The organism is Dactylosporangium aurantiacum, from assembly GCF_000716715.1.
Classification (GTDB): Bacteria; Actinomycetota; Actinomycetes; order Mycobacteriales; family Micromonosporaceae; genus Dactylosporangium; species Dactylosporangium aurantiacum.
In genome coordinates this window covers 229,047-283,607 of the sequence record NZ_JNYJ01000004.1, presented here as the reverse complement: position 1 = coordinate 283,607, position 54,561 = coordinate 229,047, and the positions used below count along the sequence as shown (strand labels likewise).

Genomic DNA, 54,561 nt, shown 5'->3' with positions numbered 1-54,561 from the left:
TCCGGGTACCAGGCGGCCCGGCGCATGTCCACCTTGTCGGACTTGAGGGGCGTGCCCCCCTCGCGGGGGCGGCGGGGGGCCTCCTCGTCGTGGGCCGGGCGTGGGGCGCGCTCCCGCACCTCGTTTATAGTGCCGATTTGTCCGTGTTGGCTGCTGGCCGTGTTGACTGTGCCGGTGCCGGCTGTGCCCGTGTCGGCCCTGCCGGCCGGGGGTGTGTCCGCCAGGCCCGCTTATCCGACGGTTGTCCGCCTGGTCCGCCCGCGTCACCCACAAGCCGTCACGCCATGATCGCCTCGGTCGAAGGGCATCACCGGGGATCCCAGCCACCCGTCGCCCCCGCCGCACCCCGATCGCAGCGGTCTGGGCCACCGCCAACGCCAGCTTCTCCGCATCGCCATCGCCTGCCGGGCTGCTGACCCGGTGGATCGCGGCAACCCGGTGGATCGCTGTTGTCCCCCAGCAACGGCAATCCAACGGGTTGCGGTGTCAACGCCGACCTCAGCGTCGCCAGAATGATCACACCGCCACCTCCGGGCTGACCGACCTCCCGCAGTGCCGTGATCAGCGTGGCGTCGCGATCAGCGTGATCAGTGGCGCTGTCGCCCTCGGCCGGGCTGTGCGGGGTTGTGGGGTGGGCGGGTCAGTCCTCCGGGTACCAGGCGGCCCGGCGCATGTCCACCTTGTCGGACTTGAGGGGCGTGCCCTCCTGGCGGTGGCGGCGGAGGGCCTCCTGCTCGTGGCCCGGGACGAGGCGGCCGTTGGCGGCCACGACGCGGTGCCAGGGGACGCCGCCGCCCTCGCGGGCCATCACGGAGCCGACCTGACGCGGGCCGCCCCGGCCCAGGTAGTCGGCGATCGCGCCGTAGGACATGACGCGGCCCGGGGGGATGCGTTCCACCACGGTGAGGACCAGCTCGGCGAAGTCGTCATCGGCCACGATATGGGAACCTACCGTGGGTTCCGGACGGGGACCCGGCAAGATAGGCGGCGTGCGGGAACAGGTCACCGAGGCTCGACGGATCGTGGTCAAGGTCGGGTCGTCGTCGTTGACCACCGCGGCCGGCGGGCTCGACGCGGAGCGGGTCGACGCGCTGGTGGACGCGCTGGCGAAGAGTCCGGCGGAGGTCGTGCTCGTGTCGTCGGGGGCGATCGCGGCGGGGCTGGCGCCGCTGGGGTTGTCGCGGCGGCCACGGGACCTGTCGACGCAGCAGGCGGCGGCGAGCGTCGGGCAGGGGCTGCTGATGCGGGCGTACAACGACGCGTTCGCCCGGCACGGCAGGGTGGTCGGGCAGGTGCTGCTGACCGTCGACGACGTGACGCGGCGGGTGCACTACCGCAACGCGTACCGGACCCTGCGCCGGCTGCTGGACCTGCGGGCCGTGCCGATCGTGAACGAGAACGACACCGTGGCCACGCAGGAGATCCGCTTCGGTGACAACGACCGGCTGGCCGCGCTCGTGGCGTCGCTGGTCCACGCCGACCTGCTGGTGCTGCTGTCGGACGTCGACGGCCTGTACACGGGCGACCCGGCGAAACCGGGGTCGATGCCGGTGACGGACGTGCGCTCGCCGGACGATCTGTCGGGCATCGACGTGAAGCGGCCCGGCAAGGCCGGGGTCGGCACCGGCGGCATGGTGACCAAGGTCGAGGCGGCGCGGATCGCGACGACCAGCGGCATCCCGGTCGTGCTGACGTCGGCGCCCAACGCGGGCCGGGTCCTGGCCGGGGAGCCGGTCGGCACGCTGTTCCACCGGCTGCGGGAGCGGCCGCAGGCGCGGCTGTTCTGGCTCGCGCACGCGACCAGCCCGCGCGGCCGGCTGCACCTCGATCCGGGTGCGGTGCAGGCCGTCATCCAGCGGCACGCGTCGCTGCTGCCGGCCGGGATCACCGCGGTCGACGGGCGGTTCGCGGCCGGGGACCCGGTCGACCTGGTCGACGTGGGCGGGGTGCCGGTCGCCCGGGGGCTGGTCAACTACGACGCCACGGAGCTGCCGCCGCTGCTCGGCAGGTCGACGGGGGAGCTCGCCGCGGCGCTCGGCCCGGCGTACGAGCGCGAGGTCGTCCACCGCGACGACCTGGTCCTGCTGTAACCAAACACCGGCTGGAAACCGAACACCGGCTGGAAACCAAACACCCGGCTGGAAACCAGGAGCCCGGCTACAGCAGCCGCCCCACGCCCCCGCGCCGCGGGTCGCCGCCGGCGCCGGCCAGGCCGACCCCGCTGACGCCGCCGAAGAAGTGGTCGAGGCGGTCCCACCGCTGGACCACGTACCCGGCGCCGGCGAACGGCTCGGGGTCGCAGCCCGGCTCGACGTGCATGCGCCGGACCCCGTCGGCCGACACGGGATGGAAACGCGGCCGGCGGATCGCCGTGGCCATGTCGTCGCCGTGGACCAGCACGTTGGTGAGGGTCTCGATCAGCGCGGTCCGGATGCGGGTCGCGCCCGCGGAGCCGATCGCCATGACCAGGCCGCCGGTGGAGTCCAGCACGACGGTCGGGCACATGCACGACGCCATCCGCTCGCCGGGCCGGGTGCCGGGGCGGATGAGGTCGCCCTCGCCGAGCATGGAGTTGAGGTGGACGCCGAGGCCCGGCAGCCACACGCCCGCGCCGATGCCGAGCGTCATGGTGATCACGCAGGCGTTGCCGGAGTCGTCCACGACCGCGATGTTGGTCGTGTCGCCGAGGCGCTGGGAGCCGTACGCCAGCAGCGTGTCGGCCAGCTGCACCGCCGAGAACCCGGGCGGCAACGCGGCGATGGTCCGGATCGTCTCGTTCAGGTCCTCGCGCGCCAGCACGCGGTACGGGCCGAACGGCGCCGCCGTCACGGGCACCTGCAGCACCCGGTACGACGAGAGATCCCGCGCGCTGAGCACCCCGCCACCCGCCTGGACCTGCGCCAGCATCAGCCGCCCGACCTGCCCGGTGTAGAAGGCGGCCGGCCCCTGCGCCGACAGGATCCCCAGGGCGTCGTCCAGGCCGGGGTGGTGCAGCAGCTCGCCGCCCTCCAGCAGGCGGCCCTCGGGCGCGTACACCGCCGAACCGAACCCGGGCAGCATCGCCGGCGCCAGCGACACGAGGGTGCGGGCGTGCGCCCCGGGCAGCAGCACGCCGCTGCGGGCCAGGTTCAGCGCCGGCGCGACCACCCGCTGCCAGGGCAGCCGGCCCCAGCGGCGGTGGATCTCGCCGGCCCCGGCCGGGACGCCTGGCACGCCCACGCTCGACGCGCCGATCTCGTACCGTTGCGGCACACCACCGAACGAGATCTTGATCGGCACCATGGGCGCCGCCGGGGCGGTGCTGTCCAGGCCGGGCACCGCGCAGAAGAAGTCCAGGCAGGTGGTCGCGCCGGTGGCGGCGTTGAAGTAGGTTGCGAACCCGCCGCCGGCCAGGCCGGTCAGGACGCTCTCCGCGACGCAGCCGGCGAGCATGGCGGCCACGGCCGCGTCGGCGGCGGACCCACCGGCCTCGAGCACCCGCAGCCCGACCTCGGTGGTGGCGGGGTGCCCGGCGGCGACCCCGGCCGGGACCCGTGCCCGGGGGCGCGATGCTGCCTGCAGCAGGGCGGTGGACAGCGGAGGTTCCTTTCCGTGACGGTGATCGCTAGCATTCGTGGACCATGGCCCCAGACGTGCGAACCCAGGTCCTGCCGGGACGTGTGCGGGCGGGCTATGCGCTCGGATCGCTCGTCACCGGCGCGTTCGGCACCGTGCCGGGGCTGCTCCTGCTGCCCTACCTGACGGACACACTCGGCGTCGCTGCCGGGGTCGCCGGGCTGCTGGTGCTGGCGCCGAAGGCGTGGGACGTGCTGATCAACCCCGTTGCCGGGAGGATTTCCGATCGTACCCGCACCTCGATGGGGGCCAGGCGACCATTTCTGCTCTTCGGCGGGCTGGCGCTCGCCGTGCTGTTCGCCGCGATCTTCGCCGCGCCGAACGGAGCGGACTCCGCCGCCTACGCGGCCGTGATGTTCCTGCTCGCGGCGACCGCGTTCGCGTTCTACCAGGTGCCGTACGTCGCGATGCCGGCCGAGATGACCGACGACTACGCCGAGCGGACCCGGCTGATGAGCTGGCGGGTCGCCATCCTCGCGGTCGCGATCCTGGTCTCCGGGGCGCTGTCGCCGATGGTGACGAAACAGTTCGGCGGCGGCATCCCCGGTCACCGGGCGATGGGGATCTTCGTCGCCGCGCTGATCGTCGTCGGCACGTTCGGCTCGTTCCTCGGCACCCGGGGCGCGCCGGTGGGCACGGTCCTGCCGAGCGAGCCGTCCTTCGCCGTGCAGCTGCGGGTGGTGCGGGCCAGCCGGCCGTTCCGGCTGCTGCTGATCTGCTTCGTGGTGCAGGCCGCGGGCATCGCGACCATGCTGGCCGGAGTCAGCTACTTCGCCACGCAGATCCTCGACTCCCCGGACACCGGCGCGACGCTGCTCTTCGCGTGCTTCGTCGGCCCGGCGCTGCTGGTCATGCCGCTGTGGACCCGGGTCGGCCAGCGGGTCGGCAAGCTGCGCGCCTATGTGTCCGCGTCGCTGCTGTTCGCGGCCGCCGCCGGGCTGCTGGCGTTCGCGCCGTTCCTGCCGGCCGTCGTCGTGTACGTCCTGACCGGGCTCGTCGGCAGCGGCTACGCCGGCCAGCAGGTCTTCGGCATGGCCATGCTGCCGGACTGCATCGCGTTCGACGCCCGGCGCACCGGCCGCCGCCAGGCGGGCGTCTTCACCGGCCTGTGGACGGCGGGCGAGACCTTCGGCCTGGCGCTCGGCCCCGGCATCTTCGCGCTGCTGCTCGCCGCCTTCGGCTACGTGTCCAGCTCGTCCGGTGAGGCCGCGGCCCAGTCCGGCACCGCGAAGCTCGGCGTGCTGCTCGGATTCACCGTCGTGCCCGCGGTGGTCATGGCATCGGCGCTCATCGGTCTGCGAGGCTACGACCTGGACGAGCGACGACTGACCGAGGGGGTCACGTGAAAGGCATTCCGGCGCAGCAGGTCCTGGCCGAGCTGGCCGAGCTGCGCAAGGGGGACCTGCCCACGCACGGCGGGCGGCTGTTCGCCTACGTCTACGACCCGGCCGTGCCCGGCCTCGACGAGCTCGCCGCCGCCGCGTACGCGTCGTCCGCGCACGTCAACGGGCTCGACCCGACCGCGTTCCCGTCGCTGCTGCGGATGGAGAACGACCTCGTGGGGATGGCCGCGGCCGTCCTGGGCGGGGGACCGCAGACGGTCGGCAGCGTCACCAGCGGCGGCACCGAGTCGCTGATCCTCGCCGTGAAGGCGGCCCGCGACGGCGCCCCGCACATCGCCGAGCCGCGTCTGGTCATGCCGGTCACCGCGCACGCCGCCCTGGCCAAGGCCGCCGCGTACCTGCGGGTGGCGTTGGATGTCGTACCGGTCGGCGCCGACCTGCGCGTGGACCCCGCCGACGTCGCGGCGGCGATCGGGCCGTCCACCGTGCTGGTCGTGTGCTCGGCGCCGTCGTACGCGCACGGGCTGATCGACCCGGTCGAGCCGATCGCGGCCGCCGCGGCCGCCGCCGGGGTCCGCTGCCACGTCGACGCCTGCTTCGGCGGGTGGACGCTGCCGTTCCTGCGCCGCCTCGGCGAGCCGGTCCCGGCGTTCGACCTGTCCGTGCCGGGCGTCACCAGCATCTCCGTGGACCTGCACAAGTACGCGTACGCGCCGAAGGGCGTCTCCGTCCTGCTGCACCGTGACGAGGCGCTGCGCCTGCCGCAGTACTTCGGCTACGCCGACTGGCCCGGGTACACGATGGTCAACCCGGTCATCTCCTCCACCCGCTCCGGCGGGCCGATCGCGGCGGCCTGGGCGACCCTGCGGCACCTCGGCGACGACGGCTACCTCGCCCTCGCCGACACCACCCGCACCGCGGTGCGCGGCCTGGCCGCCGCCGTGTCGGCCGTCGACGGGCTGCGGCTGCTGCCGGTCGAGTCGACGGTGGTCGCGTTCCAGTCGACCGACGTCGACCTGTTCGTGCTCGCCGACGAGCTCGCCGCCCGCGGCTGGCACACCCAGCCGCAGTTCCGGCACGGGGACATCGCGCCGTCGGTACACCTGACGGTGACCGCGGCCGTGGCGCCCCGGGTGGAGGAGTTCGCCGCCGACCTCGCCGCGTCCGTCGCCGCCGCCCGCGCCCTCGGCCCGGTGGAGCTGCCCGACGGCATCTTCGAGCTGCTCGGCTCGGTCGAGTCGGTGGCCGCCGCGCTCGGCGTCGGCGCCGGGGACTCCGTCCTGCCCGAGCGCATGGCCGTCATCAACACGCTGCTCAACGCCGCGCCACCGGCTGTGCGCGAGCAGTTACTGGTCGCATTCCTCAGTCTGCTGCAGCGGCCGACGGGCGTAGGCTGACGGCATGGGGAGTGTCGTGGGCGACCCGATCAAGTTCGTGCTCAACTGGGGACGCCGCTATTCGCTGTGGGTGTTCAACTTCGGTCTCGCGTGCTGCGCGATCGAGTTCATCGCCACGTCGATGGGGCGGCACGACTTCATGCGCCTCGGCGTCATCCCGTTCGCGCACGGGCCGCGCCAGGCCGACCTCATGGTCGTCTCCGGCACCGTCACCGACAAGATGGCGCCCGCGGTCAAGCGGCTCTATGACCAGATGCCCGAGCCGAAGTACGTGATCAGCTTCGGCGCGTGCAGCAACTGCGGCGGGCCCTACTGGGACTCCTACTCCGTCACCAAGGGCGTCGACCAGCTCATCCCGGTCGACGTCTACATCCCCGGCTGCCCGCCGCGCCCGGAGGCGCTGCTGCACGGGATCATGAAGCTCCAGGACAAGATCGCGGGGGAGCAGTCGGGGCTCGGCGGGGTCAACCGCACCGACGTCAAAGCGCTGACCGCCCCCGCTGTGCGCAAGCCGTAGGATCGCGGGCATGAACTCCGACGAGCTCGGCGGGCTGTTCGGTGACGACGCGTCCGTCAGCGAGTCCGCCGGGGGTGGCCGCTTCAGCCGGCCGACCGTCGACGTGCCGCCCGAGCGTTGGCGCGCCGCGCTGCTGACCGCCCGCGACCAGCTGGCCTGCGACTTCTTCGACTGGTTGTCCGCCGTCGACGAGCTGCCCGGCGGCTTCACCGTGGTCGCGCACGTCTGGTCGACGACCGCGCACCACGGGCTGCTGCTGCGCACCTCCCTGCCGCGCGAGGCACCCGCCGTCGACTCGGTCGTCGACGTGTATGCGGGAGCCGCCTGGCACGAGCGCGAGACGCACGAGATGTTCGACATCGGCTTCGTCGGCAACGACGCGCTCGCGCCGCTGCTGCTGCCGCCGGAGTTCGAGGGCCACCCCCTGCGCAAGGAGTTCGTGCTCGCGTCCCGGGTGGCGAAGCCGTGGCCGGGCGCGAAGGAGCCCGGGGAGAGCGAGCACACGGCCAGCAAGCGTGCCCCGATGCGCCCGCCGGGCGTGCCCGATCCCAGCGAGTGGCCGGGAGGCCGGGCCTGATGCCGATCTGGTTGGAGCTGGCGCTGCGGGTCCTCGTCGTGGTCGCGGCGTTCCTCACCCTGCCGCTCGTCGTCGGCCAGGCCGAGCACAAGGTCATGGCGCACATGCAGGGCCGCCTCGGCCCCATGTATGCCGGCGCGTTCCACGGCTGGGCGCAGCTGGTCGCCGACGGGGTCAAGTTCGTGCAGAAGGAGGACATCACGCCGCGCGCCGCCGACCGGCAGGTCTTCCGGCTCGCCCCGGTCGTCGCGCTGCTGCCCTACCTGGCCGTGCTGCTGGTCATCCCGCTCGGGCCGCACGGCCTGGTCGCCCAGCCGCTGGACGTCGGGCTGTTCTTCGTCCTCGCCGTCGTCGGCATCGGCGTGATCGCCGTGCTCATGGCCGCCTGGTCGTCGGCCAACAAGTACTCGCTGCTCGGCGGGTTGCGGGCGGCGGCCCAGCTGCTCGGCTACGAGCTGCCGTTCGTGCTGTCGGCGGCGTCGGTCGCGATGGCCGCCGGCACCCTGTCGCTGTCCGGCATCGTCGAGGCGTGGCGCCCCTGGTGGCTGCTGTGGCAGCTGCCGGCGATGCTGATCTTCTTCACCGCGGGCCTCGCCGAGATCCGCCGCCCGCCGTTCGACATGCCGATCGCCGACTCGGAGCTGGTCTTCGGCTACCTGACGGAGTACACGGGCCTGCGGTTCGCGTTCTTCCTGCTGGCCGAGTACGTCGGCATCGTCGTGATCGCGGCGCTCACCACCGTGCTGTTCCTCGGCGGCTGGAAGGGCCCGTTCGACGACCAGCTCGGCTGGCTGTGGACGCTGCTGAAGGTCTTCGCCGTCGCGTTCGTGGTGATCTGGCTGCGGGTCGCGTATCCGCGCCTGCGCGAGGACCAGCTGCAGCGGCTGTGCTGGCTGGTCCTGGTGCCGCTGGCGCTGCTGCAGCTCGTCGTCACCGCCGCGGTCAAGGTCGCACTGTGAGCGCACGGTAGGTAAGGAGGGCACCCATGGAACTTCCCGGCAAAGGGCTCGTCAAGGGGCTCGCGGTGACCCTCGGCACGCTGGGCCGGCGCACCGGCACCCAGCAGTATCCCGATGTGGAGCCCGACCTGCCGCCGCGCAGCCGCGGCGTCATCGCGCTCATCGAGGAGAACTGCACGGTCTGCATGCTGTGCGCCCGGGAGTGCCCCGACTGGTGCATCTACATCGACTCCCACAAGGAGGAGGTCGTCGTCCCGGGCGCGGCGCGGGCCAGGCAGCGCAACGTGCTCGACCGGTTCGCGATCGACTTCTCGCTCTGCATGTACTGCGGGATCTGCATCGAGGTGTGCCCGTTCGACGCGCTGCACTGGTCGCCCGAGTTCGAGTACGCCGAGCACGACATCCGCGACCTGCTGCACGAGAAGGAGCGGCTCGAGGAGTGGGTCGCCACCGTCCCCGCGCCGCCGGCCCACGACCCTCGGGGTGAGCCGGCCAAGGAGCAGACCGCCGCCGCGAAACGCTCAGGTCGCGGCGCTGCCTGACCGATCCGACAGGTGAGCCGCGCCCAGGGGTCGCGGCCGACTGCGCGGAGGTGGCGGCATGTCCCGGCTTGGGATCTCGCAGAAGCTCTTCATCGGCTTCCTGCTCGTCTCGGTGGTGACGGTGGTGGTCGGCGTCTACGGCATCACCCGGTTGAAGGTGCTCAACCAGCGCACCGACGACGTGTACGCCACGGCGAGCGCGCCCGGGTACAACGCGCAGAAGATGCAGAACCACTGGACCGAGACCCAGCTGCTGATGTACGCCGCCGCGGTCAGCCCGGCGGCGAACCTCGACCAGATCGTCACCGGGTACGTCACACCGGTCGACGCCGAGTTCGACGCCGCGTACGCCGGGTATCTCGCCAGCCGGCACACCGCGGAGGGCAAGCGGCTCGCCGACGAGCTGGCCACGCAGATGGCCGCGGTCAGGAAGATCCGCGACGAGCAGCTGCTGCCCGCCGCCCGGCAGGGCAACACGCCGGCCGCGATGGGGGTGCTCTTCACCCCGCAGATGGGCGCCATCCTGGAGGCGCAGCAGAACGCCGGCAGCAGGATCGCCGACATCGAGCAGGCGAACGCGAAGCACATCGCCGACAAGGCCGACGACACCTACCGGTCCGCCCGCACCGGCCTGATCGTCATGCTGGTGCTCGGCATCGCCCTGTCGATGCTCCTCGCCGGCCTCGTCGCCCGGTCCATCGTGCGCTCGGTGCGCCGGGCCAAGGCCGTGCTGGACGAGGTCGCCGCCGGTGACCTGACCGCCCGCATGGACGTGACCAGCGGCGACGAGGTAGGCCAGATGGGTCTGGCGCTCAACGGCAGCCTCGACCGCATCGCCGAGATGGTGCGCCTGGTCAGCACGTCGGCGACGTCCCTGGCCGGCTCGTCGACCCGCCTCACCGGCGTGGCGCGCACCATCGCCTCGGGCGTCGGCGACGCCGCCGAGCAGGCCACCGCCGTCAGCGGCGCGGCCGGCGAGGTGTCGCGCAACGTGCAGACCGTCGCCGTGGGCACCGACGAGATGAACGAGAGCATCCGGGAGATCGCGCAGAACGCCACGGAAGCGGTACGGGTCGCGAACGAGGCCATGGAGGCCGCCAACGAGACGACCCGCACGATGGCGAAGCTCGGCGAGTCCAGCGCCGAGATCGGCAACGTCATCAACGTGATCACCGGCATCGCCGCGCAGACCAACCTGCTCGCGCTCAACGCCACGATCGAGGCCGCCCGGGCCGGCGAGGCCGGCAAGGGCTTCGCGGTCGTCGCCAACGAGGTCAAGGACCTCGCCCAGGAGACCGCCAAGGCGACCGAGGACATCGGCCAGCGCATCTCCGCGATCCAGGCCGACGCGGCCAGCGCCGTGGCCGCGATCAGCCGGATCAGCGAGGTCATCGAGAGCGTCAACGGGTACCAGACGACGATCGCCTCCGCGGTCGAGGAGCAGACCGCCACGACGAACGAGATGGGGCGCAACGCGGCGAACGCGGCCAGCGGCAGCACCGAGATCGCGGCCAGCATCGACCGGGTCGCGCGGGCGGCGCAGTCCACCAGCGCCGGGGTGCAGGAGACCGAGGCGGCGGCGGCCGAGCTGGCGGGCATGTCGCAGGAGCTGAGCCGGGTGGTGTCGCGCTTCCGCGCGTAGCGTCCGGCACGCTCCTCGCGGCGTCTGGCAGCACGCCCGTTTTTGCCGCCACGCCGGTTTTTGCCGCCCCGCCGGTCGAATCTTGTCGGACCCTGGTGGCAGGATGTCGGCCATGAGGGTGGCAACGCGATGACGGCGGCGGACGTGCTGCTCGCCGCGCTCGGCGCCGTCGCGCTGGGTGCGGGCCTGCTGGTCGTGACCACCCGGCACGTCGTGCGGGCCGGGCTGTGGCTCGTCGTCACGCTGGGCGCCGTCGCCGGGCTCTACCTGGTGCTCTCCGCCGAGCTGCTCGCCTGGGTCCAGGTGCTGCTCTATGTCGGCGCCGTGGTGGTGCTGCTGCTGTTCGCGGTGATGCTCACCCGCGCGCCGATCGGCGCCAGCGACGACCTCGACCGGGTCCGCTGGCCGGGCGCGCTCGTCGGGGCCGGCGCCGCCGCCGGCCTGGCGGTGCTGTTCATCGACGCCTTCCACTGGAGCCGGGTCGGGCTGCCCGAGCCCGGCACCGCCGAGGCGATCGGCGGCGCCGTCTTCCGCACCTGGGTCCTGCCCTTCGAGCTGGTGTCGGTGCTGCTGCTGGCGGCGCTGGTCGGCGCGATCGTGGTGTCCCGGCCCGACGTCAGCGCCGGATCCGGCACCCGTCCCGGCGCCCGGGGGCGCTGATGCACCCGGTCCTGCCGTTCACGATCGCCGCGCTGCTGTTCGGCATCGGTGTCTACGGTGTCATCGTCCGGCGCAACGCCGTGCTGCTGCTGATGGCGGTCGAGCTGCTGCTCAACGCGGTCAACCTGGTGCTCGTCACCGCCGACGCCACGATCCGCTCGGTCGTGCCGCACAGCGGCCAGTCCTTCGCCCTGTTCGTGATCGTGCTCGCCGCCGCCGAGATCGGTGTCGGCCTGGCGCTCATCCTCCAGCTGTACCGGCTGCGTCGCTCCGTCGACGTCGAGGAGCTGCCGCTCACCGAGCCGCCCGCCGACCCTGCGCCGGCGTCGGCGCCCGAGCCGGACCGGGAGGTGGCACGGTGAAGGTCGACCTGCTCGGGCTCGCGCTGCCCGCGGTCCCGGTGGTCGCCGGGCTGCTCGGGCTGCTGGTGCGCCACCGGCGCCGCGGGGTCGCCGCCGCGCTCGGCACCGGCGCCGCGGCCGCCGCGCTCGCCTGCGCGGTCGCCGCCGCCCTCCGCGGGGCGCGGGAGGCCGACACCGGGATCGTCGTCGCCGACTTCGGGCGGCTGGCCGTCACCTTCGGCACCTGGCTCGACGGCCCGGCCGGGCTCGTCGCGGTCGCCGTCGGCGTCGTCGCCCTGTGCGTCCAGGTCTACTCCGTGGCCTACCTGCACGACGACGAGCGCTACGCGCCCTATGCCGCGCAGGTCAGCCTGTTCACCGGCGCCATGCTGCTCGTGGTCGTCTCCGGCGACCTGATCGCCCTGCTGGTCGGCTGGGAGGTCATGGGCATCTGTTCCTACCTGCTGATCGGCCACGACCGGCGGCTGCCGGAGGCGCCCCGCGCCGCGGTCAAGGCGTTCCTGGTGACCCGCGTCGGCGACGTCGGCTTCCTGCTCGGCATCGTGCTGCTCGGCCTGCACGCCGGCAGCTTCCGCATCGCCGACGTGTTCGCCGCGGACCTGCCCGCCGGCACCGTCACCGCCGCCTGCGTGCTGCTGCTGGCCGGGGTCGCGGGCAAGAGCGCCCAGTTCCCGCTGCACACCTGGCTGCCCGACGCGATGGCCGGCCCCACCCCGATCTCCGCGCTCATCCACGCCGCGACCATGGTCGCCGCCGGCGTCTATGTCGTGGCCCGGCTCTACCCGCTGTTCGAGCGCAGCGGCGCCGCGCTCACCGTGCTCGCCGTCATGGCGTCGGTCACGATGCTGCTCGGCGCCCTCGCCGCGCTCGGCCAGGACGACATTAAGCGGGTCCTGGCCTGGTCGACGGTCAGCCAGCTGGGGTACATGACCGGCGCCCTCGCCGTCGGCGCCCCCGCCGCCGCGCTGTTCCACCTGCTCACCCACGCCGCGTTCAAGGCGCTGCTGTTCCTCGCGGCCGGCGCGGTGATCCACGCCGTCGGCACCAACCTGATGGCCGCCATGGGCGGGCTGCGCACCCGCATGCCGGTGACGTTCTGGACGATGACCGCCGGCCTGGCCGCGCTCGCCGGGGTCCCGCCCCTCGCCGGCTTCTGGAGCAAGGACTCGATCATCGAGGCCGCCTGGCACGCCACGTCCGACGCGGACGCGCCGGTGCCGCGGGCCGCCGCGGTGCTCGTGCTCGCCGCCACCGCGCTGACGGTCCTGGTCACCGCGGCCTACGTGGTCCGGCTGTGGCGCCGCACGTTCCTCGGCGAGCCCCGCGGCGCGGCCGCCCGCGCCGCGCACGAGCCGCCGTGGGCGATGCGCGGGCCGCTGCTCGTCCTCGCCGTGCCGACCGTCCTGCTCGGGTTCGCCGGGCTCTCGGCCGCCTTCGGCCGGCGGCTCGGCGGCGCGCACGCCGTCGCGGAGCTCGGCGCGTTCACCGTGGCGCCGCTGGTGCTGCTGGCCGCCGGTGCCGCGCTCGCCTGGCGCCGCGACCCGGCCGCCGACCTGCCCGACACCGCGTCCACCAGGCTGCTGGCCAACGCGTTCTACCTCGACGCGGTCCAGGACGCGCTGGTCACCCGGCCGGTCACCGCCCTGGCCCGGCTCGCCCGCCGCACCGACGAGACCGTCGTCGACGGCGCCGTCGACGCGACCGGCGCCGGCGCCACCGGCGCCGGCGCGCTCCTCGCCCGCGCGCACGTCGCCGGGCTGCCCCGCGCCACCGGCGCGGTCCTCGGCGGCGCGGTCGTCATCGCCGCCGTCATCGCCGTGGTCGTGGGGGTGTCCTGGTGAGCGCCGGTCAGACCCTGCTCCTCGCGCTGCTGATCGTGCCCGCGATCGGCGCGCTGTTCGCCGCGGGCATGCCGGCCCGCCTCGACCGCGCCGCCCGCATCGGCGGCACCGCGTTCGCCGCCGCCGCGTTCGGCGTCGCCCTGGCGTTCCTGCCCGGCGCCCCGGCCGGCACCGGTGCCCGGCCCGCGGCCGCGATCGCGCCCTGGGCGGAGATCGACGTGCCGTGGGCGCCCGACCTCAGCCTCCGCTTCCACCTCGGCGTCGACGGCATCTCCTACCCGCTGGTCGTGCTGACCGCCGCGCTGACCATGCTGTGCTGCGCCTACTGCCTCTGGCGGGTCCCCGACCCGGGCCGCGGCCGGCTGCTCGTCGCCCTGCTGCTCGTGCTCGAGGTCGGCATCATCGGCGTGTTCCTCGCCCTCGACCTGGTGCTGTTCTTCGTGTTCTTCGAGGTCGTGCTCCTGCCGATGTATGCGGTGATCGCCGTCTGGGGCGGCGACGACCGCCGCCGGGCGGCCCGCAAGTTCGTGCTCTACACGCTGCTGGGCTCGGTCCTGCTCCTCGTCGGCGTCTTCACCGTCGTCTCCGCCACGGGCACCGCCGACCTCGTCGCCCTTACCGACCCGGCGACCCGGCAGATGAGCGGCGGCCTGCAGCTGTTCGCGTTCGTGCTGCTCGCCGCGGCGTTCGCGGTCAAGAGCCCGCTCTGGCCGCTGCACACGTGGCTGCCGGCCGCGCACACCGAGGCGCCGACCGTCGGCTCGGTCGTGCTCGCCGGCGTCCTGCTGAAGATGGGCACCTACGGCCTGCTCCGGGTCGCCGTCGGCGTCGCCCCCGACGCCGCCGCCCGCAGCGCCCCGGTCCTGGGCATCCTCGCCACCGCCGCCATCATCGTCGGCGGCCTCGTCTGCCTCGCCCAGACCGAGCTCAAGCGCCTCATCGCCTACTCGTCCGTCGGGCACATGGGCTTCGTCCTGCTGGGCGTCGCCACCCTCACCACCACCGGATTCCAGGCCGCCCTCATCGGCAACATCGCCCACGGCATCGTCACCGGCCTGCTGTTCTTCGTCGCCGGCGGCATCAAGAACCGCGCGCACACCGGCGACCTCGCGCGGCTCGGCGGGCTGCGCGAGACCGCGCCCGCGCTCAGCGGCGTCCTCGCCTTCGCCGCCATCGCCTCCCTCGGCCTGCCCGGCCTGGCCGGCTTCTGGGGCGAGGCGTTCGCCGTGGTCGCCGCCTTCGAGCGCGGCGGCCCGCTCTGGACCACCCTCGGCGTCCTCGCCGCCGCCGGTGCCGCCCTCGCCGCCGCGTATTTCCTGCGCCTGCTGCGCCGCGTCACCCACGGCGCCGCGACACCGGCGGTCAGCGCCCTGACCACCGCCGGCCGGCTGCGCCCGGGGGAGCTGGTCGCCTGGTCCCCGCTGATCGCGCTCACCCTGGCCGTCGGCGTCGTCCCGGCCCTGGTCCTCGGCTACTCCGCCGACCCGGTGGCCGCCCTGGCCGAGGTGATCGCCCGATGACACCGCCGCGCCGCCTTCCTCCCCGGCCGCTGCTCGCGGCCCGTGCGCCGTGGGTGGCTTCCGCGCTGTCGGCGGCCGGTGCGCCGTCTGCCCCCTTTGCGCCGTTCGCGGCGCGCGCGCTGTTCGGGGTTGGCGCGCCGCTCGGGGCATGCGTGCCGGGGTCGGCTTACGCGCCGTTCGGGGTTCGCGCGCCGTGGTCGGCGCTCGCGACGTCTCCGGCCGGTGTGCCGTGGTCCGTGCTCGCGCCGCCTGCTGGGTGCGTGTCTGGTCTGACTGGTGTGTCTGGTCTGGCTGGTGTGTCGGCTCGGGCTGGTGTGTCGGTTCGGGGTGGCGTGTTTGCTTCGGTCTGCCCGGTTGTCGTGTCGACCTCGCCGCTTGCGGCCTCTCCGCGGCCTTCGTCTTTGCGGCGCTCGTTGCTGCGGCCATCGACCGCTGTGTCGTTTGTCACATCGCGGTCGGCGGTTCCCGGCGGCTCGTCCCTGACCTACTGCGCCGAATCCCGCGGGATGACGGTCTGCTCCGCGGCCGCGGCTGCCGGGGTCGGGCAGGCGGCGGTGCAAACGCGTGGCCGGGCGTGGCAGCGGGCGGCAGGACCGGTGCCCCCAGCCGCGGGCCGCCCAGCCGCTGCGGCGGTCGTCGTGGCCGTGTCCGCGACGGCCCGGCCGACCGTTCGGGCTGCCCGCGGAGGGGTCGCCGGGCCCGCGACCGCGACGGCCCGGCCGACTGTTCGAGCCGCGCGGCGGGGCACCGCTACCGGGCCGTCGCGCGGCAGGGACCGTGGCCGGCCGGCCGTTCGCGCCGTCTGCCGGGGTGCCGGTGCTGGGGCGTCGGACATCAGGGACTCCGGCCGGCTGACCGGTCGCGGGCAGGCCGGGGAGGCCGGGCGATGAGGATCGACCAGGTTGCGCTCCTGCCGACGTATGTGGCCGCCGCCACCGCCGTCCTCGCCCTGCTCGTCGACCTGTTCGCCCCCGGCAGGCGGGGCGCCGTCATCGGGGCGACCGCCCTCGGCATGCTCGCCACGGCGGGCACGGCGGTCGGGGTCGGCCTGGGGCTCGGCGACGCCGGGCGGCGCACCGCGTTCTGTGTCGGGCCGGACCAGTGCTCGCTGGTCTCCGATCCCGCGGCGGCTGCCGTCGGGGCCGCGTTCGCGCTGCTCGCCCTTGGTGCCGTCGCCCTGTCGGTGCCGCTGCTGCGCACCGGCGAGGTGCCCGTCGGCGAGTACTGCTTCCTGCTCGCCTGCTCGCTGACCGGCGCGGTCGTCCTCGGTGGCGCCCGCGACCTGATCACGCTGATCGTGGCGCTCGAGACGCTGACCCTGCCGCTGTACCTCCTCGTGGGCATCCGGCGCGGCGCCGCCACCGGCGCCTCAGCCGCCGTGACGTTCTTCGTGGTCAGCGTCGTGTCGACGGCGGTCGCCCTGCTGGGCGCCGGGCTCGTCTACACCGCGACCGGGGGCGTGCACCTCACCGACATCGCCGGCGCCGGTGCGACCACGCCCGAGCTGCGGCCGCTGCTGCGGGCCGGCGTGATCCTGCTCCTGGCCGGCCTGGCGTTCAAGGTCGCCGCCGTGCCCGCCCACGCCTGGGCACCCGCCACCTACGACGGCGCCCCGCTGCCCGTCGCCGCCTACCTGTCGACCGCCTCGAAGCTCGGTGGCGTCGTCGCCCTGCTGCTCGTCGGCGTGGTCGCCGGCGGTCCGGTGCTCGCCACGTCGGGCCTGACCCTCGCGGTGCTCGCCGTGCTGAGCATGACCGTCGGCAACCTCGTCGCCCTGCGGCAGCGGCGCATGGTCCGCCTGCTCGCCTGGTCGTCGGTGGCCCAGGCCGGCTACCTGCTCGCCCCGCTCGGGGCGCTCCTCGCCGCGGGCGGCCGCAGCCCCGACGCGGTCGCGCTCGCGGTGACCGCCACCGTCGCGTACGCCCTCTTCTACGTCATCCTCGAGTTCGCCGCCTTCGCCGCCGTCGTCGCCGTGCGCGGCAGCACCGACGGCGGCGACGTCGCCGACTACCGCGGCCTCGCCCGGCGCGCGCCGTGGCTGACGGCGGTCCTGGTCATCGCGCTGACCGGCCTCGCCGGCCTGCCGCCGGGCCTGGCCGGCCTGTTCGCCAAGGTGGCCGTGGTCCGCTCGCTGCTCGGCGGCGACGCGGCCTGGCTGGCGGTCGTGGTCGCCGTCAACGCGGTGATCGGCCTCGCGTACTACGTCCGCGTGGTCGCCACCCTGTTCGCGGCCCCAGTCACGTCGGCACCACCGGCGGACGCCACTTCACCGGCGGGCGCGGCGACAACACCGGCGGGCGCGGCGACGCCCGAGGCCGTGACGACGCCCGAGGCGGTGGCGACGCCCGAGGCGGTGGCGACGCCCGAGGCCGTGACGACGCCGGTGGGCGTGGCGACGGCTTCACCCGGCGCCGTGACCGGTGCCGTGACCCCGGTCGCCGACCAGGCAGGTGCCCCGGTGCGCGCCGGATGGCCGGTCGCGGTGGCCGCGGGGGTGGCGACCGTTCTCGCGGTGGCGGTCGGCCTCGCTCCTCAGGGCGTGCTGGAGCTCGCCGCGTTCTTCCACTGACCCGCGCAGCACCCCGCGCAGCACCCCGGCCGGCGCTCCACCGGGACACCGGTCCGGCGGCGTTCAGGCACCTCACAGCCGTCGTGGGGAAGGGGCGCAGCCGGCCGCGGTGTTGTAGAGGATATGCAGCACAGGCATCTCAACGGTCTCAAGACAGCGGCCCTGCTGGGGCTGCTGACCTCGCTGATCCTGCTGGTCGGCTTCTGGCTCGGCGGTAGCACCGGTCTGGTCATCGCCGTGTTCCTGTCGCTCGGCATGAACGCGTTCAGCTACTTCTACTCCGACAAGCTCGCCCTGCGCGCGATGAACGCCCAGCCGGTCACCGAGGCGCAGGCGCCCGAGCTGTACGCGATGGTGCGGGAGCTCGCCACGTCCGCCGGGCAGCCCATGCCGCGGCTGTACGTGAGCCCGACGATGCAGCCCAACGCCTTCGCCACCGGGCGCAACCCGCAGCACGCCGCGGTCGCCGTCACCCAGGGCATCCTCGGCATCCTCACCCCGCGGGAGCTGCGCGGCGTCATCGGCCACGAGCTGTCGCACGTGTACAACCGCGACATCCTGATCTCCAGCGTCGCCGGGGCGCTCGGCGGCATGATCACGATGCTGGCCCAGCTGGCGATCTTCCTGCCGATCGGCGGCTCGTCCGAGGACGACGACGGCCCCGGGCTCGGTGGCATGCTGCTGATGCTCATCCTCGGCCCGCTCGCCGCGACCGTCATCCAGCTGGCGATCAGCCGCAGCCGCGAGTACCAGGCCGACGAGTCCGGCGCGCGGCTGACCGCCGACCCGCTCGCCCTGGCCAGCGCGCTGCGCAAGATTCACCGCGGTACCCAGGCGCTGCCGCTGCCCGCCGACGGTCAGCTCGCCAGCCAGGCCCACCTCATGATCGACAACCCGCTGCGGGGTGGCGGGATCGCGTCGCTGTTCTCGACCCACCCGCCGATGGAGCAGCGGGTCGCCAGGCTCGAACAGATGGCGGGCGTCACGTACCGCTGAGGCGGAAATCCCAGCCGGGTGACCGGAGCCTGCCGTTAGGATCGGCAGGCTCTTCACTCGTTACCTGGTTTGAGATGAGGCAAGGCGTTGCGGCAGTACGCGGCGGTGTGGCGGCTTCCTGGTGCGCCCGTGCTGCTGGTGGTCGGGGTGCTCGCGCGGCTCGGCATCGGCATGGTCTCGCTGTCGCTGTTGCTGCTCCTGCAGCAGACCACCGGCCGGTACGCCCAGGCCGCTGCCGCCTGTGCCGTCTACGCGCTCGCCGGTGCGGCGGCCAGCCCGTTCGCCGGACGGCTCGCGGACCGGATCGGCCCCGGGCCGGTGCTGCTCGTCACCGGCGTCGCGCACCCGGTCGCGCTCGGGCTGCTGATCGTGGTGGCGCTCCGGCAGGCGCCGCTGCCCGTGATCGTCGGGGCGGCCGTCGTCGCCGGGGCCACGTTCCCGCCGCTGACGGCGGCCGTGCGCGGCACGTGGAACGCGCTGACCGCCGATCTTCCGCACGTACGCGTGACGGCACTGGCCGCCGAGACGGCACTCTTCGAGGTCGTCTTCGTGGCCGGCCCGATGCTGGTCGCGTTGTGCGTCGTGCTGTGGCAGCCCGCCGTCGCACTCGGCGCCGCCGCCGGGATCACGTTCCTCGGCACGTTGGTCGTCGCCAGGGGCCGGGCGATCCGGTCGTGGCGCCGCCACGCCGACCACACCGATGCCAAGGGCCTCGGCCCGCTGAAGGTGCCCGGCTTCGTGCCGCTGCTGGTGACCGCGTTCGGCCTCGGGTTCGCGTTCGGCGGCGTCGGGGTGGCCGTGCCGGCCTACGCCACCGCGTACGTCGAACACGACCCGGACAGCGTCGGCGGGGTGCTGCTCGGCGTGTGGGGCATCGGCAGCGCCGTGAGCGGCTTCTACTTCGGCACCCGCCCGCCGGGGCGGCTCGGCTGGCTGCTCGGCGGGGTGGCCGCCAGCATCCTCGTGCTCGCCGCCATGCCCAGCGCCCTCGCGCTCGGGGTCGCCCTCGTCGTCGGCGGTGCCACCATCGCGCCGGCGCTCACCGTGCAGAACTCGCTCGTCGGCAGGATCGTGCCCGGCTCGATGCTGAACGAGGCGTACACCTGGCTGGTCACCGTCTCGGTCGCCTCCAGCGCCGCCGGGGTAGCCGTCATGGGCCTCGTCGTCGACCACCCCGGCGGCGTCGTCTGGGCGTTCCTGCTGGCGGGCACGGCCGTCGCGCTCGGCGCGCTGGTGGCGGCCAACCCGCGCGGCGCGATCGCGCAGGCCTCGCTGACCTGATCGCGGCGCCGGCCCGGCCGGTCACCCACCCGGGTGGGCGCCGCGCGGGCGTCACTCAGATGAGTGATGCCTCGCGCACGTCCGTGTAGGGTCACGCCTCATGGCAATGCCACGCCAAGCCGTACTGACGGACCCCGATCACCGGGAAGAGCCGGACACCGAGATCCGCGACACCGACAGCTTCGTGCTGATCCGCGCGGAGGAGACCGCGGAGCGTCCCGAGCGGCGCCCGCCGGCCCGCCGGGACTGAGCCGTCACCGGTAGTTGGTGAACTGCAGGGCGATGCCGAAGTCCTCACCCTTGAGCAGCGCGATGACCGCCTGCAGGTCGTCCTTCTTCTTGCCGGTGACGCGCAGCTGATCGCCCTGGATCTGGGCCTGGACGCCCTTGGGGCCCTCTTCCCGGATCTTCTTGGAGATGGCCTTCGCCTTCTCCGACTCGATGCCCTGGATGACCTTGGCGTCGATCTTGTACGTCTTACCGGACGCGCGCGGCTCGCCGGCGTCGAGCGACTTGAGCGAGATGTTGCGCTTGACCAGCTTCTCCTTGAAGACCTCGAGCGCCGCGACGACGCGCTCCTCGGTCTCCGCCTGGAGGCTGACCGTCTCCTCCCCGGACCACTTGATCTCAGCGCCGGTGCCGCGGAAGTCGAACCGCTGCCCGAGCTCCTTGTCGGCCTGGTTGAGCGCGTTGTCGACCTCCTGCCGGTCGACCTTGCTGACGATGTCGAACGAGGGTGCCGAAGCCATGGCAGCTGCTCCTGTGGTGCGGTCGTTGGCGGTTGTGGGCGTGCCGAGGGTACCCGTTTGCGTTGCCCCCGGGGCGTACCGCTATTCTTGCTTGCGCCAGGCGGGTTGCCCGAGCGGCCAATGGGAGCGGACTGTAAATCCGTCGCGAAAGCTACAGAGGTTCGAATCCTCTACCCGCCACCGGCAGTGCTAAGAGGCCCGTCACCAGGGAAACCCGGTGACGGGCCTCTCGCGTCGGTCCCGCCGGATCTCACCCGGTGGGGTGGAGCGCCGCCGCCGTCAGCGAAGGCGCGGGGCTAGCACACCACTTCGTACAGCACGGCCGACGTCTTCTCCTTCTGGCCCCACGGATTGTTCCGCTCGGCCCAGACGCTCGTCCGGAAGTCATGGGTCCCGGTGCCGGCGCAGTTGTAGTAGACGTACTGGTCGTAACCCGGCCCGGTGATTCGGGCGGACTTCATGGTCTCCCACAGGATGGGCCACGCTCGACTCCGCTGGATGCGGACGTTGACCGTCCAGCCGACACACCCGGACCCGATGCTGCCGTATCCCTTGACGACCTCGTAGGACTCCGACGTGCCGCCGATGTGGATCTCGCAGGCAAAGGCATCGGCGGCGTTGGCCGCCGGGGAGAAGGCGGTGATACCACCGACCAGCACGATGGTCACGGTCGCCGCCGAGAGGAACCGGCGCAGGCTCGTCGCGACCCCCTTCCGTGTCATCGCTTGAAGGCCGTGACGTAGGACGTGGCGCTGGACTGCCCCCACGACGAGCTGATGGTCACCTTGACCGTGGTGTCGATCCTGTCGATACGGCCACTGCCGGCGGCGGTGAACACCACGCCGATGTCGGACATCGGGCAGGAGCTGACGTTGGAGCAGGTGTGGGTGTCCGTGATGGTGGCGGACGTCCTGCTCGTCGTGCAGCTGAACGTCAGGTTCCCATCCGTGCCGCCGCCGATGGTGCAGTTGACGTCCGATCCCTCGACGACATATGTGATCTGCACTTTCAGCGAGGAGACGGTCTGGGGTCGGCCACCCGGTCCGCAGTCGTACGTCCTGCCCGTGCCCCAGACGTTGAGGACCACCTTGGTGGACGTCGCCGAGACCCGGTCCGACTGATTGTCGGCCGTCGCATACGTCGAATACGTGTTGGTGCTGCTGGTCCTCACGCAGGAGCTGTAACCCGTGCCGCCGGTCGCGGCCGACGCCGGGCTTCCCACCAGCACCGATCCAGCCACGGCGAGTACTGCGGCCGCGGCGCCCAACGCTCGGAACAACAATCGGGATCCTGTGCGCACGGGTCGCCCTTCCTTTGTGCTCATGAGTCCTCCAGGCCGGTGATCGGGACGATCGCGGGGCTGTGATGTCTGCGGGACCGCAGCAGCCGAGTCGACCGTGGGCTCTGGGCGCTTTGACCGGTAGTGCGGCAGCCGCCGGACAAACAACGCCGGACAAAGCAGACGGGCAAGGAACCGGCGTCGTGGCGCACGCCGGCGGCACGGGGCGCGGGGTCGGCGGCGGTGCGGCTGCCGGCGGCGGCGCCGACCCCCATCGGTGGAATCCCCGGCGCCACGGCTCGCAACGGCCCGAAATTGTCGTACACCAGTTCTAAGATGTACCAATGAATGAGCGGAAGTGGTGGAACGGGCGGTGGTCGCGGCTGGTGCGCCGGGACGTCTTCGTGCGCAACGCGGCCGACGGCCGGTGGCAGGTGGAGCTCCGGCGGGGCGGGCCCGACGGGCGGCAGCGGGTGCGGTCGTTCGAGACCGAGCGGGAGGCGGTCGGATGGGTCGAGTCGACCGTGCTCGACCCCGACGCCGGCTGGCGCGAGATCCGCGACGCGGCGGTCCTGTCCGTCAGGAAGCGAAGGATGGGCAAGTCTGACTCCCGAAGGGCCGGAAAAGTTGCGCAAGGTTTAGATCGGGCCGGTTGATATGGCCGGACCGCCACTCCCGGAATCGGCCGAAAGGTCGATTCTTCCGCGCACGCGCGTCATCCTTGCCGCCGCACTGTCGGTTCCGAGGTTGGCTGTGGCAGGATCGTGGGTATCCATACCGGACCTGATGTCACTGCGATCGCATGGGAGCGACAGATGCGTGAGACGACGCTTGGCCGATGGATGACCCGACTGGCGGTGACGGTTGGCGCTGGGGTTGTTGTCCTCGGCCTGTCGACGGCCGCGGCGAACGCAAGCGAGGTAAGCAGTGAGGCGGCCCCAGTGACCCTCGTCGGTATCGCACAGGCGGTGCAGGCCGGCACAAGCGCGCTGCACCTCAACGCCACCGAGGGCTTCGACTGGAACTAAGGGCCTCAGCGCTCACCGGCCAGGCCCCTTGCCCGAACGATTGGGGAACGGGTGCCTGCTCCAAAGGTTCCGGTCAGCCGCTCTGACGCCCACTCCTGGCTGATCACCGGGCCACTGCTGCTGCTCGGTGCGCTGCTGTCGTTGCCCATCCTGCTGTCCGACAGTGACACGACCAGGCCCGGCGACAACGAATTCGGATACGCACTGGTCCTGCTGGTGCTTGCCACGCTCGCGACGCCCATGGCGCTCCGCTTCGACATCAGGCGGCAGGCACTCGTCACGCGCATGGACGACATTCCGGTCATCCTGGCGCTGTTCTACCTCTCGCCGTGGCTGGCCGTCGGCGTCCGGGTCATCGCCGGCCTGATCTGGAACATCCTCGGCGCCCGGCTCACCCCGCACAAACTCGCGTTCAACGCCGCCAGCCACTTCGCCGGCATCGCGACCGCCAACGTCATCGTCTTCGCGTTCGGCCTCGGCAGCGGCGGATCGCCCGGCACCTGGCTGGTGCTCGCCGCCGCGGTCTTCGCCGGCAACGTCGTGGCCCTGTCGGCCATCGCCGGCGTGATGGTGCTGCTGCAGGGCATCGGGCAGCTGCCGTACTTCCTGCGCTCGTCGCTGGCCGGCTTCGCCGTCATCGGCGTCAACATCGTGCTCGGCCTGGTCATGCTGCTGACCCTGCAGGCCAGCCAGTGGGGCAGCCTGCTGCTGATCGCGCTCGCGGTCGTGCTCGGCGTCCTCTACCGGTCCTACGCCCAGTTCTTCCGCCAGCACCGCAGCCTCACCGAGATGTACGCGCTGACCCGCGACATCGCCGCGACCAACCACGACGGCACCCTGCCCGACGTGCTGCTCGCCCGGGTGCGGGCGCTGCTGGCGGCCGACTCGGCGACGCTGTGGCTGCCGGAGTACGGGCGGCACCACGAGGTCCTGCTCTCCGCCCGGTTCGACTACCAGGGCCTGCTCGACAGCGCCCCGACCCCCGACCTGTTCCGGCAGCTGGCGATGCGCACCGGCAACACCGTCGTCGCCGGGCCCAAGTCCGGCCCGCCGGAGCTGCAGTCGGCGCTGCAGGAGGCGCGCGTCAAGGACATCATCGTCGTCCCGCTGCGCTCCAGCGGCGTCGCGATCGGCACCCTGGAGGTCGCCGGGCGGCTCGGCGACAAGGTCGTGTTCGGCAAGGACGACGTGCAGCTGCTGGAGACGCTGTCGGTGCAGGCCGGCGCCGCGGTGGAGAACAGCCGCCTCGTCGACCGGCTCCAGTTCGACGCCAACCACGACGCGCTCACCGGCCTCGCCAACCGGCGGCGGATGCTGGAGGCGCTCGGCGAGGCGATGACCGGCCGCGGCCCACGCGAGGTCGTCGCCGTCCTGCTCTTCGACGTGATCGCACTGCGCGAGGTCAACGACTCGCTCGGCCACGACGCCGGCGACCAGGTGCTCATCCAGGTCGCCCGGCGGCTGCGGGACCTGGCGCCGCAGGGTGCCCTGGTCGCCCGGGTCGGCGGCGACGAGTTCGCCGTCGAGCTGCGCACCGTCAGCGCCGACGCGGCCGTCGCGGTCGCCGACACGCTGCGCGCCGGCCTGCGCGACCGCATGGTCATCGACACGCTCACCATCGACGTCGACACCAACGTCGGCGTCTCGATCTACCCCGACCACGGTGCGGAGCCCGAGGCGCTGCTGCAGCGGGCGATCGTGGCCACGTACGTGGCGAAGTCCCGGGGGATCGTGCAGATGTTCAACGCCGGCCTGCAGTCGCGGTCGGTGCGGCGCGTCGGGCTGGCCGCGGATCTCGAGGCCGCCCTCAACACCGGCGAGCTGGAGGTGTACTTCCAGCCGAAGGTCGCCCTGCAGGACCGCCGGCTCGTCGGCGTGGAGTGCCTGGCCCGCTGGGAGCACCCGGTGCACGGCCAGGTCGCCCCGCCGGACTTCGTCTCCGTCGCCGAGCACACCGGCCAGCTGTCCCGGCTCAACGGCGTCGTCCTGCGCGAAGGCATCCGCCGGGCCCGTGAGTGGGCCGACGCGGGCCGTTCGCTGACGGTCGCGGTCAACATCTCCGTCCGTACCCTCAACGACGCGGACTTTCCGCTGCAGGTCTCGGAGCTGCTCGACGAGCACGGCGTGCCCGCCGACCGGATCATCCTCGAACTGTCCGAGGAGGAGCTGCTGCGCAGCGGCCGCGGCATCCCGGCGCTGAAGCGGCTGCGCGACCTCGGGGTGCAGCTGTCGGTCGACGACTTCGGCGCGGGCCGTTCCTCGTTCGCCGATCTCAGCCGCCTGCCCGTGCAGGAGGTGAAGATCGACCGTACGTTCGTCCAGGGCATGGCCACCGGCGCCAGCGACCTCGCGATCGTGCGGACGGTCGTCGACATGGCCCGGCACTTCGGCCTGGCGGTCGTCGCCGAGGGCGTTGAGAGTGAACTCACACTCGGCCTGCTCGAGGACATGCACTGCGACATGGGCCAGGGCTTCCTGTTCAGCCGCGCACTGCCGTACGAGCGCTTCGAGTCCTGGCTCCAGGTCCAGGCCGACGCCGACCCGACGGTCGCCCCGGCGGGCGAGGTGCGCTGGCTGCGCGCCGTGCCGTAGGGCCCGACTGGGCTACCGCGCGCGGGATGCCGGCGCGGCGGGATGCGCGCAGCGGGGCCGGCTTTCGCGGCCGGCGTCGTGCCCCGCGGGCGATTCCGGCCTCCGGGCGGACCGCCGGACGACACGCGGAATGACCCCTCACGACCTGGGCAAACACCAGTTCGGGGAAGTCGATTTCGTGCCACGGCGAGGGCCGTGTACGCTTAGCGAGCGCATGTGCGGGATCGCACGTGATGCGCCCCCTTAGCTCAGTCGGCAGAGCGTCTCCATGGTAAGGAGAAGGTCTACGGTTCGATTCCGTAAGGGGGCTCGAGAGACCGGGCTTGAGACATCGAGTCCGCCGCGGCGGTGTAGCTCAGATGGCAGAGCAAGCGGCTCATAATCGCTGTGTCGCCGGTTCAAGTCCGGCCACCGCTACAGAAGCACCACAGAGGTCGCCCGATTCGGCGACTGCCAGTGTGAGCCGCTATGCTCGTTCGCTGGACCTGAACCCCGCTCTGAAGGAAGGCACTTCGCCATGGCCAAGGCGACCGACGTTCGTCCGAAGATTACGCTGGCGTGCACGGAGTGCAAAGAGCGGAACTACATCACCAAGAAGAACCGCCGTAACGACCCGGACCGCATCGAGCTGAAGAAGTTCTGCCCCCGGGACGGCAAGCACACCGTGCACCGCGAGACGCGGTAACACCGCCCACAGCCCGTCGACGACGCCCCGGCCCAACGGCCGGGGCGTCTCGCGTTGTGGGGAGCGGCGAGACCGGCAAGACCACGGACGGACGGCTCCGCAACGCCGCGGAAAGCACCGCCGGTTCGGCACGCCTGACGGCCGGCCGCGAACAGCGGTCGGGGCCAGTGGTCCGGTCGGGAAAGTGCGGCGAGCCGATGTCGCCAGGACGCCGGGAGACCAGGCCGGTGGCGGGTGGCACTTTCACTGCCGCCCGGGCGGGTCGCAGTGGGGCAGCACCGCCCCCGTCAGGTCTCCAGGACTCCCCGGGCCGCCAGAAGGCCGCCAGCCGGCGGGCGGCCACGTCCGTGCCGTTCGTCGCCCCCTGGCGGCCCGCCGGATCGCGGCAGGCGGTTCCCTCGGCGGGGTGACGGCGTCGTTGCGGAGGGCGTCGGCGGTGCCGTGGGCGGTGGCGGTAAGTTGCACACCATGCCGTTGGATCAGTCGTACATGGGCCGGGTGTATCCGCCGACCCCGCCGTATGAGGTCGGCCGGGAGAAGATCCGGGAGTTCGCCGACGCGGTCAGCGCCAGCGACCCCGTGCACCGGGACCTCGCCGAGGCGCGCGCCAAGGGCTACAAGGACGTGATCGCCCCGCCGACGTTCGCGATCATCCTGAGTCAGAACGCCGGGCAGCAGCTCGTCGAGGACCAGAGCTTCGGGCTGGACTACAGCCGGGTGGTGCACGGCGGGCAGACGTTCCGCTACGAGCGGCCGATCGTCGCCGGCGACCACCTGGTGACGGTGATGGCGGTGGAGGAGATCAGCAGCCGCGCCGGGCACGCGTTCCTGACGACCCGGCACGAGGTGTCGACCGTCGAGGGCGAGCTCGTCGTGACGATCTGGACCCGCCTCGTGGTCCGTGGGGAGGGCTGAGATGGAAGCCGGCACGGTGTTCGAGCCGCAGACGTTCCGGGTGACCCGCGCCGACCTGGTGCGATACGCGGGAGCCTCCGGCGACTTCAACCCGATCCACTGGAGCGACCGCGTCGCGACCTCGGTCGGGCTGCCGGGTGTCATCGCGCACGGCATGCTGACGATGGCGCTGGCCGGACAGGCGGTTGCCTGCTGGGTGGGTGGCACCGCGGCGATCGTCGAGTACTCCACCCGGTTCGCCAACCCGGTGGTCGTGCCGGACGACGACAAAGGCACCGAGATCGTGGTGAGCGGGGTCGTGAAGCGGGTAGGCGAAGACGGTGTCACGCAGATCGACATCACCGCCACGTGTAACGGCGACAAGATTCTTGGCGCCGCAAAAGCCCTGGTCAGGGGCTGATACGCGGCTCGGGAGAGGGGGGTGGTTGGGATATCCCACCCGAACCCGTACACTGGTCGCCCGTGGGGTGAGCAACCTCTCGGCACCTGATCCGTCAGGTCCGGGAAGGGGCGATCACCACGAAGGGGTGTGGCGCAATTGGCAGCGCAGCGGTCTCCAAAACCGCAGGTTGCAGGTTCAAGTCCTGTCGCCCCTGCGCCGAAGGCCTGACCTGGGTCTGGGGTGCCCGATCCGCCGATCGGGTCACGACCTCCAGCGGTCACGGGTTGGTCCCGCCGAGTGCCGCCGGCTTCTCGCCGGTGGCCTGGTTGGGCGGATCCGCGGGCCACTCATCGGACCGAGCACTCGCGAGATCACGGAAGAGGGCGAAAGTGGCCGAACGCAGGCGACGCGGGACCGACCCCGCCGACGATCGCCGTGACGAGGAGCTCAGCGCCGAGGACGCGGCCATCGAGGAAGAGTTCGCCGACGAGCTCGACGAGCTCGACGACGACCTCGACAGCGACCTCGACGGTGACGCGGACACCGATGACGGCGAGGACGGCGGCAAGCCGGTCCTGACCAAGTCCAAGGACACCAAGTCCAAGTCCAAGGACGTCAAGGACACGGACAAGAAGAAGACCAAGGTCAAAGAGGGCAGCTCGAACAACATCTTCGCGCGGCTCGTCAACTTCGTCCGCGAGGTTGTCGCCGAACTGCGTAAGGTGATCTGGCCGACCCGCAAGGAGCTGACCACTTACACGGTCGTCGTCGTCGTGTTCGTGATCGTGATGCTGACGATCGTGGGCGGACTCGACTACCTGTTCGCCAAGGGCGTCCTCTGGGCCTTCGGCAACAAAGCGGAGTAGTCCACATCAGCGGACCGGCCGCAGACGCGAAGACTTGACAGACGGAAGTGAGCAGCGTGCAGGAATTCGACGAGACCGCCGGGACCGACGACGAGCAGCACGAAGAGACGTCGACGGTGATGACGGCCGCCACGCCGAGCACGGCCCCTGAGCCGGCTGCGGCGGCGACCGACGCCGAGGACCCCGTCGCCGAGCTGCGTGCCGCTCTGCGCTTCGCGCCCGGTGACTGGTATGTGGTGCACTCCTACGCCGGCTACGAGAACAAGGTCAAGACGAATCTCGAGACCCGCATCACGAGCCTCGACATGGAAGAGTTCATCTACCAGGTCGAGGTCCCGACGCGTGAAGAAGTCGAGATCAAGAACGGCAAGCGCACCCAGGTGCAGAACAAGGTCTTCCCCGGCTACATCCTGGTCCGGATGGAGCTGACCGCCGAGTCCTACTCCTGCGTGCGCAACACGCCTGGCGTGACCGGCTTCGTCGGCGCGACCGACCGGGCGGACCGCCCGGCGCCGCTGTCGCTCGACGAGGTGCTCAAGTGGCTCGCGCCGGTGGTGCAGCAGGAGGGCAAGAAGGCGGGCAAGCCCGAGGTCAAGGTCCTCGACTTCGAGGTCGGCGACTCGGTCACCGTCACCGACGGCGCCTTCGCCTCGCTGCAGGCGACCATCAGTGAGATCAACGCCGACCAGCAGAAGCTCAAGGTGCTGGTCTCGATCTTCGGCCGGGAGACCCCGGTTGAGCTGAACTTCAACCAGGTCACGAAGATCTAATTCGCCTGCGGTACGCTTGAGCGTCCGGCCAAGTGCCGGGCGCTCAGTCGTGCGCAAGGACAGCTGTGGCGCAAGCCGTCACGCGAAGCACGAATCATTCCAGCCCAGGAAGACGAAAGCAGCCATGCCTCCGAAGAAGAAGCTCGTCAAGACCTTCACGCTTCAGTTGCCGGGCGGCCAGGCCACTCCGGCGCCGCCGGTCGGCCCCGCGCTCGGTCAGCACGGTGTGAACATCATGGAGTTCGTCAAGGCGTACAACGCCCAGACGGAGTCCCAGCGCGGCGACATCATCCCCGCGCAGATCAGCGTCTACGAGGACCGGACGTTCACGTTCATCCTCAAGACCCCGCCCGCCGCCCGCCTGCTGCTCAAGGCCGCCGGCGTGCCGAAGGGCTCCGGCGTGCCGCAGAAGGACAAGGTCGGCTCGATCACCAAGGCCCAGCTGCGCGAGGTCGCCGAGAAGAAGATGGCGGACCTCAACGCCAACGACATCGAGCAGGCCGAGAAGATCATCGCCGGCACCGCCCGTTCCATGGGCATCGTCGTCAAGGACTGACCTACCCGACAACGTGGGAGGGCGTTCGACCGAAGCGCCCGCACGATCACCACAGGAGTACAAGCGACATGTCGCAGCACGGCAAGAACTACCGCAAGGTCTCGGACCTTGTCGACCGCAGCGCGCTCTACAGCCCCATCGCCGCGGTGAAGCTGGCCAAGCAGACCAGCACCGTCAAGTTCGACCCCACCGTCGAGGTGGCCATGCGGCTGGGCGTCGACCCCCGCAAGGCCGACCAGATGGTCCGTGGCACGGTCAACCTGCCCCACGGCACCGGTAAGACCGCCCGCGTCATCGTCTTCGCGCAGGGCCCCAAGGCCGCCGAGGCCGAGGCCGCCGGCGCCGACGCGGTGGGCACCGACGACCTCGTCGCCCGGATCCAGGAAGGCTGGCTGGACTTCGACGCGGCGATCGCGACCCCCGACCAGATGGCCAAGATCGGCCGGATCGCGCGGATCCTGGGCCCGCGCGGCCTGATGCCGAACCCGAAGACGGGCACGGTCACGATGGACGTCACCAAGGCGGTCAACGAGATCAAGGGTGGCAAGATCACCTACCGCGTCGACAAGCACTCCAACCTGCACCTGATCATCGGTAAGGCGAGCTTCTCCGACCAGCAGCTGGTGGAGAACTACGCGGCGGTCCTCGACGAGGTCAACCGGGCCAAGCCGAGCGCGGCCAAGGGCAAGTACCTGAAGAAGATCTTCATCACCACCACCATGGGCCCCGGCATCCCGGTCGACCCGAACCGCACGCGCAACCTCCTCGAGGACGACGCGGCCGCGGCGGAGTAAGACGGCACAGCGCAGCACGGCGACGGCGGGCCCCCGAGGGGGTCCGCCGTCGTCTATGTTCGGGGACGTGCACCTGCAGGACGTCTGGTTCCGGTACGCCCGGAACGCGCCGTGGACGCTGCGCGGCGTCGACCTGGAGCTCGGCCCGGGCGAGACGGCCGTCGTGCTCGGCCCCAACGGCTCCGGCAAGTCGACCCTGCTGCAGCTCGCCGCCGGCGTGCTGCGGCCGGTGCGGGGCGGCGTGACGGGCCGCCCGGCGGTCGTGGGCTGGGTGCCCGAGCGGTTCCCGGCGGACCAGCCGTTCACCGCCCGCACCTACCTCACCCACATGGCCGCCGTGCGTGGGGCGCCGGCGGCCGCGATCGACGAGTGGGCCGGCCGCCTGAACTTCACCGGGTTCCTCGACGTCCGCCTGAACCGGCTGTCCAAGGGCTCCGCCCAGAAGGTCGGCCTCGTCCAGGCGCTGCTGCACCCGCCGGGGCTGCTCGTGCTGGACGAGCCGTGGGAGGGCCTGGACGCCGCCACCCGCGAGCAGGTGCCGGCCATCGTCGCCGGCGTCGTCGCCCACGGCGGTGCGGTGCTCGTCAGCGACCACCTCGGCGAGGTGTCCCGGCTGCCTCGGGCCCGGCGCTGGCACGTCCGCGACGGCCAGGTCGGCGAGGAGGAGCGGCCGGCGAACCGGCGGATCATCGAGCTCGCGGTGGCGCCGGCGCACGCCGACCGCGCGGTGGCGAAGCTGCGCGCCGACGGCTTCGACGTGCTCGGCGTCCGGGAGGAGCGATGACGGCGCTGGTCCGCATGCGGCTCGCGGGGTTCGTGCAGACGGGCCGCGCCGCCGCACCGCTGCTGGCCGCGCTCGTCGTGCTGTCCATCCTGTACGGCGGGGGCCAGGCCCAGGCCGGCGAGGCGTACGGGGTCTCCGCCGCCATCCTGTTCGCGGTCCTCGCCTGGCAGACCAAGATCCTGCTCGACGTGGAGCCCGACGTGCAGCGGCGCCTCGGCCGGGTGGCGCTCGGCACCGCCCGCGAGACCGCCGCCGGCGTCGTCGCGGCGCTGCTCGCCGGCCTGCCGGTGATCCTGGTCGCGCTGGTCCTGCCGTGGCTGGTCGGCGGGGTGACCACGCCGGGCCGGGGCGACCCGCCCCTGGCGGAGGGCGTCGCCCTCGGCGTGTGGGCGCACCTGCTGCTGCTCCTGCCCGCGGTCGCCCTCGGCGCCCTGTCCAGCCGTGCGGTGTCCGTCCAGACGGCCCGCGGCCTGGCGGTCCTCGTCGGCGGCGTGGTGCTGGCGGTCGTGCTGGGCCTGAAGCAGTCGCCGGCGCCGTGGCTGGCCCCGCCGCTGATGACCACGGCCCGCGACACCGTCGGCGGCGCCGACCTCGCGGCGGTCCTCGTCACCACCGGATGGGGCCTCGCGTGGGCCGCGCTGGCGTTCGCCGGCTACGCCGGCCTGCGGCGCGGCCGGCCGTGATTTGGTGAGGCACGCCGCGTCAAGTACAGTTTCGAACGAAACCCGAAGACCGCTGGTCATGTCCGTGTGAGCGGACATCGAAGGTTCTGCGTCAGCGCAGGCGACCCGCGCAGGGCCGGACAAGCGCTGCCGACATGATGTCGCTCCGCCCCGTGCGCCCCTGCGCCCGGGGCGTTTTTCGTTGCCGCGGCTCGACCCGAGAGCGTGGCCAGCACCGTAGCAAGAGAGAGGAGGGACATGGCGGACAAGCCGGTTCGAGACGACAAGGCCACCGCGGTCGCGGAGCTCACCGAGAGCTTCCGGGCCTCGACGGCCACCGTGCTGACCGAGTACCGCGGCCTGACCGTGGCGCAGCTCAAGACCCTGCGCCGCAGCCTGGGTCGCGAGACCACGTACGCCGTCGCGAAGAACACGCTCGCGAAGCGTGCCGCGACGGACGCGGGCATCAGCGGGCTCGACGATTTGTTCTCCGGTCCTACCGCGCTCGCTTTCGTCTCCGGCGACCCGGTCGAGGCGGCCAAGGGCATCCGCGATTTCGCGAAGGCCCACCCGCTGCTCGTCATCAAGGGCGGCGTTTTCGAGGGCAGGGCCATCAGCGCGGACGAGGTCCGTCGCCTGGCCGACCTGGAGTCCCGTGAGGTTCTGCTGGCCAAGCTGGCCGGCGCGATGAAGGGCAGCCTGTCGAAGGCCGCGTCGCTGTTCCAGGCGCCGCTGTCCAAGGCGGCCCGCACGGTCCAGGCCCTGGCCGACAAGCAGTCGTCCGGGAGCGCGGCAGAGGAATCCGGTAGCGCGGCCGAGTAGGCCCGTGCTCCACACAACTTTTTTCTTGAAAGGAACGCCAACATGGCGAAGCTGAGCACCGCCGAACTCCTCGACGCGTTCAAGGAGATGACCCTGATCGAGCTCTCCGAGTTCGTGAAGGAGTTCGAGACCACGTTCGACGTCACCGCCGCCGCTCCGGTCATGATGGGCGGTGGCGGCGGCGCCGCTGCTCCCGTCGAGGAGAAGGAGGAGCAGTCGGAGTTCGACGTCGTCCTCGAGGGTGACGGTGGCAAGAAGATCCAGGTCATCAAGGTCGTGCGTGAGCTCACCGGCCTGGGCCTGAAGGAGGCGAAGGACCTCGTCGAGGCCGCGCCGAAGGCCGTGCTGGAGAAGGTCAACAAGGAGACCGCCGACAAGGCCAAGGCCAAGCTCGAGGGCGAAGGCGCCAAGGTTACCCTCAAGTAACTTTTGCGACGAAGCATGGGGCGGCCGCCGGGTTTCCGGCGGCCGCCTTTCGTTCTGCCAGGTGTAAGGACCCAAGATCTAGGGGTGGGCACCACAACACCTTGTGATCGGAGTGCGAGATATCCGTCACGGTGGCCCGACGCGCGTGGGAACCCTTGACGCGATGACCAGCGGGCAGGCACGCTAATCAGGCACTGCCTTTCCGCGGACGCGGCGGCCGGCGGCCCGACAGATGTGCCCCGACCCTTCTTGGGTCTGGCTCAGCGCACATCGACCGGTGAGCCCCAGGCCACGACCGACGCGAGCGGCTCGGCCGGTGGAACAACGATCTTCAAAAAAGATCGTTGAAACATCGTGCACGGGGCCGCTCGACAGCGGTTAGCCTTTCGGCTACACTGCTAGTTTGCGCTGTCTTCTGACTTCACCTCTGGCGTGGAGTGCCTCTTCGTGGGCACTTTGCATCGGGGGTCGTCAGGCTGCACGCGAAACGGCCTGTCTGCACCACCGGTCCTCGGAAGGACGCATCTTGGCAGCTTCCCGCCCTGCGAAGACCAGTTCGAGCGCATACGCTCCCCGCCGGGTCTCCTTCGGCAGGATCACCGAACACCTTGAGGTTCCCAACCTCCTTGCCATCCAAACCGACTCGTTCGACTGGTTGGTTGGCAACGAGAACTGGCAGAGCCGCTCGGCCGGTGATCAGCACGCCCGTTCCGGGCTCGCGGAGATCCTCGATGAGATCAGTCCCATTGAGGACTTTTCCGGCACGATGTCACTGTCGTTCTCCGCGCCCCGCTTCGACGAGGTGAAGGCTCCGATCGAGGAGTGCAAGGAGAAGGACCTCACCTACTGCGCGCCGCTGTTCGTGACGGCGGAGTTCACCAACCACACCACCGGCGAGATCAAGAGCCAGACGGTGTTCATGGGTGACTTCCCGATGATGACGCCGAAGGGCACCTTCATCATCAACGGCACCGAGCGCGTCGTGGTGAGCCAGCTCGTCCGGTCCCCGGGCGTGTATTTCGACAAGCAGCCGGACAAGACCTCCGACCGCGACCTCACCAGTGTCAAGGTCATCCCGAGCCGGGGCGCCTGGCTCGAGTTCGACATCGACAAGCGCGACACCGTCGGTGTCCGCATCGACCGCAAGCGCCGGCAGGCGGTCTCCGTCCTGCTCAAGGCCATCGGCTGGTCCGCCGAGCGCATCCGTGAGAAGTTCGGCTGGTCCGAGCTCATGATGACGACGCTCGAGAAGGACCACATCGCCGGCCAGGACGAGGCGCTGCTCGACATCTACCGCAAGCTCCGCCCCGGCGAGCCGCCGACGCGTGAGAATGCGCAGACCCTGCTCGACAACCTCTTCTTCAACCCGAAGCGATACGACGTCGCCAAGGTCGGTCGATACAAGTTCAACAAGAAGCTCGAGTTGGACCTCCCGATCAACCAGGGTGTGCTGACCGAGGAGGACATCGTCGCCACGGTCGAGTACCTCTGCCGCCTGCACACGGGCGAAGAGGGCTACGAGGCCGACGACATCGACCACTTCGGCAACCGGCGCCTGCGCACGGTCGGCGAGCTCATCCAGAACCAGGTCCGCGTCGGCCTGTCCCGGATGGAGCGCGTCGTCCGCGAGCGGATGACCACCCAGGACGTCGAGGCGATCACGCCGCAGACCCTGATCAACATCCGTCCCGTCGTGGCGGCGATCAAGGAGTTCTTCGGCACGTCGCAGCTGTCCCAGTTCATGGACCAGACCAACCCGCTGGCGGGCCTGACCCACCGGCGCCGGCTGAGCGCGCTCGGCCCGGGTGGTCTGTCGCGTGAGCGGGCCGGCTTCGAGGTCCGTGACGTGCACCCGTCGCACTACGGCCGCATGTGCCCGATCGAGACCCCCGAGGGTCCCAACATCGGTCTCATCGGCGCGCTGTCGACGTTCGCGCGGGTCAACCCGTTCGGCTTCGTCGAGACGCCGTACCGCAAGGTCGTCGACGGCCGGGTCACCGACCAGATCGACTACCTGACCGCCGACGAAGAGGACCGCTACGTCAAGGCGCAGGCCAACGCTCCGCTCAAGAGCGACGGCAACTTCGCCGAGGACCGCATCCTCGTCCGACGCAAGGGCGGTGAGGTCGACAACGTCCCCGCGGACCAGGTCGACTACATGGACGTGTCGCCGCGGCAGATGACCTCGGTCGCCACCGCGATGATCCCGTTCCTCGAGCACGACGACGCCAACCGGGCACTGATGGGCGCCAACATGCAGCGCCAGGCCGTGCCGCTGGTCAAGGCCGAGGCCCCGCTCGTCGGCACCGGCATGGAGTACCGTGCCGCCGTCGACGCCGGTGACGTGGTCGTGGCCGAGGTCGCCGGCGTGGTCGAGGACATGTGCGCCGACTACATCACGATCCACCAGGACGACGGCCACCGCCGCACCTACCTGCTGCACAAGTTCCGCCGCTCCAACTCCGGCTCCTGCGTCAACCAGAAGCCGGTGATCTTCGAGGGCGACCGGGTCGAGGCGGGGCAGGTCATCGCCGACGGTCCGTGCACCGACGAGGGCGAGATGGCGCTCGGGCGCAACCTGCTCGTGGCGTTCATGCCCTGGGAGGGTCACAACTACGAAGACGCCATCATCCTGTCCCAGAAGCTGGTGCAGAACGACGTCCTCACCTCGATCCACATCGAGGAGCACGAGGTCGACGCGCGCGACACCAAGCTGGGGCCGGAGGAGATCACCCGCGACATCCCGAACGTCAGCGAGGAGATGCTCGCCGACCTCGACGAGCGGGGGATCATCCGGATCGGCGCCGAGGTCGTGACCGGCGACATCCTGGTCGGCAAGGTCACCCCCAAGGGTGAGACCGAGCTGACCCCGGAGGAGCGGCTGCTCCGCGCGATCTTCGGTGAGAAGGCCCGCGAGGTGCGCGACACCAGCCTCAAGGTGCCGCACGGCGAGACCGGCACGGTCATCGGCGTGCGCACGTTCAGCCGGGAGGACGGCGACGAGCTGTCCCCGGGCGTCAACGAGCTGGTGCGCGTCTACGTGGCCCAGAAGCGGAAGATCCAGGACGGCGACAAGCTCGCCGGCCGCCACGGCAACAAGGGTGTCATCTCCAAGATCCTCCCGGTCGAGGACATGCCGTTCCTCGAGGACGGCACCCCGGTCGACATCGTGCTCAACCCGCTCGGCGTGCCGAGCCGGATGAACATCGGCCAGGTCCTCGAGACCCACCTCGGGTGGGTGGCCAAGACCGGCTGGAAGATCGACGGTGACGACACCGAGTGGAAGCGGGCGCTGAAGGCGATCGGCGCGGGGGAGTCCGAGCCGGACACCAACGTGGCGACCCCGGTCTTCGACGGTGCCAAGGAGGAGGAGATCGCCGGGCTGATGAGCAGCACGCTGCCCAACCGGGACGGCCACCAGCTCATCGGTGCCAGCGGCAAGGCGCGGCTGTTCGACGGCCGCTCCGGCGAGCCGCTGCCCGACCCGATCGCGGTCGGCTACATCTACATCCTCAAGCTCAACCACCTGGTCGACGACAAGATCCACGCTCGCTCCACCGGCCCGTACTCCATGATCACGCAGCAGCCGCTGGGTGGTAAGGCGCAGTTCGGTGGCCAGCGCTTCGGTGAGATGGAGTGCTGGGCGATGCAGGCCTACGGCGCGGCCTACGCGCTGCAGGAGCTGCTGACGATCAAGTCCGACGACGTCCTCGGACGCGTCAAGGTCTACGAGGCGATCGTCAAGGGCGAGAACATCCCGGAGCCGGGCATCCCGGAGTCCTTCAAGGTGCTCCTCAAGGAGCTGCAGTCGCTGTGCCTGAACGTCGAGGTGCTCTCCAGCGACGGCGTGGCCCTCGAGATGCGCGAGACGGACGACGAGGTGTTCCGCGCCGCCGAGGAACTCGGCATCGACCTCTCCCGGCGTGAGCCGAGCAGCGTCGAGGAAGTTTGATCTCGTGGCGGGCGCCCCGCGAAGGCGCCCGCCCACGACCTAGCAATTACCCGAGCAACTGAATCGTGAGGACATAGACGAAGTGCTCGACGTCAACTACTTCGACGAACTGCGCATCGGTCTGGCCACTGCCGACGACATCCGCCAGTGGTCGCACGGCGAGGTCAAGAAGCCCGAGACGATCAACTACCGCACCCTGAAGCCGGAGAAGGACGGGCTCTTCTGCGAGAAGATCTTCGGTCCGACCCGGGACTGGGAGTGCTACTGCGGCAAGTACAAGCGGGTCCGGTTCAAGGGCATCATCTGTGAGCGCTGCGGCGTCGAGGTGACCCGGGCCAAGGTCCGCCGTGAGCGCATGGGTCACATCGAGCTGGCCGCCCCGGTCACGCACATCTGGTACTTCAAGGGTGTGCCCAGCCGGCTCGGCTACCTGCTCGACCTGGCGCCGAAGGATCTCGAGAAGATCATCTACTTCGCGTCGTACGTGATCACCAGCGTCGACAAGGAGGCCCGCCACCGCGACCTCGCCACCCTCGAGAACGAGGTGTCGGCGGAGAAGCGGCAGGCGGAGAACGCCCGCGACTCGGAGATCGAGAAGCGCGCCGCGAAGCTGGAGCAGGACCTCGCCGAGCTCGAGGCCGAGGGCGCGAAGGCCGACGTGCGCCGCAAGGTCAAGGAGTCCGGCGAGCGCGAGATGCGCCAGATGCGTGACCGCGCGCAGCGTGAGATCGACCGTCTCGACGAGGTCATGGACACGTTCCGCAAGCTGGACCGCAAGAACCTCATCACCGACGAGCTGCTCTACCGCGAGCTGCGCGACCGGTTCGGTGAGTACTTCACCGGCGCCATGGGTGCCGAGGCGATCAAGGCGCTGCTGGAGAACCTGGACCTCGACGAGGAGGCCGAGTCGCTGCGCGAGACCATCCGCAGCGGCAAGGGCCAGCGCAAGATCCGGGCCCTCAAGCGCCTCAAGGTCGTCGCGGCGTTCCTCAACACCGCCAACTCGCCGCTGGGCATGGTGCTGGACTGCGTCCCGGTCATCCCGCCGGACCTGCGCCCGATGGTGCAGCTCGACGGTGGCCGGTTCGCCACCAGCGACCTCAACGACCTGTACCGGCGCGTGATCAACCGCAACAACCGGCTCAAGCGCCTGATCGACCTGGGTGCCCCGGAGATCATCGTCAACAACGAGAAGCGGATGCTGCAGGAGGCCGTCGACGCGCTGTTCGACAACGGCCGCCGCGGTCGTCCCGTCACCGGCCCGGGCAACCGGCCGCTGAAGTCGCTGTCCGACATGCTCAAGGGCAAGCAGGGCCGCTTCCGGCAGAACCTGCTCGGCAAGCGCGTCGACTACTCCGGCCGTTCGGTCATCGTCGTCGGCCCGCAGCTCAAGCTGCACCAGTGCGGCCTGCCGAAGCAGATGGCGCTGGAGCTGTTCAAGCCGTTCGTGATGAAGCGCCTGGTCGACCTGAACCACGCGCAGAACATCAAGTCGGCCAAGCGCATGGTCGAGCGTCAGCGCCCGGTCGTGTGGGACGTGCTGGAGGAGGTCATCGCGGAGCACCCGGTGCTGCTCAACCGCGCGCCGACCCTGCACCGCCTGGGTATCCAGGCCTTCGAGCCGCAGCTGGTCGAGGGCAAGGCCATCCAGATCCACCCGCTCGTCTGCACCGCCTTCAACGCCGACTTCGACGGCGACCAGATGGCCGTGCACGTGCCGCTGTCCGCGGAGGCGCAGGCCGAGGCCCGCATCCTCATGCTGTCCAGCAACAACATCCTCAAGCCGGCCGACGGCAAGCCGGTCACCATGCCCACCCAGGACATGGTCATCGGCCTGTACCACCTGACGCACATCCAGAGGAACCTGGTCGGCGAGGGGCGCACCTTCAGCTCCGACGCCGAGGCCCGGATGGCGTTCGACAACGGCGAGCTGCACCTGCAGGCCCCGGTGAAGATCCGGCTCAAGGACATCATCGGCGTCGACAACGGTGCGTCCGGCCCGCAGTGGGAGGCCCCCGAGGGCTGGCAGCCCGGCGACGCCGTGACGGTCGAGACCACCCTGGGCCGGGTCCTGTTCAACGAGACCCTCCCGGTGGGCTACCGCTTCGTCAACTACGAGATCCGCAAGGGTCAGCTGTCGGCGATCGTCAACGACCTGGCCGAGCGCTTCCCGAAGGTCTCCCTCGCGGCGACCCTCGACGCGCTCAAGCTGGCCGGCTTCCACTGGGCCACCTGGTCCGGCGTCACCATCGGCATGGAGGACGTCATCCAGCCGCCTCGCAAGCGCGAGATCCTCGAGCGCTACGAGAAGGAGGCCGAGCGGATCGACAAGCAGTACCAGCGCGGTCTCATGACGGCCGAGGAGCGCCGCGGCGAGCTCATCGAGATCTGGACCAAGGCGACCGGCGAGGTCGCCAAGGAGATGGAAAGCGCGCTGCCGCAGGAGAACCCGCTGTGGAAGATGATCAACTCGGGTGCCCGCGGTAACCTGCTCCAGCTCCGCCAGATCGCCGCGATCCGTGGCCTGGTGGCCAACCCGAAGGGCGAGATCATCCCGCGGCCGATCAAGGCCAGCTACCGGGAGGGTCTGTCCGTGCTGGAGTACTTCATCTCCACGCACGGCGCGCGCAAGGGTCTGGCCGACACCGCGCTGCGGACCGCCGACTCGGGTTACCTGACCCGTCGTCTGGTGGACGTGTCGCAGGACGTCATCATCCGCGAGGAGGACTGCGGCACCGACCGCGCCATCCCGATGGCGGTCGGCGAGCTGCACGACGGCGTCATGCGCATCCACCAGCACGCGGAGACGGGCGTGCACGCGCGCACCCTGGCCGACGACGTCCGCGACAAGGACGGCAAGCTCGTCGCCGAGCGCGGCACGGACATCAACTCGATCGTGGTCGACAAGCTGGTCGCCGCCGGGACCGAGACCGTCCGCGTCCGCAGCGTGCTCACCTGCGAGTCGAAGCTGGGCGTCTGCGGCGCCTGCTACGGCCGGTCGCTGCCCACGGGCAAGACCGTCGACGTCGGCGAGGCGGTCGGCATCATCGCCGCCCAGTCGATCGGTGAGCCGGGCACGCAGCTGACGATGCGTACCTTCCACACCGGTGGTGTCGCGGGTGAGGACATCACCCAGGGTCTGCCCCGTGTGCAGGAGATCTTCGAGGCCCGCGTGCCGAAGGGTAAGGCGCCCATCGCCGACACCCCCGGCCGCGTGCGGATCGAGGACGGCGAGCGGATGCGGAAGATCATCATCGTGCCGGACGACGGCAGCGAGGAGATCGTCCACGACAAGCTCAGCCGGCGCGTCAAGCTGCGCTACCAGGACGGCGAGCACGTCGAGGTCGGTGAGAAGCTCACCGAGGGCACGATCGACCCGCACGAGCTGCTGCGCATCATGGGTCCCCGGGCGGTGCAGGTGCACCTGACGTCCGAGGTCCAGGAGGTGTACCGCTCGCAGGGTGTGCTCATCCACGACAAGCACATCGAGATCATCATCCGGCAGATGCTCAAGCGGGTCACGGTCATCGACTCCGGCTCGACCGAGTTCCTGCCCGGCGTGCTGGTCGACCGTGCGCTGTTCGAGGCGGAGAACCGCCGCGTCGTCGCCGAGGGCGGCGAGCCGGCGGCGGGCCGTCCCGTGCTGATGGGTATCACCAAGGCGTCGCTGGCGACGGAGTCGTGGCTGTCCGCGGCCTCGTTCCAGGAGACGACCCGGGTGCTGACCGACGCCGCGATCCACGCGCGCAGCGACTCGCTGATCGGTCTGAAGGAGAACGTCATCATCGGTAAGCTCATCCCGGCGGGTACCGGCATCAGCAAGTACCGCAGCATCCGGGTCGAGCCGACCGAGGAGGCGAAGGCGAAGGTCTACTCGATGACCGGCTACCCGGAGGCCGACTACGGCTTCGGCCCGGCCAGCGGGCAGGCGGTCCCCCTGGACGACTTCGACCTGGGCTCCTTCCGCTAAACCGCGACGGCACCGTGCAGAGGGCGGGGACCCACGGGTTCCCGCCCTCTTGCCGTGCACCGGATAGGCTCGGGTGGTGACGTCGTCGACCCGCCATCCGCTCGACCCCGACCCGGTCCGTGCCACCAAGGCGTCGGCCGTGTTCGGGCTGGGCCTGCTGTCGGTGGTGACCGGGCCGTTCCTCGGCGGGCTCATCCCCGCGACCCTCGCCCTGCTGATGGCCCGCGAGTCGCACCGCGAGCTGGTCGCCGCCGAGGGCTTCCTGCTGGGCGCCAGGCGGCTGCGCAACGGCGTGCGGCTCGCGTGGACCGGCATCGTGCTGTCGATCGCGGCGCTGGTCGTGCTCGCGATCGTGGGCCTGCTGGCGTATGCCCGTGGCCGCGGCACCGACTTCGACCCGTTGGTGAACTGACGTGACGTACCCGTACCAGCGGCAGGCGCCGCCCCCGCACGCCCCGCAGTCCGGCATGCGGATCGACGTCGTGCAGGGCACCCCGTTCGGGGTCGCCTACCCACTCGTCCAGGGGACCCCCAGCGGCCCCGCGATCGGCAGCCTCGTCGCCGGCATCGCCTCGATCTTCGTCGGGCTCACCGTGAGCTGCCTCGGCCTGGCCGGCGCCGCGGAGGGCTGGGGCCCGGTCGCCGGCGGCGCCTTCACGGTCCTGGCGGTGTTCCTCGGCCTCGGCGCCGTCGGCCTGGGGGTCGTCGGCATGCGTCAGGTCCGCCGGTCGGGCCGGCTGGTCACCGGCCGGGGGATGGCGGTGACGGGCCTCGTCCTCGGCTCCGTGGGCGCCGGCATCGGCGTGCTGTCGCTGCTGGCCGCCTTCGTCTTCGCCGCCGCCGCGTAGCCGCCGGGCGGTCCGCCACCTCGCCGCCAGCGGCCGCGAAGCCCGTTGAGCTGCGCCGACGCCGATGATGCGACCCCGGCGATGTTCCGAACAGACACCAGGTACTCTTGGTGTGAAGAGTGTTCCTTCATGAGGCCGAGCCGTCGATTTTGACCAGCGTCCTCACGGTGGGTACTCTTTCCCCTCGTGCCCGGCTTTGCCGGGCAACTCGTGCGTGCGTCCACAACGGCCCGCCTCCGCGGGTTGAGGGTGGATGCAAACCGCGAAACCCGGTTGGCACTACCTGGACCGGGTTCGCGCGGCGGGCGACACGCCCGACCGCGGGTGCCGGTCACGCCGTGGAGACAGCGAAGAAGAAGACGTGCGGCCGCGAGGCCGAAGGGAGACAGGCCCAGTGCCTACGATCCAGCAGCTGGTCCGCAAGGGCCGCCAGGCGAAGCTGAGCAAGACCAAGACGCCGGCGCTCAAGGGCAGCCCGCAGCGGCGTGGCGTCTGCACGCGTGTGTACACCACCACGCCGAAGAAGCCGAACTCGGCGCTGCGCAAGGTGGCCCGTGTGCGACTGAGCAACGGTATCGAGGTGACGGCCTACATCCCCGGTGTCGGTCACAACCTTCAGGAGCACTCGATCGTGCTGGTCCGCGGTGGCCGTGTGAAGGACCTCCCCGGCGTCCGGTACAAGATCATCCGTGGTTCGCTGGACACCCAGGGTGTCCGCAACCGCAAGCAGGCTCGCAGCCGGTACGGCGCGAAGAAGGAGAAGAGCTGACATGCCGCGTAAAGGCCCCGCGCCGCGCCGGCCCCTGGTGGCGGACCCGGTCTACAACTCCCTGCTCGTCACCCAGTTGATCAACAAGATCCTGGTCGAGGGCAAGCGCCAGCTCGCCGAGCGCGTTGTCTACAGCGCCCTCGAGGGTTGCCGGGAGAAGTCGGGCACCGACCCCGTCGTCACGCTGAAGCGCGCGATGGACAACGTCAAGCCGACCCTCGAGGTCCGCAGCCGCCGCGTCGGTGGCGCGACCTACCAGGTGCCGGTCGAGGTCCGTCCGCCCCGGGCGACGACGCTGGGCCTGCGCTGGCTGGTCACCTACTCGCGTGCCCGTCGTGAGAAGACCATGGTGGAGCGGCTCATGAACGAGCTGCTGGACGCCAGCAACGGGCTCGGTGCTTCGGTGAAGCGCCGCGAAGACACCCACAAGATGGCGGAGTCCAACAAGGCCTTCGCGCACTACCGCTGGTAAGCGACGCTTTTCCAGCAATCCGACGAGAGCGAAGTAGGGATTCGAAGTGGCTGCCGTAGACGCTGCCCTCGCCAAGGTCCGCAACATCGGCATCATGGCGCACATCGACGCCGGTAAGACGACGACGACTGAGCGCATCCTGTTCTACACCGGTATCACGTACAAGATCGGTGAGGTCCACGAGGGCGCCGCCGTCATGGACTGGATGGAGCAGGAGCAGGAGCGGGGCATCACCATCACCTCCGCCGCCACGAAGTGCGAGTGGAAGGGCCACGTCATCCAGATCATCGACACGCCCGGCCACGTCGACTTCACGGTCGAGGTCGAGCGGTCGCTGCGGGTCCTGGACGGCGCCGTGGCGGTCTACGACGGCGTTGCCGGCGTGGAGCCGCAGACCGAGAACGTCTGGCGGCAGGCCGACAAGTACAACGTCCCGCGTATGTGCTTCGTCAACAAGCTGGACCGCACCGGGGCCGACTTCTTCCGCTGCGTGCAGATGATGGTCGAGCGGCTCAACGCCACCCCGCTGGTGCTGCAGATCCCGATCGGCCTGGAAGGCGACCACATCGGCGTCGTCGACCTGCTGGAGATGCGCGCGCTGACCTGGCGTGGCGAGACCCAGAAGGGTGAGGACTACGCCATCGAGGAGATCCCCGCGGATCTCGTCGACCAGGCGAACGAGTACCGGGACAAGCTCCTGGAGACGCTCGCGGAGACCGACGACGAGATCATGGTCCGCTACCTCGACGGCGACACGTTCGACGTCAAGGAGCTCAAGACCGCGATCCGCCGGGCGACCATCGCCGGCAAGCTCAACCCGGTCGTCTGCGGCTCGGCGTTCAAGAACAAGGGCGTCCAGCCCATGCTCGACGCCGTCGTCGACTACCTCCCCTCGCCGCTGGACATCCCGGCCGTCGAGGGCGTGGCGACCGACGGCGAGACGCCGATGCAGCGCAAGCCCTCCAACAGCGAGCCCTTCTCCGGCCTGGCCTTCAAGATCCAGACGGACAAGCACCTCGGCAAGCTCACCTACGTGCGCATCTACTCCGGCACGCTCGACTCCGGCTCCCAGGTGGTCAACTCCACCAAGGACCGCAAGGAGCGGATCGGCAAGATCTACCAGATGCACGCGAACAAGCGTGAGGAGCGGCCCAGCGCCCAGGCGGGTGACATCATCGCCGTGCAGGGTCTCAAGCAGACCACCACGGGTGACACCCTCTGCGACCCGGCCAGCCCGGTCATCCTGGAGTCGATGACGTTCCCGGAGCCGGTCATCCAGGTCGCGATCGAGCCGAAGAGCAAGGCCGACCAGGAGAAGCTGGGCACCGCCATCCAGCGCCTGGCCGAGGAGGACCCGACCTTCCGCGTCAAGAACGACGAGGAGACCGGTCAGACCATCATCGCCGGCATGGGCGAGCTGCACCTGGACATCCTGGTCGACCGCATGCGCCGGGAGTTCAGCGTCGAGGCCAACATCGGCAAGCCGCAGGTGGCCTACCGCGAGACCATCCGGGGCACCGTCGACAAGATCGACTACGTGCACAAGAAGCAGACCGGTGGCTCCGGCCAGTACGCGAAGGTCATCGTCAAGCTCGAGCCGCTCGAGATGACGGCGGACGGCCCGACGTACGAGTTCGTCAACGAGGTCTCGGGTGGCCGCATCCCGAAGGAGTTCATCCCTTCGGTGGACGCCGGCGCCCAGGACGCGATGCAGTACGGCGTCCTCGCCGGCTACCCGATGGTGGGCGTCAAGCTGACGCTGCTCGACGGGCAGTACCACGAGGTCGACTCGTCGGAAATGGCATTCAAGATCGCTGGTTCGATGGTGATGAAGGAGGCGGCCCGCAAGGCGTCTCCGGCCCTCCTCGAGCCGTTGATGGCCGTCGAGGTCACCACCCCGGAAGAGAACATGGGCGACGTGATCGGCGACCTCAACTCCCGGCGTGGCACCATCCAGGCGATGGAAGAGCGCGGCGGTGCCCGTGTCGTCCGCGCCACGGTGCCGTTGTCGGAAATGTTCGGCTACGTCGGCGACCTGCGGTCGAAGACCCAGGGCCGGGCGAGCTACTCGATGCAGTTCGACTCCTACGCCGAGGTTCCCGCGAACGTCGCCAAGGAGATCATCGCGAAGGCGACCGGGGAGTAGTTCCCGGTCCGCGGCCGCGAGGCTGCATCAGCGGGCCTGAGGCTTCAGCCGCCAGACCCAAGTCGACAGGGTGCGTCGACGCTTCAGGCGTCGACGCACCGCGAACCAGAAGTCCACAGGAGGACACCAGTGGCGAAGGCGAAGTTCGAGCGGACTAAGCCGCACGTCAACATCGGCACCATCGGTCACATCGACCACGGGAAGACGACGCTGACGGCGGCCATTACCAAGGTGCTGCACGACCGCATGCCGGACGTGAACCCCTACACCCCGTTCGACGAGATCGACAAGGCGCCGGAGGAGAAGGCCCGCGGCATCACGATCTCGATCGCGCACGTCGAGTACCAGACCGAGAACCGGCACTACGCCCACGTTGACTGCCCGGGCCACGCCGACTACATCAAGAACATGATCACCGGTGCCGCGCAGATGGACGGCGCGATCCTGGTGGTCGCCGCGACCGACGGCCCGATGCCGCAGACCCGCGAGCACGTGCTGCTGGCCCGCCAGGTCGGCGTCCCCTACATCGTGGTGGCGCTGAACAAGAGCGACATGGTCGAGGACGAGGAGCTCCTGGAGCTCGTCGAGCTCGAGGTCCGTGAGCTGCTGTCGAGCCAGGAGTTCCCGGGCGACGACGCTCCGGTCGTGCGCGTCTCGGCCCTCAAGGCCCTCGAGGGCGACCCGAAGTGGTCGGACGCCCTCATGGAGCTCATGAGCGCCGTCGACAGCGCGATCCCGCAGCCCGAGCGTGAGACCGAGAAGCCGTTCCTCATGCCCGTCGAGGACGTCTTCACGATCACCGGTCGTGGCACCGTCGTCACCGGTCGTGTCGAGCGCGGCATCCTCAAGCCGAACGAGGAGGTCGAGATCGTTGGCATCAAGGCCAAGTCGATGAAGACCACCTGCACGGCGATCGAGATGTTCCGCAAGATCCTCGACGAGGCGCGCGCCGGTGAGAACGTCGGCCTGCTCCTGCGTGGTATCAAGCGCGAGGACGTCGAGCGCGGCATGGTCGTGGTGAAGCCGGGTAGCAACACCCCGCACACCGAGTTCGAGGCGACCGTCTACATCCTCTCCAAGGAGGAGGGTGGCCGGCACACCCCGTTCTTCCAGAACTACCGTCCGCAGTTCTACTTCCGCACCACGGACGTCACCGGCGTCGTCACGCTGCCGGAAGGCACCGAGATGGTCATGCCCGGCGACAACACCGGCATGACCGTGCAGCTCATCCAGCCGATCGCCATGGAGGAGAACCTCCGCTTCGCGATCCGCGAGGGTGGCCGCACCGTCGGCGCCGGCCGTGTGACGAAGATCCTCAAGTAACGACCTGAGGCACCCCGATTTCACTTTGTCGCAAGTCATGCGGCATAATGGTCGGGTTGCGTCGCGGGGCGGTCGAGACTGCTCAATGAACAGTCTCGACCGCTTCCGCGCGGCGTCAGTCCTGTGACTGGCGCTCACCTCCGCGATCCGGGCGTGGCACGCCCTGGGGTAGGTCTCCAAGCCACCAGCGGTCCTGAGAAGGACGTCGGCGGCGGAGCCTGGCCCTTGGCCGCGACACGCCCGACCGCGGGGGTCGGACAAACCAAATAGGCGGCACCGGACCCTTCGGGGTTCCGCGAGGTCGAGAGGCCTCGCATGAGAGAGGGAACTGAAGCCACCATGGCGGGACAGAAGATCCGCATCCGGCTCAAGGCCTACGACCACGAGGTCGTCGACTCCTCGGCGCGGAAGATCGTCGAGACGGTCACGCGCACCGGGGCTCAGGTCGCTGGGCCGGTGCCGCTGCCCACTGAGATCAACCGCTACTGCGTGATCCGCTCGCCGCACAAGTACAAGGACTCGCGCGAGCACTTCGAGATGCGCACGCACAAGCGTCTGATCGACATCATCGACCCGACCCCGAAGACGGTTGACTCGCTCATGCGGCTCGACCTGCCGGCTGGTGTCGACATCGAGATCAAGCTGTAGGGACCGGACTTATGGACAGGCAAGTCAAGGGCATCCTGGGTGAGAAGCTCGGCATGACCCAGATCTGGGACAACGGCAAGGTTGTTCCGGTGACTGTGGTGCAGGCCGGCCCGTGCGTCGTGACCCAGGTGCGCACGGCTGACAACGACGGCTACTCCGCGGTCCAGCTCGCGTGGGGCCAGATCGACCCGCGCAAGGTCAACAAGCCGCGGTCGGGCCACTTCGCCAAGGCGGACGTCGCGCCCCGGCGCCACATCGTGGAGCTGCGGACCACCGACGCCGGCGAGTACACGCTCGGCCAGGAGATCACGGCCGACACCTTCACCGCGGGCCAGCGCATCGACGTGACCGGCCGCACCAAGGGCAAGGGCTACGCCGGTGTCATGAAGCGGCACGGCTTCCACGGCCTGCGTGCCAGCCACGGTGTCGAGCGCAAGCACCGCTCGCCCGGCTCCATCGGCGCCTGCGCGACCCCGGGTCGCGTCTTCAAGGGCGTCAAGATGGCCGGCCGCATGGGTGGCGCCCGCTTCACCGTGCAGAACCTCACCGTCCAGGCGGTCGAGCTGGAGCAGGGCCTGATCCTCATCAAGGGCGCGGTCCCCGGCCCGAAGGGCAGCCTCGTGCTGCTGCGCAGCGCGGCCAAGGTTGACGCGAAGTCGCAGAAGGGTGGGATCACCAAGTGACCACCGTTGACGTCAAGACGGTCGACGGCGCCACCAACGGCACCGTCGAGCTGCCGGATGACATCTTCGACGCCCAGGCCAGCATCCCGCTGATGCACCAGGTCGTCGTCGCGCAGCTGGCCGCGGCCCGCCAGGGCACGCACAAGGTCAAGACGCGGGGCGAGGTGTCCGGCGGCGGCAAGAAGCCCTACAAGCAGAAGGGCACCGGTCGTGCCCGGCAGGGCTCGATCCGCGCGCCGCAGTTCACCGGCGGTGGCGTCACGCACGGCCCCGTGCCGCGTGACTACACCCAGCGGGTGAACAAGAAGATGAAGGCCGCCGCCCTGCGTGGCGCGCTCTCCGACCGGGCCCGCGAGGGTCGCATCCACGTCGTGGAGAGCTTCATCGACGGCGACACCCCGAAGACCAAGGACGCCCTGAAGGTGCTGCGCGGCATCACCGACGCGCGCCGGGTCCTCGTGGTCCTCCCGCGCGACGACGAGGCCAACTGGCTGAGCCTGCGCAACGAGCAGTCGGTGCACCTCCTGGTCGCCGACCAGCTCAACACGCACGACGTGCTCGTCGCCGACCAGGTCATCTTCACGACCGCGGCGCTCAACGAGTTCCTCGGCGTGCCGGCTGAGACCGCCGGTGCCGACGAGACCACTGAGGAGGCCTGATCATGGCGACGATCGCCGATCCACGCGACGTGATCATCCAGCCGGTGGTCTCTGAGAAGAGCTACAGCGAGCTCAACCGCAACTGGTACACGTTCCTGGTGCACCCGGACGCGAACAAGACCGAGATCAAGATCGCGATTCAGCAGATCTTCAACGTCCGCGTCCTGTCGGTCAACACCATCAACCGCGAAGGCAAGCGCAAGCGGACCCGCACGGGTTGGGGCAAGCGCAAGGACACGAAGCGGGCGATGGTCAAGCTCGCCGAGGGTGACCGGATCGAAGCCTTCGGCGGACCGGTCAGCTGAGGGGTATAGACGATGGCTATCCGTAAATACAAGCCGACGACCCCGGGTCGTCGTGGTTCGAGCGTCGCCGACTTCGCCGAGATCACCCGATCGACGCCCGAGAAGTCGCTGCTCGTCCCGCTGCCCAGCAAGGGCGGACGCAACGTCCACGGCCGCGTCACCGCGCGCCACCAGGGCGGCGGCCACAAGCGCCAGTACCGGCTGATCGACTTCCGTCGCGCGGACAAGGACGGCATCCCCGCCAAGGTCGCGCACATCGAGTACGACCCCAACCGGACCGCGCGCATCGCGCTGCTGCACTACGCCGACGGCGAGAAGCGGTACATCATCGCGCCGAAGGACCTCAAGCAGGGCGACCGGGTCGAGGCCGGGGTCGGCGCCGACATCAAGCCGGGCAACAACCTGCCGCTGCGCAACATCCCGGTCGGCACCACTGTCCACGCGGTGGAGCTGCGCCCGGGCGGCGGTGCCAAGCTGGCCCGCTCGGCCGGCGTCGGGATCCAGCTGCTGGGCCGCGAGGGCCAGTACGCGACGCTGCGCATGCCGTCCGGTGAGATCCGGCGCGTCGAGGTCCTCTGCCGCGCCACCATCGGCGAGATCGGCAACGCCGACCAGTCGAACATCAACTGGGGCAAGGCCGGCCGTATGCGCTGGAAGGGCAAGCGCCCGACCGTCCGCGGTGTCGCGATGAACCCCATCGACCACCCGCACGGTGGTGGTGAGGGTAAGACCTCGGGTGGTCGCCACCCGGTCAACCCGAAGGGCAAGCCGGAGGGCCGCACGCGGCGCAAGGGCCAGCCGAGCGACCGTCTCATCGTCCGTAGGCGTTACGCCACCCGGAAGCGCGGCTAAGGAGCCTGAGCAATGCCTCGCAGCCTCAAGAAGGGCCCGTTCGTCGACGACCACCTGCTCAAGAAGGTGGAAGTCCAGAACGCCAAGAACTCCAAGAACGTCATCAAGACCTGGTCGCGCCGGTCGACGATCATCCCCGACATGCTCGGGCACACGATCGCCGTCCACGACGGGCGTAAGCACGTGCCCGTCTTCGTGACGGAGGCGATGGTCGGGCACAAGCTCGGCGAGTTCGCGCTGACCCGCACCTTCAAGGGTCACGAGAAGGACGACCGGAAGAGCCGCCGCCGCTAAGGCAGCCAACTAAAGGGGATTTCCCGATGTCAACAAAAGCAGCGGCGGCGCTGCCCGGTGCCCGGGCGATCGCGCGCCACGTGCGCGTGTCGCCGATGAAGGCGCGCCGTGTGGTGAACCTCGTCCGCGGCCTGCCCGCGCGTGAGGCACTCACGGTGCTGCAGTTCGCCCCGCAGTCCGCGAGCGAGCCGGTCTACAAGGTGCTCGCGAGCGCCATCGCCAACGCAGAGAACAACGAGCGGCTCGACCCGGACTCGCTCCTGGTCGCCGAGGCATACGTCGACGAGGGCCCGACGCTCAAGCGGTTCCGGCCGCGGGCGCAGGGTCGCGCGTACCGGATCCGCAAGCGCACCAGCCACATCACCATCGTGGTCGAGAGCGTTCCCGCGAGCCAGGCACGCGCGGCGAAGGCCGGCGTCGCCAAGGCGACGAAGGCCGCCAAGGCCGTCGCCGCCGAGCCGGACGAGACCGACGAGGCCACGTCGACGCCCGCGAAGAAGACCGCGGCGAAGAAGGCGCCGGCCAAGAAGGCGGCCGCCAAGCCGGCTGACGCCGAGGAAGGGACCGAGTAATGGGTCAGAAGGTTCACCCGCACGGGTTCCGGCTCGGCATCAGCACCGACTGGAAGTCCCGCTGGTACGCCGACAAGCTCTACAAGGACTACATCGCCGAGGACGTCAAGATCCGTCGGATGATGTCCAAGGGCCTCGAGCGCGCCGGCATCGCCAAGGTCGACATCGAGCGCACCCGCGACCGGGTCCGCGTGGACATCCACACGGCCCGCCCGGGCATCGTCATCGGCCGCAAGGGCGCCGAGGCCGACCGCATCCGCGCCGAGCTGGAGAAGCTCACCGGCAAGCAGGTGCAGCTCAACATCCTCGAGGTGAAGAGCCCCGAGTCGGACGCGCAGCTCGTCGCGCAGGGCGTGGCCGAGCAGCTGTCCAGCCGGGTCAGCTTCCGCCGCGCCATGCGCAAGGCGATGCAGTCGGCGATGAAGAACCCGCTGGTCAAGGGCATCCGGGTGCAGGTCTCCGGCCGCCTCGGCGGCGCCGAGATGAGCCGCACGGAGTTCTACCGTGAGGGTCGCGTGCCGCTGCACTCGCTGCGGGCCAACATCGAGTACGGCTTCTTCGAGGCGCGTACCACCTTCGGCCGCATCGGCGTGAAGGTCTGGATCTACAAGGGCGACGCCGTCCCGGGTCGCGAGGCGCCGGCCGAGGCCGCCGCTCCGCGCGGTGGCCGTCGCGAGCGCACCGACCGGCCCGAGCGGCCGCGTCGCGGGCGTTCCGGCTCCTCCGGCACGACGGCCGGCGGGACCGAGGCCGGCCGCGCCGCCGCCGCGGCCCAGGCCGCCGAGGCGACCCCCGAGTCCGCCGCGGCCGAGCAGGCACCGGCAGAGACGTCCCAGGAGGGCTGACGAATGCTGATCCCTCGTAAGCCCCCGAAGGGCTTCCGCAAGCCGCACCACCCGGACCGGCACGGCCCGGCCAAGGGCGGCACCCGTGTGGTCTTCGGCGACTTCGGTATCCAGGCTCTCGAGCCGGCGTACATCACGAACCGCCAGATCGAGTCGGCCCGTATCGCCATGACCCGGCACATCCGTCGTGGCGGCAAGGTCTGGATCACGATCTTCCCGGACCGCTCCATCACCAAGAAGCCGGCCGAGACCCGCATGGGTTCCGGCAAGGGCTCCCCCGAGTGGTGGGTGGCCAACATCAAGCCGGGCCGGATCCTGTTCGAGATGTCGTTCCCGAACGAGCAGATCGCCCGCGAGGCAATGCGCCGCGCGATCCACAAGCTTCCGCTGAAGTGCCGGATCGTCACGCGTGAAGGGGCTGATGTCTGATGGCCGCCGGAATCAAGGCGACCGAGCTGCGCGAGCTGTCCGACGAGAGCCTGGTCGAGAAGCTTCGGGAAGCGAAGGCGGAGCTGTTCAACCTCCGCGTCCAGTCGGCCACCGGCCAGCTGGACAACCACGGGCGGTTGCAGATCATCCGCAAGGACATCGCCCGGATCTACACGATCATGCGCGAGCGCGAGCTGGGTCTCTCAGTCGCGCCCGACGCTGTGGCTGAGGTGGCATGAGCATGAGCGAGCAGACGACCGAGAGCACCGAGGTGCGCGGCCGCCGCAAGGTCCGCGAGGGCCTCGTGGTCAGCGACAAGATGAACAAGACCGTCGTCGTGGCGGTCGAGGACCAGGTCAAGCACCCGCTGTACGGCAAGGTCATGCGCCGCACCAACAAGCTCAAGGCGCACGACGAGCAGAACGCCTGCGGTATCGGCGACCGGGTGCTGCTCATGGAGACCCGGCCCCTGTCCGCCACCAAGCGCTGGCGGGTCGTGGAGATCCTCGAAAAGGCCAAGTAAGGCCGTCGTTCCGCCAAGCTCGGCACCGGTTCCACCGGGCCCGGTGCCGAGAACTGGCAGACATTAGGAGACAAGCGTGATTCAGCAGGAGTCGCGGCTGCGCGTCGCCGACAACACGGGTGCCCGGGAGATCCTGTGCATCCGTGTGCTCGGTGGCTCGGGTCGCCGCTATGCAGGCATCGGCGACATCATCGTGGCCACCGTGAAGGACGCCATTCCGGGCGCCGGGGTGAAGAAGGGTGACGTGGTCAAGGCCGTCGTCGTCCGGACCACCAAGGAGCGGCGCCGGCCGGACGGGTCCTACATCCGGTTCGACGAGAACGCCGCCGTGATCATCAAGGACGGCGGTGACCCCCGTGGTACCCGCATCTTCGGCCCGGTCGGGCGTGAGCTCCGGGACAAGCGTTTCATGAAGATCATCTCGCTCGCGCCGGAGGTGTTGTAACCATGAAGGTCAAAAAGGGCGACACCGTCCTGGTCATCGCGGGCAAGGACAAGGGCACCCGGGGCAAGGTCCTCACCGCCCTCCCGCGCGAGGACAAGGTCATCGTCGAGGGCGTCAACCGCGTCAAGAAGCACACCCGCATCCGCACCACCCAGCGTGGTTCGAAGACCGGTGGCATCGTGACCCAGGAAGCCGCCATCCACGTCTCGAACGTGATGGTGATCGACTCGGACAACAAGCCGACCCGCGTCGGTGCCCGCATCGACGAGGACGGCGTCAAGACCCGCACGTCGCGTCGCTCCGGTAAGGATCTGTGATGACGACGGTCGACAAGGTGAACCCGCGCCTCAAGCAGCGCTACCGCGACGAGATCGCCGGCAAGCTGCAGGAGCAGTTCAAGTACGACAACGTGATGCAGATCCCGGGCGTCGTCAAGGTCGTCGTCAACATGGGCGTCGGCGAGGCGGCCCGCGACTCGAAGCTGATCGACGGCGCGGTCCGCGACCTGGCCACGATCACCGGTCAGAAGCCGCAGATCCGCCGCGCGACCAAGTCCATCGCGCAGTTCAAGCTGCGTGAGGGCATGCCCATCGGCGCGAAGGTCACGCTCCGCAACGACCGCATGTGGGAGTTCCTCGACCGCCTGCTGTCGATCGCGCTGCCGCGTATCCGCGACTTCCGCGGTCTGGACGGGCGCAAGCTCGACGGCAACGGCAACTACACCTTCGGTCTCACCGAGCAGTCGGTGTTCCACGAGATCGACCAGGACCGTATCGACCGGCCGCGAGGGATGGACATCACCGTGGTCACCACCGCTCGCACGGACGAGGAAGGTCGCGCGCTGCTGAAGCTGCTCGGCTTCCCGTTCCGTGAGAACTAGGAGAACTGACCGATGGCGAAGAAGGCCCTCATCCTCAAGGCCGCCGCGAAGCCCAAGTTCGCGGTCCGCGCCTACACCCGCTGCCAGCGCTGCGGCCGGCCCAAGGCCGTCTACCGGAAGTTCGGGCTGTGCCGCGTGTGCATCCGCGAGATGGCGCACCGCGGCGAGCTGCCCGGCGTTTCCAAGGCCTCCTGGTAAACCTCCTTCGCCGTAGGCCCGCCCCAGAGGCGAGGAACCGCGGCGAGAAAGGCTGACAAAGCAATGACCATGACCGACCCGATCGCAGACATGCTCACGCGTCTGCGCAACGCCAACCAGGCGTACCACGACCGGGTGTCGATGCCCTACTCGAAGATCAAGGCGAACATCGCCGAGGTGCTCAAGTCCGAGGGCTACGTGTCCTCGTGGCAGGTTCAGGAGCCGGAAGAGGGCAAGGTCGGCAAGACGCTGATCGTTGAGCTCAAGTACGGCCAGAGCCGCGAGCGCAGCCTCGCCGGCATCCGCCGGGTCTCGAAGCCCGGCCTGCGGGTGTACGCGAAGTCGGTGGAGATGCCGCGCGTGCTCGGTGGCCTCGGTGTGGCCATCATCTCGACGTCCCAAGGGCTGCTCACCGACCGGCAGGCCCGCAAGCGAGGGGTGGGCGGGGAAGTCCTCGCCTACGTCTGGTAAGGGAGAGCCACAATGTCTCGAATCGGACGTAAGCCCATCGCGGTGCCCGCCGGCGTCGACCTGAAGGTCGACGGACAGGTCGTCACCGTCAAGGGACCCAAGGGCGAGCTGAGCCACACCCTCGCCGAGCCCATCACGGTGGAGAA

At 70.4% G+C, this 54,561-nt stretch carries 58 protein-coding genes, 4 tRNA genes and 2 pseudogenes (1 of these 64 cut by a window edge); 59 read left to right on the top strand and 5 right to left on the bottom strand.

Features of this window, described 5'->3' with window-relative positions; translation table 11 throughout:
• Positions 1–640: 640 nt before the first annotated feature.
• Complete coding sequence (locus tag OP18_RS06060) at positions 641–937, bottom strand: MGMT family protein (RefSeq protein WP_033357701.1); 297 nt, start codon at positions 935–937, stop codon at positions 641–643.
• 52 nt (positions 938–989) lie between these two features.
• Here OP18_RS06060 and proB point away from each other — a divergent pair, with 52 nt between their 5' ends.
• A complete protein-coding gene (proB, locus tag OP18_RS06055; protein WP_211273448.1) occupies positions 990–2,090 on the top strand; it encodes a glutamate 5-kinase in 1,101 nt (366 codons plus the stop codon).
• Between the two features lie 67 nt (positions 2,091–2,157).
• On the opposite strand, the gene OP18_RS06050 is transcribed toward proB, so the two are convergent.
• Positions 2,158–3,477 (bottom strand): gamma-glutamyltransferase, encoded by a 1,320-nt coding sequence (locus tag OP18_RS06050; RefSeq protein WP_245635266.1) that lies wholly within the window; start codon positions 3,475–3,477, stop codon positions 2,158–2,160.
• Positions 3,478–3,620: 143 nt separating this feature from the next.
• Between OP18_RS06050 and OP18_RS06045 the strand changes: the two genes are divergently transcribed.
• From OP18_RS06045 to OP18_RS56820, 15 genes and pseudogenes are all read left to right on the top strand, one after another.
• A complete protein-coding gene (locus tag OP18_RS06045) occupies positions 3,621–4,961 on the top strand; it encodes an MFS transporter (RefSeq protein WP_052386279.1) in 1,341 nt (446 codons plus the stop codon).
• A complete protein-coding gene (locus tag OP18_RS06040) occupies positions 4,958–6,355 on the top strand; it encodes a pyridoxal phosphate-dependent decarboxylase family protein (RefSeq protein ID WP_033357698.1) in 1,398 nt (465 codons plus the stop codon). Before OP18_RS06045 ends, OP18_RS06040 begins: the two co-directional genes overlap by 4 nt.
• A 4-nt stretch (positions 6,356–6,359) precedes the next feature.
• Entirely contained in the window at positions 6,360–6,872 is a 513-nt protein-coding gene (locus OP18_RS06035; RefSeq protein ID WP_033357697.1) for an NADH-quinone oxidoreductase subunit B, read from the top strand.
• Between the two features lie 10 nt (positions 6,873–6,882).
• Entirely contained in the window at positions 6,883–7,449 is a 567-nt protein-coding gene (locus tag OP18_RS06030) for an NADH-quinone oxidoreductase subunit C (protein ID WP_052386278.1), read from the top strand.
• Positions 7,449–8,408 (top strand): NADH-quinone oxidoreductase subunit NuoH, encoded by a 960-nt coding sequence (gene nuoH, locus OP18_RS06025; protein ID WP_033357762.1) that lies wholly within the window; start codon positions 7,449–7,451, stop codon positions 8,406–8,408. Before OP18_RS06030 ends, nuoH begins: the two co-directional genes overlap by 1 nt.
• Before the next feature lie 26 nt (positions 8,409–8,434).
• Positions 8,435–8,932: pseudogene (locus OP18_RS06020) on the top strand (NuoI/complex I 23 kDa subunit family protein); the annotation flags it as partial.
• Between the two features lie 76 nt (positions 8,933–9,008).
• The gene (locus OP18_RS06015; protein ID WP_052386277.1) at positions 9,009–10,592 is read left to right on the top strand and encodes a methyl-accepting chemotaxis protein; all 1,584 of its coding nucleotides are present in this window, start codon (positions 9,009–9,011) and stop codon (positions 10,590–10,592) included.
• 129 nt (positions 10,593–10,721) lie between these two features.
• Complete coding sequence (locus OP18_RS06010) at positions 10,722–11,252, top strand: NADH-quinone oxidoreductase subunit J family protein (protein ID WP_033357694.1); 531 nt, start codon at positions 10,722–10,724, stop codon at positions 11,250–11,252.
• Positions 11,252–11,614 carry an NADH-quinone oxidoreductase subunit NuoK gene (nuoK, locus tag OP18_RS06005; protein ID WP_033357693.1) on the top strand — a complete coding sequence of 121 codons (363 nt, stop codon included), beginning with the start codon at positions 11,252–11,254 and terminating at the stop codon, positions 11,612–11,614. Before OP18_RS06010 ends, nuoK begins: the two co-directional genes overlap by 1 nt.
• Positions 11,611–13,455, top strand: coding sequence for an NADH-quinone oxidoreductase subunit 5 family protein (locus OP18_RS06000; RefSeq protein ID WP_033357692.1), 1,845 nt, complete (start codon positions 11,611–11,613; stop codon positions 13,453–13,455). The genes nuoK and OP18_RS06000 overlap by 4 nt, the downstream gene beginning before the upstream one ends.
• Entirely contained in the window at positions 13,452–14,975 is a 1,524-nt protein-coding gene (locus tag OP18_RS05995) for a complex I subunit 4 family protein (protein WP_033357691.1), read from the top strand. Before OP18_RS06000 ends, OP18_RS05995 begins: the two co-directional genes overlap by 4 nt.
• 886 nt (positions 14,976–15,861) lie before the next feature.
• Complete coding sequence (locus tag OP18_RS05990; RefSeq protein ID WP_033357690.1) at positions 15,862–17,544, top strand: NADH-quinone oxidoreductase subunit N; 1,683 nt, start codon at positions 15,862–15,864, stop codon at positions 17,542–17,544.
• Positions 17,545–17,667: 123 nt separating this feature from the next.
• Positions 17,668–18,540 carry a zinc metalloprotease HtpX gene (gene htpX / locus OP18_RS05985; RefSeq protein WP_033357689.1) on the top strand — a complete coding sequence of 291 codons (873 nt, stop codon included), beginning with the start codon at positions 17,668–17,670 and terminating at the stop codon, positions 18,538–18,540.
• A 129-nt stretch (positions 18,541–18,669) separates the two neighbouring features.
• Positions 18,670–19,821 carry an MFS transporter gene (locus OP18_RS05980; protein ID WP_245635265.1) on the top strand — a complete coding sequence of 384 codons (1,152 nt, stop codon included), beginning with the start codon at positions 18,670–18,672 and terminating at the stop codon, positions 19,819–19,821.
• 100 nt (positions 19,822–19,921) lie between these two features.
• Entirely contained in the window at positions 19,922–20,071 is a 150-nt protein-coding gene (locus OP18_RS56820; protein ID WP_156089320.1) for a hypothetical protein, read from the top strand.
• A 4-nt stretch (positions 20,072–20,075) separates the two neighbouring features.
• On the opposite strand, the gene OP18_RS05975 is transcribed toward OP18_RS56820, so the two are convergent.
• A complete protein-coding gene (locus tag OP18_RS05975; protein WP_033357687.1) occupies positions 20,076–20,570 on the bottom strand; it encodes a YajQ family cyclic di-GMP-binding protein in 495 nt (164 codons plus the stop codon).
• A 99-nt stretch (positions 20,571–20,669) separates the two neighbouring features.
• On the opposite strand from OP18_RS05975, the gene OP18_RS05970 reads away from it, so the two are divergent.
• Positions 20,670–20,750, top strand: a tRNA-Tyr gene (locus OP18_RS05970).
• A 116-nt stretch (positions 20,751–20,866) separates the two neighbouring features.
• On the opposite strand, the gene OP18_RS05965 is transcribed toward OP18_RS05970, so the two are convergent.
• Entirely contained in the window at positions 20,867–21,238 is a 372-nt protein-coding gene (locus OP18_RS05965) for a hypothetical protein (protein WP_156089319.1), read from the bottom strand.
• 50 nt (positions 21,239–21,288) lie between these two features.
• Complete coding sequence (locus OP18_RS56815; protein WP_156089318.1) at positions 21,289–21,741, bottom strand: hypothetical protein; 453 nt, start codon at positions 21,739–21,741, stop codon at positions 21,289–21,291.
• A gap of 452 nt (positions 21,742–22,193) precedes the next feature.
• On the opposite strand from OP18_RS56815, the gene OP18_RS54810 reads away from it, so the two are divergent.
• The 42 genes and pseudogenes from OP18_RS54810 to rplF form a co-directional block, all read left to right on the top strand.
• Positions 22,194–22,505 carry a hypothetical protein gene (locus tag OP18_RS54810; RefSeq protein ID WP_156089317.1) on the top strand — a complete coding sequence of 104 codons (312 nt, stop codon included), beginning with the start codon at positions 22,194–22,196 and terminating at the stop codon, positions 22,503–22,505.
• Positions 22,506–22,664: 159 nt separating this feature from the next.
• The gene (locus OP18_RS56810; RefSeq protein WP_156089316.1) at positions 22,665–22,877 is read left to right on the top strand and encodes a hypothetical protein; all 213 of its coding nucleotides are present in this window, start codon (positions 22,665–22,667) and stop codon (positions 22,875–22,877) included.
• A gap of 51 nt (positions 22,878–22,928) precedes the next feature.
• The gene (locus OP18_RS05950; protein ID WP_033357683.1) at positions 22,929–25,469 is read left to right on the top strand and encodes a putative bifunctional diguanylate cyclase/phosphodiesterase; all 2,541 of its coding nucleotides are present in this window, start codon (positions 22,929–22,931) and stop codon (positions 25,467–25,469) included.
• Between the two features lie 237 nt (positions 25,470–25,706).
• Positions 25,707–25,779: transfer RNA gene (locus OP18_RS05945), tRNA-Thr, on the top strand.
• Between the two features lie 34 nt (positions 25,780–25,813).
• Positions 25,814–25,886 (top strand) — tRNA-Met (locus OP18_RS05940).
• Positions 25,887–25,986: 100 nt separating this feature from the next.
• Positions 25,987–26,154, top strand: a complete 168-nt coding sequence (rpmG, locus tag OP18_RS05935) for a 50S ribosomal protein L33 (protein WP_033357682.1) — start codon at positions 25,987–25,989, stop codon at positions 26,152–26,154.
• A 468-nt stretch (positions 26,155–26,622) separates the two neighbouring features.
• A complete protein-coding gene (locus tag OP18_RS05930) occupies positions 26,623–27,069 on the top strand; it encodes an FAS1-like dehydratase domain-containing protein (protein ID WP_033357760.1) in 447 nt (148 codons plus the stop codon).
• 1 nt (position 27,070) lies between these two features.
• Positions 27,071–27,469, top strand: coding sequence for a MaoC family dehydratase (locus OP18_RS05925; RefSeq protein ID WP_033357681.1), 399 nt, complete (start codon positions 27,071–27,073; stop codon positions 27,467–27,469).
• 123 nt (positions 27,470–27,592) lie between these two features.
• Positions 27,593–27,665 (top strand) — tRNA-Trp (locus OP18_RS05920).
• Between the two features lie 175 nt (positions 27,666–27,840).
• Positions 27,841–28,317, top strand: coding sequence for a preprotein translocase subunit SecE (gene secE / locus OP18_RS05915; RefSeq protein WP_033357680.1), 477 nt, complete (start codon positions 27,841–27,843; stop codon positions 28,315–28,317).
• A 56-nt stretch (positions 28,318–28,373) separates the two neighbouring features.
• Positions 28,374–29,087: a transcription termination/antitermination protein NusG gene (gene nusG / locus OP18_RS05910; RefSeq protein ID WP_033357759.1), complete on the top strand. Its 714-nt coding sequence runs from the start codon at positions 28,374–28,376 to the stop codon at positions 29,085–29,087.
• A 124-nt stretch (positions 29,088–29,211) separates the two neighbouring features.
• Entirely contained in the window at positions 29,212–29,643 is a 432-nt protein-coding gene (gene rplK, locus OP18_RS05905; protein WP_033357679.1) for a 50S ribosomal protein L11, read from the top strand.
• A 68-nt stretch (positions 29,644–29,711) separates the two neighbouring features.
• Complete coding sequence (gene rplA, locus OP18_RS05900) at positions 29,712–30,437, top strand: 50S ribosomal protein L1 (RefSeq protein WP_033357678.1); 726 nt, start codon at positions 29,712–29,714, stop codon at positions 30,435–30,437.
• Between the two features lie 67 nt (positions 30,438–30,504).
• Positions 30,505–31,221 (top strand): ATP-binding cassette domain-containing protein, encoded by a 717-nt coding sequence (locus OP18_RS05895; RefSeq protein ID WP_033357758.1) that lies wholly within the window; start codon positions 30,505–30,507, stop codon positions 31,219–31,221.
• On the top strand, positions 31,218–31,904 hold the full coding sequence (locus tag OP18_RS05890; RefSeq protein WP_033357677.1) for a hypothetical protein: 687 nt from the start codon (positions 31,218–31,220) through the stop codon (positions 31,902–31,904). The genes OP18_RS05895 and OP18_RS05890 overlap by 4 nt, the downstream gene beginning before the upstream one ends.
• Positions 31,905–32,141: 237 nt before the next feature.
• Complete coding sequence (gene rplJ / locus OP18_RS05885) at positions 32,142–32,705, top strand: 50S ribosomal protein L10 (protein ID WP_033357676.1); 564 nt, start codon at positions 32,142–32,144, stop codon at positions 32,703–32,705.
• A 42-nt stretch (positions 32,706–32,747) separates the two neighbouring features.
• Entirely contained in the window at positions 32,748–33,131 is a 384-nt protein-coding gene (rplL, locus tag OP18_RS05880) for a 50S ribosomal protein L7/L12 (protein ID WP_033357675.1), read from the top strand.
• Positions 33,132–33,657: 526 nt separating this feature from the next.
• The gene (rpoB, locus tag OP18_RS05875; RefSeq protein ID WP_033357674.1) at positions 33,658–37,083 is read left to right on the top strand and encodes a DNA-directed RNA polymerase subunit beta; all 3,426 of its coding nucleotides are present in this window, start codon (positions 33,658–33,660) and stop codon (positions 37,081–37,083) included.
• A gap of 82 nt (positions 37,084–37,165) precedes the next feature.
• Positions 37,166–41,053 carry a DNA-directed RNA polymerase subunit beta' gene (locus OP18_RS05870; protein ID WP_033357673.1) on the top strand — a complete coding sequence of 1,296 codons (3,888 nt, stop codon included), beginning with the start codon at positions 37,166–37,168 and terminating at the stop codon, positions 41,051–41,053.
• Between the two features lie 76 nt (positions 41,054–41,129).
• On the top strand, positions 41,130–41,465 hold the full coding sequence (locus OP18_RS05865) for a hypothetical protein (protein ID WP_245635264.1): 336 nt from the start codon (positions 41,130–41,132) through the stop codon (positions 41,463–41,465).
• Position 41,466: 1 nt separating this feature from the next.
• Positions 41,467–41,901, top strand: coding sequence for a DUF4190 domain-containing protein (locus OP18_RS05860; protein ID WP_052386276.1), 435 nt, complete (start codon positions 41,467–41,469; stop codon positions 41,899–41,901).
• A gap of 394 nt (positions 41,902–42,295) precedes the next feature.
• Complete coding sequence (gene rpsL / locus OP18_RS05855) at positions 42,296–42,670, top strand: 30S ribosomal protein S12 (RefSeq protein WP_033357671.1); 375 nt, start codon at positions 42,296–42,298, stop codon at positions 42,668–42,670.
• 1 nt (position 42,671) lies between these two features.
• On the top strand, positions 42,672–43,142 hold the full coding sequence (rpsG, locus tag OP18_RS05850; protein WP_033357670.1) for a 30S ribosomal protein S7: 471 nt from the start codon (positions 42,672–42,674) through the stop codon (positions 43,140–43,142).
• Positions 43,143–43,188: 46 nt separating this feature from the next.
• Positions 43,189–45,288 carry an elongation factor G gene (fusA, locus tag OP18_RS05845; protein ID WP_033357669.1) on the top strand — a complete coding sequence of 700 codons (2,100 nt, stop codon included), beginning with the start codon at positions 43,189–43,191 and terminating at the stop codon, positions 45,286–45,288.
• Between the two features lie 129 nt (positions 45,289–45,417).
• Complete coding sequence (gene tuf / locus OP18_RS05840; protein ID WP_033357668.1) at positions 45,418–46,611, top strand: elongation factor Tu; 1,194 nt, start codon at positions 45,418–45,420, stop codon at positions 46,609–46,611.
• Positions 46,612–46,950: 339 nt separating this feature from the next.
• Positions 46,951–47,259 carry a 30S ribosomal protein S10 gene (gene rpsJ, locus OP18_RS05835; RefSeq protein WP_018347762.1) on the top strand — a complete coding sequence of 103 codons (309 nt, stop codon included), beginning with the start codon at positions 46,951–46,953 and terminating at the stop codon, positions 47,257–47,259.
• An 11-nt stretch (positions 47,260–47,270) separates the two neighbouring features.
• Positions 47,271–47,942, top strand: a complete 672-nt coding sequence (rplC, locus tag OP18_RS05830) for a 50S ribosomal protein L3 (RefSeq protein WP_033357667.1) — start codon at positions 47,271–47,273, stop codon at positions 47,940–47,942.
• On the top strand, positions 47,939–48,601 hold the full coding sequence (rplD, locus tag OP18_RS05825; RefSeq protein WP_033357666.1) for a 50S ribosomal protein L4: 663 nt from the start codon (positions 47,939–47,941) through the stop codon (positions 48,599–48,601). Before rplC ends, rplD begins: the two co-directional genes overlap by 4 nt.
• A gap of 2 nt (positions 48,602–48,603) precedes the next feature.
• Positions 48,604–48,906 (top strand): 50S ribosomal protein L23, encoded by a 303-nt coding sequence (gene rplW / locus OP18_RS05820; RefSeq protein WP_033357665.1) that lies wholly within the window; start codon positions 48,604–48,606, stop codon positions 48,904–48,906.
• Between the two features lie 12 nt (positions 48,907–48,918).
• A complete protein-coding gene (gene rplB / locus OP18_RS05815; RefSeq protein WP_033357664.1) occupies positions 48,919–49,758 on the top strand; it encodes a 50S ribosomal protein L2 in 840 nt (279 codons plus the stop codon).
• A gap of 12 nt (positions 49,759–49,770) precedes the next feature.
• On the top strand, positions 49,771–50,052 hold the full coding sequence (gene rpsS / locus OP18_RS05810) for a 30S ribosomal protein S19 (RefSeq protein ID WP_033357663.1): 282 nt from the start codon (positions 49,771–49,773) through the stop codon (positions 50,050–50,052).
• Positions 50,053–50,078: 26 nt separating this feature from the next.
• Positions 50,079–50,528, top strand: a pseudogene (gene rplV, locus OP18_RS05805) (50S ribosomal protein L22); the annotation flags it as partial.
• Between the two features lie 95 nt (positions 50,529–50,623).
• Positions 50,624–51,469 (top strand): 30S ribosomal protein S3, encoded by an 846-nt coding sequence (gene rpsC, locus OP18_RS05800; RefSeq protein ID WP_033357661.1) that lies wholly within the window; start codon positions 50,624–50,626, stop codon positions 51,467–51,469.
• Between the two features lie 3 nt (positions 51,470–51,472).
• Positions 51,473–51,898, top strand: coding sequence for a 50S ribosomal protein L16 (gene rplP / locus OP18_RS05795; protein WP_033357660.1), 426 nt, complete (start codon positions 51,473–51,475; stop codon positions 51,896–51,898).
• Positions 51,898–52,137: a 50S ribosomal protein L29 gene (rpmC, locus tag OP18_RS05790; RefSeq protein WP_033357659.1), complete on the top strand. Its 240-nt coding sequence runs from the start codon at positions 51,898–51,900 to the stop codon at positions 52,135–52,137. The genes rplP and rpmC overlap by 1 nt, the downstream gene beginning before the upstream one ends.
• Before the next feature lie 2 nt (positions 52,138–52,139).
• Positions 52,140–52,421: a 30S ribosomal protein S17 gene (rpsQ, locus tag OP18_RS05785; protein WP_033357658.1), complete on the top strand. Its 282-nt coding sequence runs from the start codon at positions 52,140–52,142 to the stop codon at positions 52,419–52,421.
• 76 nt (positions 52,422–52,497) lie between these two features.
• Positions 52,498–52,866, top strand: coding sequence for a 50S ribosomal protein L14 (rplN, locus tag OP18_RS05780; protein ID WP_033357657.1), 369 nt, complete (start codon positions 52,498–52,500; stop codon positions 52,864–52,866).
• A gap of 2 nt (positions 52,867–52,868) precedes the next feature.
• Positions 52,869–53,183 (top strand): 50S ribosomal protein L24, encoded by a 315-nt coding sequence (gene rplX, locus OP18_RS05775; protein WP_033357656.1) that lies wholly within the window; start codon positions 52,869–52,871, stop codon positions 53,181–53,183.
• Positions 53,183–53,746: a 50S ribosomal protein L5 gene (gene rplE, locus OP18_RS05770; protein ID WP_033357655.1), complete on the top strand. Its 564-nt coding sequence runs from the start codon at positions 53,183–53,185 to the stop codon at positions 53,744–53,746. Before rplX ends, rplE begins: the two co-directional genes overlap by 1 nt.
• Positions 53,747–53,758: 12 nt before the next feature.
• Positions 53,759–53,944, top strand: a complete 186-nt coding sequence (locus OP18_RS05765; protein WP_033342853.1) for a type Z 30S ribosomal protein S14 — start codon at positions 53,759–53,761, stop codon at positions 53,942–53,944.
• 63 nt (positions 53,945–54,007) lie between these two features.
• A complete protein-coding gene (gene rpsH, locus OP18_RS05760; protein WP_033357654.1) occupies positions 54,008–54,415 on the top strand; it encodes a 30S ribosomal protein S8 in 408 nt (135 codons plus the stop codon).
• 12 nt (positions 54,416–54,427) lie between these two features.
• On the top strand, positions 54,428–54,561 hold the beginning of the coding sequence (gene rplF, locus OP18_RS05755; RefSeq protein WP_033357653.1) for a 50S ribosomal protein L6. It continues 409 nt past the right edge of the window; 134 of the gene's 543 nt are visible here — the first part of the coding sequence; its start codon is at positions 54,428–54,430; its stop codon lies beyond the right edge, outside the window.

Excerpts from the sequence above, each read along its gene's own strand:
- OP18_RS06015 (WP_052386277.1), top strand. The coding sequence starts at position 9,009 with ATGTCCCGGCTTGGGATCTCGCAGAAGCTCTTCATCGGCTTCCTGCTC.
- rplJ (WP_033357676.1), top strand. The coding sequence starts at position 32,142 with ATGGCGGACAAGCCGGTTCGAGACGACAAGGCCACCGCGGTCGCGGAG.
- OP18_RS05765 (WP_033342853.1), top strand. The coding sequence starts at position 53,759 with ATGGCGAAGAAGGCCCTCATCCTCAAGGCCGCCGCGAAGCCCAAGTTC.
- rpsH (WP_033357654.1), top strand. The coding sequence starts at position 54,008 with ATGACCATGACCGACCCGATCGCAGACATGCTCACGCGTCTGCGCAAC.
- OP18_RS05925 (WP_033357681.1), top strand. The coding sequence starts at position 27,071 with ATGGAAGCCGGCACGGTGTTCGAGCCGCAGACGTTCCGGGTGACCCGC.
- rpmG (WP_033357682.1), top strand. The coding sequence starts at position 25,987 with ATGGCCAAGGCGACCGACGTTCGTCCGAAGATTACGCTGGCGTGCACG.
- rpsJ (WP_018347762.1), top strand. The coding sequence starts at position 46,951 with ATGGCGGGACAGAAGATCCGCATCCGGCTCAAGGCCTACGACCACGAG.
- rpsS (WP_033357663.1), top strand. The coding sequence starts at position 49,771 with ATGCCTCGCAGCCTCAAGAAGGGCCCGTTCGTCGACGACCACCTGCTC.
- rpmC (WP_033357659.1), top strand. The coding sequence starts at position 51,898 with ATGGCCGCCGGAATCAAGGCGACCGAGCTGCGCGAGCTGTCCGACGAG.
- rplE (WP_033357655.1), top strand. The coding sequence starts at position 53,183 with ATGACGACGGTCGACAAGGTGAACCCGCGCCTCAAGCAGCGCTACCGC.
- OP18_RS06010 (WP_033357694.1), top strand. The coding sequence starts at position 10,722 with ATGACGGCGGCGGACGTGCTGCTCGCCGCGCTCGGCGCCGTCGCGCTG.
- OP18_RS54810 (WP_156089317.1), top strand. The coding sequence starts at position 22,194 with ATGAATGAGCGGAAGTGGTGGAACGGGCGGTGGTCGCGGCTGGTGCGC.
- rplW (WP_033357665.1), top strand. The coding sequence starts at position 48,604 with ATGGCGACGATCGCCGATCCACGCGACGTGATCATCCAGCCGGTGGTC.
- OP18_RS06045 (WP_052386279.1), top strand. The coding sequence starts at position 3,621 with ATGGCCCCAGACGTGCGAACCCAGGTCCTGCCGGGACGTGTGCGGGCG.
- OP18_RS06035 (WP_033357697.1), top strand. The coding sequence starts at position 6,360 with ATGGGGAGTGTCGTGGGCGACCCGATCAAGTTCGTGCTCAACTGGGGA.
- rplL (WP_033357675.1), top strand. The coding sequence starts at position 32,748 with ATGGCGAAGCTGAGCACCGCCGAACTCCTCGACGCGTTCAAGGAGATG.
- rpsG (WP_033357670.1), top strand. The coding sequence starts at position 42,672 with ATGCCGCGTAAAGGCCCCGCGCCGCGCCGGCCCCTGGTGGCGGACCCG.
- OP18_RS05890 (WP_033357677.1), top strand. The coding sequence starts at position 31,218 with ATGACGGCGCTGGTCCGCATGCGGCTCGCGGGGTTCGTGCAGACGGGC.
- rplA (WP_033357678.1), top strand. The coding sequence starts at position 29,712 with ATGTCGCAGCACGGCAAGAACTACCGCAAGGTCTCGGACCTTGTCGAC.
- rplP (WP_033357660.1), top strand. The coding sequence starts at position 51,473 with ATGCTGATCCCTCGTAAGCCCCCGAAGGGCTTCCGCAAGCCGCACCAC.
- nuoH (WP_033357762.1), top strand. The coding sequence starts at position 7,449 with ATGCCGATCTGGTTGGAGCTGGCGCTGCGGGTCCTCGTCGTGGTCGCG.
- OP18_RS05930 (WP_033357760.1), top strand. The coding sequence starts at position 26,623 with ATGCCGTTGGATCAGTCGTACATGGGCCGGGTGTATCCGCCGACCCCG.
- OP18_RS56820 (WP_156089320.1), top strand. The coding sequence starts at position 19,922 with ATGGCAATGCCACGCCAAGCCGTACTGACGGACCCCGATCACCGGGAA.
- OP18_RS05990 (WP_033357690.1), top strand. The coding sequence starts at position 15,862 with ATGAGGATCGACCAGGTTGCGCTCCTGCCGACGTATGTGGCCGCCGCC.
- rpsC (WP_033357661.1), top strand. The coding sequence starts at position 50,624 with ATGGGTCAGAAGGTTCACCCGCACGGGTTCCGGCTCGGCATCAGCACC.
- rplB (WP_033357664.1), top strand. The coding sequence starts at position 48,919 with ATGGCTATCCGTAAATACAAGCCGACGACCCCGGGTCGTCGTGGTTCG.
- nuoK (WP_033357693.1), top strand. The coding sequence starts at position 11,252 with ATGCACCCGGTCCTGCCGTTCACGATCGCCGCGCTGCTGTTCGGCATC.
- OP18_RS05975 (WP_033357687.1), bottom strand. The coding sequence starts at position 20,570 with ATGGCTTCGGCACCCTCGTTCGACATCGTCAGCAAGGTCGACCGGCAG.
- OP18_RS06030 (WP_052386278.1), top strand. The coding sequence starts at position 6,883 with ATGAACTCCGACGAGCTCGGCGGGCTGTTCGGTGACGACGCGTCCGTC.
- rplC (WP_033357667.1), top strand. The coding sequence starts at position 47,271 with ATGGACAGGCAAGTCAAGGGCATCCTGGGTGAGAAGCTCGGCATGACC.
- rplX (WP_033357656.1), top strand. The coding sequence starts at position 52,869 with ATGAAGGTCAAAAAGGGCGACACCGTCCTGGTCATCGCGGGCAAGGAC.
- OP18_RS56810 (WP_156089316.1), top strand. The coding sequence starts at position 22,665 with ATGCGTGAGACGACGCTTGGCCGATGGATGACCCGACTGGCGGTGACG.
- rpsQ (WP_033357658.1), top strand. The coding sequence starts at position 52,140 with ATGAGCGAGCAGACGACCGAGAGCACCGAGGTGCGCGGCCGCCGCAAG.
- htpX (WP_033357689.1), top strand. The coding sequence starts at position 17,668 with ATGCAGCACAGGCATCTCAACGGTCTCAAGACAGCGGCCCTGCTGGGG.
- rplK (WP_033357679.1), top strand. The coding sequence starts at position 29,212 with ATGCCTCCGAAGAAGAAGCTCGTCAAGACCTTCACGCTTCAGTTGCCG.